The organism is Phaeobacter sp. SYSU ZJ3003 (assembly GCF_041300735.1).
Taxonomy (GTDB): Bacteria; Pseudomonadota; Alphaproteobacteria; order Rhodobacterales; family Rhodobacteraceae; genus Phycobacter; species Phycobacter gallaeciensis_A.
On record NZ_PXNU01000021.1, the window covers coordinates 1 to 56578 of the forward strand.

The following is a 56578-nucleotide window of genomic DNA, read 5'->3' on the forward strand; positions in this document are numbered from 1 at the left end:
TTCTGATGATTGGGCTCACGGTGGTTTACGGCGCCGTGTCGCTTTATTCGCGGGAAATGCGCCGGGCCAAGTTGAAACGCCGCTGGGCTGAGAAGGGCTTGACCGGAGATCGCGCGGCCTTCATCCAGCGGGGGTTGCGGCGGTATGACCATTCGTTCCGGCGTCGGCTGATCCTGCTTGTCTATGTGGTGCCGCTGGGGTTGATTGCGACGCTGATCTATATGGTAAATTTCAGATAGGAGGCCTTTATGGGCTACATCAAATGGGGATTTCTGATCACCGTCTGGCTGCTGTTCGGGGCCTTCCTGCACTATACGTTGCCGCAGTATGACGTGGTGCGGATCGTCAACACCTACGAGGAGCGTCAGGAACTGAATGACTGGACGCGGATGTTCTGGTCGACGCCCGACACCCAGTCGACCGAGCAGAGCAACCGGGATGTGCAGTTCATTCAGGCGGTGCGTCCCGATGGCAGCGCGATCGTTTACCGGAACGAGGACACCGGTTGGAACTGGCCGCCCTATTTCAAATTCGACACCGCCAATCTGTATACCGAGGCCAATGACGCGATCTCGAACAAGGCCGCGCCGGAATGGGTGGCGGTGCTGCACTATGGTTGGCGCAACGAATTCCTGTCGGCCTTTCCCAATGCGGTTGGGATCAAACCCGTTGCCGGGCCGGATGACAAACCTCTGAACTGGGTCAGCATTCTGATCCTAGTGCTGATTGCGGCGCTGTTCTGGGCCATCTACGTGCGCTGGCGCCGCTTCCGCCGCAACCGGCTCGACCCGATGATCGATGATGTGGAAGACAGCCTTTATGCCGCTGGCGACGCCATATCAGAGCGCCGCAGCAGGCTGCGCCGCTGGCTTGGTGGCGGCAACAAGTGATCCTGTTCGCCGCGCCGGGGGTGCGGGGTGGCCCTTACGGTTGAGGTCGATTAATCGCTGAACAGATCTGGGTTCTGGCTGATGTCTTTGGCCTGCTCCGCCGTAATGCCAAACACCCTGGCCAGTTTGGCGACCTTGTCTTCTGCAGTGTCCGCCTCGTGCAGGGTAACGAAGGGATCAAACCCGGCATCCCGGATCCGGTCGGTTTCATGCAGGATATCATTGCGGATGGTCGGCAGGATCCGGTCGAGGGTCTGTTTCGGTGTCTGCACTCCGACAAGGCCAGATCGCTGGGCATGGGCGATCAGATATTCATCGGTGAAATCACAATCGAGGTGAAGCACCTGCGTCACTGAGCGGTCAGAGGCGAAGTCATTCATCAGCTCCAGCCCCGAGGGATCTATGCAGACGATCAGCCGGTTGCTGTCGTAATATTCAAACAGCATGCGCATCAGGGCGCGGCGGTGGCGAGTGCGTTTCCACAGCGAGGCTTCGATCCCGCCAAGATCGGGTAAGGGCGTGTCTTCCTCGTGGAAGAGATAGGCGATGGCCGGAACCTCAGTGCGCTCGTTGACTTGCCGGATCAGCCTCTTGGCCACGTGCCATTTCTTGCACACGACCATGGTCAATTCGCGTTCTCGCCCCAGGCTGCTTTCGGTTTCCCAGAACCGCGGTGCAAAGCGGCGTCCGTTGCGACCGCGCTGGGTAAGGAACTGGAACAGGCTGCGCCCCTCGTTCGAGATCTGGAACTCCACGCCCTCGGCCGCGTAGAGCCGCCCGAGACGGCGTTTCAGATCCTTGGCATCCGGGCTGATTTTGCGGGCAAAGAGGAAATCCTGGCTCAGCAGCAGATCGTAGTGATCGTTGTAGAAATTCACCGGCATTCCGTAATCGGTGAACATCAGAAAGGTGAGCGTGCGGCACTGGATCTCATCGCCCGGGATCAGGTGGCGGACCAGCGTCTGGAAAAAGGTCTCATCCGGGATCCATGTGGTGCGGAAGAAGCGGACCACATCGCGCCGCTCCCGCACGAATTGCAGGATCGCCTCAACAGTGCGGCGGCGCAGGCACCACCACTGGCTGCCAATCTGAACCTGAATGTCCGAAGGCACCGCGCGGTGCAGGCGGAGTTTCTTCTGAAGGTTATGACTCCATTCGAACAGAGCCTTGTTCTTGCGTTCGTTGAAGACATGCCGGTAGATCAACCGGTCTTCCTTCATGCCGGTCTTAATCCAGTCGCTTTCGAAGAAATCAAAGCTTTCGATGAAGTCGAAATCGTTCTGATCCAGATAGTCATGCGCGTACTGGGCGGTCTTGATCGCCATGCAATCGCCCGACAGCATGTAGAAATGGGTGGCCCTGGGGAAGTTGTCGGCGGCGGTGCGCATTGCTGCTAGGGTGGCGCGGACCAGCGACCATTCTCCCCAGCCGCATTTGATGCGCCGCCGCGGAAAGCAGACATTGGGATTGTCGTCGAGGGCCGCGCGGATCTCGGCATAGTCTTGATCGCTGGCGCGGCCGTCGAAATGGATCACCATGTAATCGCCGACCGCCGTCAGCCGTTCGGCCTGCTGGATGATCGCCTCGGGGTCCTTATGGCAGAGCAGTATGTATGCAATTTTTGCCATTCTGACGACGGTACGCCCCTGTTTTGCTGGATTGTCTTCTTGATAAAGCTCGGAGCTGTTTGAAGAAACAAGATTATTTGTCTTTTGGTCGCGATGTGGTCATTGTTGCGTCGAGTGGACAGGAACGGAGTTGGTTGCGGATGGGATTCCCAGGAACCTGGATGACCGAGAGTGAAAGCGTGATTTACCGGGTGGTGCCGAAATGCGCCTGTTCGACCATCGGTCAGATACTCTATTATTCCGATCACGGCAGGTTCTTTGAGGGCGATATTCACGATTCAAAGGAAGGCCTGCATAAATGGGCGCAGGAGGTCAGTCAGGAGCCGATCAGCCGCAATGTGCTGGGCCAGCGCACCTATGCCTTCACCTGCGTGCGCAACCCCTATACCCGGGTGCTCAGCTCCTTCTTTGACAAGATCTGCGGCATCCAGCGCAACGGCAAGCGCTATCGTGGCAATCTGGTGCCACGGCTGGTCTATGATTACGGGATCGAGGTCGGCGGCGAGGATGGCCAGCAGGAGTTCGACCAGATCAAGAGCTTCCGGCGGTTCCTTTTATTCGTGCGCGACACCATCCGGTTCCGGCGTCCGATGGAGCCGGATATCCACTGGTCGGCGGCCTCGGGGCATGTGTCGACCTTTATCGTGAATGGCGGACGCTACAACAAGATCATCTGGACCGAGGCCTTTAACGATGGGATGCAGGGCGTTCTGGACGCCATCGAGACGCCGCATCCCGTGGATCTGGCGGCAATCCCGCGCTTCAACGAAAGCGAAGGCCACGGTCCCAAACGCGCGCATCCGGTCGAGGATTACTTCGACGATCTGTCGATGCATCTGATCTATGAGATCTACAAGCGCGACTTCGATCTGTTCAAATACGATTTTGAAAACCCGGCCAACAAGATGCCCATCGGAGAGATCGATCTGGACGAGGTGCACGCCAAGCTGGGCGACTGATCGTGTCTTTGGCAGAAACAGGGGTACTCCCGCCCATCGTCGGGCATTGAAAATGCCCATCCGCTGGTTGGGCGTGGCGCCGCTGGCGCGGCGCGCAGGGGGCTGAGAAGCGGTTGAGGGGCAGGTCTGCCCTCAACGCACCCTATCGATTTTCTTTGGGATGGGCGCGTCAAGGGTGAACCGCGCGGGCCGCGCGGCGGCGGAGCCGCCCTTGACCCGGGTCGCAGATGCCGCGGTCGAAGGCCGGATAAGAAAAAGGCCCCTCAGCCGGGTTGGCGAGGGGCCTTCGTCATTCATTCAGAGGCGGTCACTCGTCGTCTGGCAGCGCGCGCACGGCGCCCTTGGCGGCGCTGGTGGTCAGCATCGCGTAGGCCTTGAGCGCGGTCGAGACCTTGCGCTTGCGCGGTTTCGCCGGTTTCCAGCCAGCGGCCTCTTGCGCGGCGCGGCGGCTGGCGAGTTCCTCGTCCGAGACGGCCAGGTGGATCGAGCGGTTGGGGATGTCGATCTCGATGGTGTCGCCCATCTGCACCAGGCCGATGGCGCCGCCTTCGGCCGCTTCGGGGGAGACGTGACCGATGGAGAGACCCGAGGTGCCGCCGGAAAAACGCCCGTCGGTCAGGAGGGCGCAGGCTTTGCCCAGACCTTTGGATTTCAGGTAGGAGGTCGGGTAGAGCATTTCCTGCATGCCCGGGCCGCCGCGCGGGCCCTCATAGCGGATCACCACCACATCGCCTTCCTTGACCTTGCCGGTCAGGATGTCGCTGACGGCCTGATCCTGGCTTTCGCAGACATAGGCCGAACCGGTGAAATTCAGGATGCTTTCATCGACGCCAGCAGTCTTCACGATGCAGCCATCCAGCGCGATATTGCCGAACAGAACCGCAAGGCCGCCATCCTTGGAAAAGGCATGTTCGGCCGAGCGGATGACGCCGCCCTTCCGGTCGGTGTCGAGCTCCTTGTAGCGGTTGGATTGCGAGAAGGCCTCGGTCGTGCGCACGCCGCCCGGCGCCGCCTTGAACAGCTCTTCGGCCTCGGGGTTGTTGGCGACCTTGACGTCCCATTTGGCGATGGCTTCGCCCATGGTGCTGGAGTGTACGGTGGAACAGTCATCGTGCAACAGACCGGCGCGGCTGAGTTCTCCGAGGATCGAGAAGATGCCGCCAGCGCGGTGCACGTCTTCCATATGGACGTTCTCGATGTTGGGGGCCACCTTGCACAGGCACGGCACCTTGCGGCTGAGCCGGTCCATGTCGGACATGTCGAAATCCACCTTGCCTTCATTGGCAATGGCCAGGAGGTGCAACACCGTGTTGGTCGAGCCGCCCATGGCGATGTCGAGGCTCATGGCGTTTTCAAAGGCCTCGAAGGTGGCGATTTCGCGCGGCAGCAGGCCTTTTTCCTCGCCCACGTAGTGGCGTTTGGTGATGTCGACGATCTTGCGGCCCGCCTCCAGGAACAGGTTCTTGCGGTCGGCGTGGGTGGCAAGCGTGGAGCCGTTGCCGGGCAGGGCAAGACCCAGCGCCTCGGCCAGGCAGTTCATCGAGTTGGCGGTGAACATGCCCGAGCAGGAGCCGCAGGTGGGGCAGGCGTTTTCCTCGATATGCTGGACCTGTTCGTCGCTCAGTGTGTCGCTGGCGGCGGCAACCATGGCATCGACGAGGTCGATCTTCTTGGCATCCAGATCGGCGATGTCGATCTTGCCCGCTTCCATCGGGCCGCCGGAGACGAAGATCACCGGGATATTGAGACGCATGGCGGCCATCAGCATGCCCGGAGTGATCTTGTCGCAGTTGGAGATGCAGACCATGGCATCAGCGCAATGGGCGTTGACCATATATTCCACGCTATCCGCGATCACCTCACGCGAGGGCAGCGAGTAAAGCATACCGTCATGGCCCATGGCGATACCGTCATCCACCGCGATGGTGTTGAATTCCTTGGCAACGCCGCCTGCGGCCTCGACCTCGCGGGCGACCATCTGGCCGAGATCCTTGAGGTGGACGTGACCTGGCACGAACTGGGTGAAGGAGTTGACGATGGCGATGATCGGCTTGCCAAAATCATCGTCTTTCATACCGGTTGCGCGCCAAAGGCCACGCGCGCCGGCCATGTTGCGTCCATGGGTGGAGGTTCTGGATCGGTACATTGGCATGTGGCTATTTCCCCTTTTTACCCTCAGGGACATGATTCGCGAAACAAACGCAATAACTGAGGGGCGATTTTGGTTATTTTGCTCCGATTTCCGGGGCGGTTGCGGAATGGGTTATGCGGGTTTTCTGAATGTCACCGACGGGCGGCTCAGCGTGAGGTGACAGGCAAGGCCGATCAGCAGGGCCCAGAAGGGCGCGCCGATCCCGAGAAAGCTGATGCCCGAAACCGTGCCCATGAAACACAGCAGTGCCGCCTCGCGCCCTTCGGTCGGGGCCAGCGCATGGGACAGCCCGTTGCCGATGGTCGACAAGAGCGCAAGGCCTGCAATGGTGGCGACCAGCGCATGCGGTGCGATCAGGAATAGGGAAATCACGGCAGCGCCGCCCAGCCCCACGGCGCAATAGATCACCCCGGCGGCCACCACGGCGAGGTAGCGGGTGTTCGGATCCTCATCCGCTTCGGGACCAGCGCAGATGGCGGCGGTGATGGCGGCCAGGTTGAAGGCATAGCCGCCAAAGGGGGCGAGGATCAGCGAAGCGATCCCGGTCACCGTCAGCGCGGCCGAAACCGGCGGAACGTAACCTGCGCTGCGCAAGGTCACCACGCCGGGCATGTTCTGGGAACACATGGTCACGATATAGAGCGGTAGTCCAAGGCCGATCAGCGCCGAAAGGGTGAATTCGGGCATCACCGCCTCGGGGGTGGCGAGGGTCAGGTTCAGCTGCTGCAGGTCTCCGAAGCTGCCGGTTGCGGCGGCCCAGATGACACCCGCCAGCAGAACCAGCGGGATCGTGTAGCGCGGTGCATAGACCTTGCCGATCAGAAAGACCGCGCCCATCACCGCGACCAGCCAGACGTCTTCTTCAAGCGAAGTGAACGCCTCCAGCCCAAAGCGGAACAGGATCCCGGCCAAAAGCGCATTCGCCAGCGTATCCGGGATCAGCCGCGCCAGCCGCTCGAACCAGCCGGTGAGGCCGGTGAGCGTTAGCAAGGCGGCGCAGAACAGAAAGGCGCCCGTGGCCTCGGGTAGGGTGGTCGCGCCACCGCCCACCGCCAGAAGAGCGGCACCGGGCGTGGACCAAGCGGTCAGAACCGGCAGGCGGAACCACAGCGACAGGATCAGGCTCGTGATCCCCATGCCCAGCCCGAGGGCCAGAAGCCAGCTGTTGGCTTGCGCCTGGTTTGCCTCCAACGCCGCGATGGCCTGAAAGATGATCGCCACCGAGCTGGTGTACCCGACCAGAACGGCGACGGCGCCTGCCGTGATATGAGAGAGTTTCAGCTGCGGCATCATGGGGATCCTGAATGGGGTTTTCCCGGGCGTCGGGCTCTTGTAGGGTCAGTTTGTGCGTTATAGCGCACATTATCTTCTGTGCGCTATAACGCACAAGGCTTTTTTGAAGAGATCGACAGACCGATGCCAACGCAGCCCGCGTCCCCGCCTGTAGGCGAAGACAAGATTTCGCAGAATCTGAAGCAGATCCGGGCCGAGGCCGGTTTCAGCCTGTCGCGGGCGGCCGAGGTGACGGGAGTCTCCAAGGCGATGCTGGGGCAGATCGAACGAGGCGAATCCAGCCCGACCATCGCCACGCTCTGGAAGATCGCCAAGGGGTTTCACCTGCCGCTGACCGCCTTGATCGAGGATAGCAGTCAGCCCAAGGTTCTGGGCGAGAGCGTGTTCCGCACGGTGCAGTTTCCCGGCAGTATCGCGGTCAAGATCGTCTTTCCCTTTGATCCCAATCTCGGGGCCGAGACCTTTCACGTGCGCCTGCGACCGGATCAGTGCCACCAGTCCCAGGCGCATGACGCGGGCGTGACCGAAGAGGTCTTTGTGCTCGAAGGGCCTGTGGAGGTGCTGAGCGATGGGGCGTGGGTGCGGCTCGACGTCGGGGAGGGGCTGCGCTTTGCGGCCGATCAGCCCCATGGGTACCGTGCAGGGCCGGACGGGGCGGCCTTTCTCAACATGCACCATTATCGCAAACCGGATCCGACTGGCTGATCAGATCCTGCGCCCGCAAAGGTCACAATTCCGTATGGCACCACACGGCAGTGCTTGCCGAAGTCTCACCTTGTGACTAGGGCTTTGGCAGGGACGTAAAAGCCGATTGGGGGAGGCACCGATGGAAACGCTGCGCGGCAGTCTGTTGATGGTGCTGGCCATGGGGGCCTTTGCGCTGGAGGATATGTTCATCAAATCAGCGGCGCAGGCGCTGCCGGTCGGGCTGATTCTGGTTTTCTTCGGTCTTGGCGGTATGGTGCTGTTTGCACTGGTGGCGCGTGCGCAGGGACAGGCCTTGTGGCACCCGGCCTATTGCACGCGCGTGATGCTGTTGCGCTCTCTGTCAGAGGTCGTTGGGCGTCTGTGTTTTACCCTGGCCCTTGCGCTGACGCCGCTGTCCTCGGCCTCGGCCATCCTGCAGGCGACGCCGCTGGTGGTCGCGGCGGGCGCGGTGGTGTTCTTTGGCGAAACGGTGGGCTGGCGGCGTTGGCTGGCGATTCTGGTCGGTTTCGCCGGGGTTCTGATCATCCTGCGCCCCGGGGTCAGCGGCTTTGAACCGGCTTCGCTGTTCGCGGTGGCCGGAACGCTGGGCTTTGCCGGGCGCGATCTGGCAACGCGGGCGGCGCATGTGTCGATGCACAACAGCCAGCTCGGTATGCTGGGTTTTGCCATGCTGGCAGTGGCCGGGGTCATCGCGCTGGGTTGGACCGGGCTTGATGGGCTGGGGGAAGGGGCGCTGACGAACCCAAGCGTCTGGCTGGATGTGGCCTGCGCCACGGTAATCGGGGTGATCGCCTACGGGGCGCTGACCGGCGCCATGCGGCTGGGCGAAATCTCGGTCGTGGCGCCCTTCCGTTATACGCGGCTTGTCTTTGCCATGGTGCTGGGCATCCTGGTTTTTGGCGAGCGGCCCGATACGCTGACGCTGATTGGCAGTGCGGTGATCGTGGCCAGTGGTGTCTTTACCCTGATCCGCAGCCGCAAAGCCTGAGTCATCTTGCGTCCGGTCCCGGGCGCGCTTACATCTGCCTGCCATGGCCAAGCAGAAATCAGACCCGAACTACAAAGTGATTGCAGAGAACCGCCGGGCGCGGTTCGATTACGCGATCGAGGAAGATCTCGAATGCGGGATCGTTCTTGAGGGGTCGGAGGTGAAATCTCTGCGCGCCGGGGGGGCCAATATCGCTGAATCCTATGCGACCGTCGACGACGGGGAGCTGTGGCTGGTGAACTCCTATATCGCGCCCTATGCGCAGGCCAAGGTGTTCAAGCACGAGGAGCGTCGCCGCCGTAAGCTGCTGGTGTCGCGCAAGGAGCTGGCACGCCTGTGGAATGCGACGCAGCGCAAGGGCATGACCCTGGTTCCGCTGGTGCTCTATTTCAACCATCGGGGCATGGCGAAGATGAAGATCGGCATCGCCAAGGGTAAGAAGAACCACGACAAGCGCGAGTCCCAGGCCAAACGCGACTGGTCGCGCCAGAAACAGCGGCTGCTGAAGGACGCGCGCTGACGCCAATAGCCTGAGCTGCCGGAACCATCCTTCGGGACGGGGACGAGGCAGGCCCGGCGGGCCGTTTGTCGCCACGGCACCACGTTTGGTGCATGTATCAGGGAAATATTGTACCGGAACAGCCGCTTCTCTTGCGACTCCGCGCGGTGGGCTGTACCCATGCGCCAGCGAACCTGAGGGGAGGCGTTTTTGATGGATGATCCGAAAACTCTTGTGTCAACCGACTGGCTGGCAGCCCATCTGAAGGATCCCGATCTCAGGATTCTGGACGGGTCATGGTATCTGCCCAATGAGAACCGCGATCCCAAGGCGGAATATGACGCGGCCCATATCCCCGGCGCGCGCTTCTTTGACATCGATGATATTTCGGACCACCGGTCGGAACTGCCCCATATGGTGCCACCGGTCGAGAAGTTCATGTCGCGCCTGCGCGCGATGGGCGTGGGCGACGGTCATCAGGTGGTGGTCTATGACGGCGCCGGTCTGAAATCGGCGGCCCGTGTCTGGTGGCTGTTCCGGTTGATGGGGCAGATGAATGTCGCGGTGCTGGATGGCGGTCTGCCGAAATGGCAGGCTGAGGGGCATCCGGTCGAAGACCTGCCGCCGATGATCCGCGACCGCCACATGACCGTGCGGGTGCAGAACCAGCTGGTTCGCGATGTGACGCAGGTCTCTGCGGCCGCCAAGCTGGGCGATCATGAAATCATCGACGCCCGCGCTGCCGAACGGTTCCGCGGCGAGGTCCCGGAACCGCGCGAAGGGCTGCGCTCGGGCCATATCCCCGGCTCTAAGAACGTGCCCTATGTTACCCTATTGAACCCCGATGGCACCCTGAAAGACGCAAACGGCATTCGCGCCACCTTTGAAGGGGCCGGTGTCGACCTTGCGAAACCTGCCATCACCACCTGCGGCTCGGGTGTGACCGCCGCCGTTCTCAGCCTGGCACTGGAGCGCATCGGCAAGACCGATCACGCGCTTTATGATGGATCCTGGGCAGAATGGGGCGCCTTCCCGACCCTACCCGTTGCAACCGGAGAGAACTGATGTTCGAGACCCTGAAACCGCAGCCAGCGGACAAGATCCTGGCGCTGATGCAGATGTACCGCGAAGATCCGCGCGCGGATAAGATCGACCTTGGTGTCGGTGTCTACAAGAACGCCGAGGGCGTCACCCCGGTGATGCGCGCGATCAAGGCCGCCGAGCACAAGCTGTGGGAAGAAGAAACCACCAAGGCCTATACTGGCCTCGCGGGTGATCCCGGTTATGCCGATGTGATGATCAAGCTGATCCTTGCGGGTAGCGTTGATCGCGGCAATATCGCTGCCGCCGCGACCCCCGGCGGTACCGGTGCCGTGCGCCAGGCGTTCGAGCTGATCAAGATGGCCAACCCCAAGGCACGCGTTTTTGTGTCGGACCCGACCTGGCCGAACCACATCTCGATCCTGAAATACGTCGGCATCGAGACCGTCACCTACCGCTATTTCGACCGCGAAACCCGCGGCGTGAACTTCGACGGGATGATCGAGGATCTGAAGGGCGCCGAGAAGGGCGACGTGGTGCTGCTGCACGGCTGCTGCCACAATCCCACCGGTGCCAACCTGAACACCACCCAGTGGCAGGAGGTGATCGACCTTCTGAACGCGCGCGGTCTGATCCCGATGATCGACATTGCCTATCAGGGCTTTGGCGACGGTCTGGAAGAAGACGCAGCGGGTGTGCGCATGGTGGCTGCCCAGACGCCCGAATGCCTGATCGCGGCAAGCTGCTCCAAGAATTTCGGCATCTACCGCGAACGCACCGGCCTTCTGATGGCGGTTAGCCAGGACGGCAGCGCCCAGGCGCTGAACCAAGGCACGCTGGCCTTCCTCAACCGGCAGAACTTCTCTTTCCCGCCGGATCACGGCGCGCGCCTGGTGACGATGATCCTGAACGACGACGCCCTGCGCGCCGATTGGGCATCCGAGCTGGAAGAGGTGCGTCTGGGCATGCTGGGCCTGCGTCAGCAGCTGGCGGATGAGCTGCAGCGCCTGAGCGGCTCGGACCGCTTCGGCTTTATCGCGCAGCACCGGGGTATGTTCTCGCTGCTCGGGACCACGCCCGAGCTGGTCGAGAAGATGCGTGTCGACAATGGCATTTACATGGTCGGCGACAGCCGCATGAATATCGCGGGTCTCAACAAGACCACGGTGCCGCTGCTGGCCAAGGCGATCATCGACGCGGGCGTCTGAGCGCCGCGACAAACAATGATGTGAAGAGTCAAACGCGCTCCCGAGTGGGGCGCGTTTTTTGTGTTACTGTCATGGGGCAGGGGCTCCCGCGCCCGCAGGTGCCTTGCCTCTGGCAAGAACCCTTGGCGGGTTTGGGCCTGGCGCCGCTGACGCGGCGCAAGGGATTTCGCTGAGAAGCGGTTTAAGGGCAGGTCTGCCCTCAAACGCGCCTTGACCATTGTGAACAGCAGCGCACCGCGCCTCAAGGGAACCTCGCGCCTTGCGCGAGGCCGCTGGTGCGGCCCTTGACCCGCGGTGCGCTTTGATGGGCGGGGCTTTGGCGGCAGATGAGAGCAGCAGGCGCCGCGTCAGCGGCGCCGGGCCCAACCGCAAAGGGACAGTCTATGACTGTGCCGGAGCGGGCGGGAGGGTTCACTCGATGCTGGGGGAAAGGGGACTAGGCAAAGAAAAACGCGGCCCCGAGAGGCCGCGTTCCTAGATCTGTGTCAGGAGGCTGGGTTTAGCCTGCCTTGAACTCCGGATAGGCTTCCATGCCCAGTTCCGCCATGTCGAGACCGTTGATCTCGTCTTCTTCGGTGACGCGGATGCCCATGGTTGCCTTCAGGATCAGCCAGACAATGCCGGAGACGATGAAGGTGAAGGCGCCGATGGCAACGAAGCCGGTGATCTGGGTCACGAAGGAGGTACCTTCGGTGTAGAAGGGAACCGCGAAGGTGCCCCAGAAGCCTGCGACCAGGTGCACAGGGATGGCGCCGACGACGTCGTCGATCTTCAGCTTGTCCAGCATCGGCACAACGAAGACCACGATCACACCACCGACAGCACCGATCCAGAGTGCGCCGAACAACGAGGGATCAAGCGGACCGGCGGTGATCGACACCAGACCGGCCAGAGCGCCGTTCAGGGTCATGGTAAGGTCGGGCTTCTTGAACATGACCTGGGTCAGCAGCAGGGCAGCGACAGCACCAGCGGCGGCAGCCATGTTGGTGTTGGCGAAGATGCGCGACACGTCGGTCACATCACCCACGGTGCCCATCGCCAGCTGCGAGCCACCGTTGAAGCCGAACCAGCCGAGCCACAGGATGAAGGTACCCAGGGTCGCCAGAGCCAGGTTGGAGCCGGGCATCGGGATGGTTTTGCCGTCTTTGTACTTGCCGATACGCGGGCCGAGGATCAGCGCGCCTGCGAGGGCTGCGAAACCACCTGCTGCGTGCACCAGGGTCGAGCCGGCGAAGTCGGAGAAGCCCATTTCGGACAGGAAGCCGCCGCCCCACTGCCAAGAGGCTTCGATCGGGTAGATCACGCCGGTCAGGATCGCGACGAAGATCAGGAAGGGCCACAGCTTGATACGCTCGGCCAGGGTGCCGGAGACGATCGAGGCAGTGGTGGCGCAGAACATCAGCTGGAAGAAGAAGTCGGAGCCAACCGAAGCATAGTCGAGCGAGGCATCCGCTGCCGCCAGGCCAACCGGTTCAAGCGAGGTGATGGAGAACCAGGGGCCCATCACGCCAGAGATCACCCAGTCGCCGGGGTACATCAGGTTGAAACCGATCAGCCAGTACATGATGGCCGCGATCGAGAACAGCGCGATGTTCTTGGTCAGCTGCATGGTCACATTCTTGGAACGCACCAGGCCTGCTTCGAGCATGGCAAAGCCTGCAGCCATCCAGAACACCAGGAAGCCGCCGATCAGGAACAGCAGGGTGGTAAAGATATAGGGGTTGATGTCGGGGGTTTCTGCTGCCGCGTCCTGCGCCAGTGCCAGGCCCGGAAGGGCGGCAAAGGCCGTGGCGGCAAGAGAGAGTTTCAGTTTACGCATCTGTATTTTCCTCCGAAATGGACGCTTAAAGCGCCTCGAGGTTGGTTTCGCCGGTGCGCACCCGCACGGCCTGTGCCACATCCAGGACAAAGATCTTCCCATCGCCGATCTTGCCGGTGCGGGCGGTGGACGAAATGGTGTCGACCACCTGATCCGCCAGCTCCCCTGGCACCACGATTTCCAGTTTGACCTTGGGGACGAAGTTCACTTCGTATTCCGCGCCACGGTAGATTTCCGTGTGGCCCGCCTGGGCTCCAAAGCCTTTGATTTCCGTCACCATCAGACCTGAAACGCCGATTCCGGTCAGCGCTTCGCGGACCTCCTCGAGTTTGAAGGGTTTGATGGCTGCTATGATCATTTTCATCTCGACACCCTATTTCTGGACCACTTAGGCCGCTCCATTCGCACCTGCAGCAAAGCGGCCACCCCGAGTCGGGGGAACCGGAAGAGCCTGTTTGCAGGGCGGAATGGCGGCCTCTGGCCTAATTATTTTGCTTAAAAAGTGGTCAATGCCTGCATTTTGAGCGTTTTGAGGAGGGAGTTTCCGGCAAAACTGCCCCTCTACAAAGCAGTGGGATCGGTTTATTGTCGCCAAAACGGGCAAACCGGGCAGGACACTGGCAGGATACTGACATGGCACAAGGATCAGGGCGCAAGCCGCTGGTGGCGGATAAACGCTATCCCAAAAGCAGATCCGGCAAAGGGGCAAAGCCCGCGCGCCGGGGCGCACGAAAAGGCAGCTCTGGTGGTGGGATCTTTGGGTTTCTCTTCGGGCGCCGAAAACCTGCCGCAGCGCCCAAGAAGGCTGCGCCGCGGAAAAAGGCAGCAGCGACGCGCAAACCAACCCCCAAACGCAAACGCGGGCTGATCGGGACCCTGCTGGCACCGTTTCGATGGCTGCTGCGTCTGGTCTGGGGCTTTACCTGGCGCGTTGGGCTGATCTGCACTGGCATCGTCGCCCTGGCGGTCGGCTATCAATACATGAAGCTGCCCGAGGTGACGCAGCTGCTGGATGGGCGGGCGCGTGGCTCGGTCACCCTGCTGGATGCCAAGGGAGAGGTCTTTGCCTGGCGCGGGGATCAGTTTGGCGGCGTCGTCACCACACAGACCGTGTCGAAACACCTGAAGAACGCGGTGGTCGCCACCGAGGACAAGCGGTTCTACCGTCATTTCGGCGTCTCGCCGCGCGGGATTGCCAGCGCGGTGCGCATCAACCTGAGCGAAGGGCGCGGTCCACTGTCCGGACATGGCGGCTCGACCATCACCCAGCAGACGGCGAAGCTGCTATGCCTTGGCGAGGTCTATGACCCCGAGGTCTGGGAAAGCGAACGCGCCTATGAGGCCGATTGCCGTCAGGGCTCCCTTTGGCGCAAGGCGACCGAGGCGGTCTACGCCATGGCGATGGAGGCCAAATACACCAAGGACGAGATCCTTTCGATCTATATGAACCGGGCCTATATGGGCGGCGGCGCCTATGGGGCCGAGGCGGCGGCGCAGCGCTATTTCGGAAAATCCGCGAACCAGCTGAACGCGGCCGAGGGTGCGATGATCGCCGGTCTTCTGACCGCGCCGTCTTCGCTGGCGCCGACCAATAATCTCAAACGCTCGCAGGACCGCGCCGCCACCGTGCTGCGCCTGATGAACGAACAGGGCTATCTGACAGCCAAGGAAACCCAATACGCGCAAAGCCACCCCGCCGAGCTGAGTGAAGCTGCCGAGGCGCGGGCCGGGGGATATTTCGCCGATTGGGTAATGGATACGATCCCCAGCTATTTCGGCGATCAGACCACCGAGGACGTGGTGATCCGCACCACATTGGACCAGCGCCTTCAGAAAGCCGTGGAAGGCGCGGTGGATCATGTTTTTGAGAACAAGGTGCGCGAAGGGTCAAAGGCTCAGGCCGCCATTGTGGTGATGAGCGCCGATGGCGCCGTGCGCGCCATGGTGGGCGGGCGCAAGACGCGGGTGTCCGGCGTCTTCAACCGCGCCACCCAGGCGAAACGGCAGACGGGCTCCGCTTTCAAACCCTTTGTCTATGCCACGGCGCTGGAGCTGGGATACTCGCCGCTCGACCGGGTGCTGGATGCGCCTTATTGCATGGATATTCCGGGATCGGGCGAATGGTGCCCGCAGAATTATACCCGCAAATACTATGGCGAAATCACCCTGACACAGGCGCTGCGGGATTCGCTGAATATTCCTGCGGTGAAAATTTCCGAAGCGGTGGGCCGCGATCTGGTGCGCCGGGTGGCTGGCGATTTTGGCATCGACAACGAGATGGCTGAAGGTCCGGCGCTGGCGCTGGGCGCCTCGGAAAGCACGCTTCTGGACATGACCGGCGCCTATGCCGGGATCCTCAACGGCGGCTCTTCGGTAACCCCCTATGGGGTGACCTCGCTGAGCCTTGTGGAAGACAGTGAACCGCTGATGGGCTCCAGCGGCGGTATGGGAGAGCGGGTGATCCGCACCAAGGCGGCGCAGCAACTGGTCTGGATGATGGAAAAGGTGATCGCCGAAGGCACCGGACGGCGGGCGCAGATCCCCGGCTGGCAGGCGGCGGGTAAGTCCGGCACCACCCAGGCGGCGCGGGATGCCTGGTTCATCGGCTTCACGGCGGATTACGTCGCCGGGGTCTGGATGGGCTATGACGACAACACGCCGCTGACCGGTGTGACCGGAGGCGGGCTACCGGCCGAGATCTGGCAAGAGGCGATGGTGCGGGTGCACGAGGGCCTGGAGCCGAAACCGCTGCCGATGCAGGCGCCGGATCCACTGCCCACGCCGCAGCCCTCAGACAGGGATCAGCGTCGCGGCCCCCGGATTGGTCAGGAGCTGGGCCGCGCGGTGGATGGCATCCTGAGGGATATCTTCGGCAACTGAGCTGGCGCCCCCGGCAGGCTGGCGGGGAGAGGTCGCGGCGACCCGTGTAGTCGCGATGCCGCGACCACAGGCAAGGCAAACCAGTGGATCATAGCGAAAAGTGGCAGGGATCAGCTGAGGCGTTTCAGCTCTGAGATCATCTTGTCGATGTCGCCGCGGTTGCGGTCGAGAATGGCGCCGATCTCGGTCCGTTCGGTCAGCAGAAGGTTTACGCCCTCAATATACATATTGAAGAACAGATCCTTGCCGGAGCGGTTGGAAACCAGGAAGGTCACTTCGAACGGCGCCTGCCCCTTGAGATAGGCGGTGGTGCTGACCTCGAACCATTTCTTGACGCGCTTCACACCGGTCACCTCGAGGCGACCGCCGATGAATTCACGGAACCGCTGCCCATACTTGCGCGAGATGTAGCCCTGAAAGGCGTCAGAGAAGGCCCGTTTCTGCGCTGCCGAGGCGCGGCGAGCATCGACGCCCATCGCATAGGCAGCAATATAAGAGGTGTCGCTGTACTGGCCAAAGATCCGCTCGAAATCGCGGTACATGGCATTTTCGGACTTGCCCGAGGCAATGACGCGATTGATGTCAGTGACAAGATTGTCGATCAACCGGCTGGCCGAGTTTTCGTTCAAAGCCCAGAGCGCACTGGGCGCGGTGATGGTTGCAGCACCAGCTGCGGCAAGAAACATACGGCGGTTCATCGTTCAAAACCCTTCGGTATCCAGTTCAAACGGATCGATCTCTGTGATCTCACTGCTTTCACCCAGCTCAAAACGGCGGTTCTGAAGGTAGATCAGACGGGCCTGCGCATAGCTGTCGGCGCTTTCGTAGAGAATCGAATCCACGGTATCAGAATATCTTCCACGGTCTCCAAGCCGACGCACGATCTCTGCGTAGACACCGATGTTGTCGGCTGGATTATGCTCAGCAAAGGAAATGGGATTGGTGAAAAAATCAACGGCGATGCCCACTGCGTCACGGGTTGTTGAAGGACCGTAAACCGGCAGTTCCACATAGGCGCCTTCGCCAACGCCCCAGACGTGCAGCGTTTCACCGAAATTGGTATCGACCGGCGGAATGTCAAAGGCACTGGCCGGATCGCCGAGGCCGCCGACGCCGACGATGGTGTTGATGGCAAACCGCGCCAGCGCGATCCCGGATTCCTTGAGGTTGCCCTGAAGTAGCGCATTCACGGCCTGACCCGGCATCGAGAGGTTCTCAGCAAAATGTGAAAAGCTCGTGACCATGGGGTCGGGGACGATCGCGACATAGCCTTTGGAGGCCGGACGGAAGGCCACTCGGTCAAGGCCAAGGTTGAACCGATGCACTGCCCGGTTCGTATTTTCATAGGGATCGAAGATTTCGCCCGCAGCTTTTGCCGCCGGATCCTGTGTCGCGCAGCCAGCCAAAAGCAGAGCTGATACAAGCAGGGCAGAGAGCGTTGCAAATGATCGCGTAAAAAAAGTCATCGGGTCTGGGTTTCCCTTGGTCCAAATTTGGAGCACACCGTGCGCACTTATTGGGAATCCTTCTGCTTCCCACCCTTTGAAGGCCTTGATTGTGAAACTGTGGCAGAATTGGAACAGGTTTTCTGCGGGCAGCTCGCTGCCCTGCTTTAGTATGAACAGGCGCGCTTGAACAGGTATTGGAACCAGCGATGAAGGAAAAAAATATAAAACCGGGATTTGATGAGCTTCGGTATGTGCGTCGCCGCAACCGTGGGCTTTTCTGGTCTACCGGAGTTTTCAGCTTTTTCGTGAACATGCTGATGCTGACCGGCCCGCTTTATATGATGCAGGTCTATGACCGGGTTCTGGGCAGCCGCTCCGAGGCCACGCTGGTCGCCCTGTCGCTCCTGGTGGTGTTCCTTTACGGCATGATGGGTCTTCTGGATTACGCCCGTGGCCGGATCCTGGCCCGGGCCGGGGCCCGGTTCCAGGCGGCGCTGGACCAGCGGGTGTTCGATGCCATGATCCGCCGCTCGGCGGTGGCGCGGGATCCGGTCGCCCAGACCGGCCTCAGCGATCTGGAATCGATCCAGCGGCTGATCTCATCGCCGGTGCTGGGCGCTGCTTTCGATCTGCCGTGGACACCGGTGTTCCTGGCGGGGATCGCTCTGTTCCACCCCTGGCTCGGCCTGCTGGCGCTGGGTGGCGGGGCGGTGCTGATCGGGATTGCCCTTCTCAACCAGTTGCTGAGCCGTACGCCGCTGCAAAAAGCCAATATGTCCGGCCACAAGGCCAACCTGATGTCCGAGGAAATCCGCACCGAGGCGGAGATGATCCAGTCCATGGGGATGCGCGGCGCCGCCTTCCAGCGCTGGCAGAAGGCGCGCACGTCGGCGCTGAAGGACAATATCGCGGCCAATGACACTGGCGGCGGCTTCACCACCCTCACCAAGACGCTGCGATTGTTTCTGCAATCGGCGATGCTGGGGCTGGGCGCCTATCTGGTGCTGCAGGGCGAGATGACCCCCGGGGCGATGATCGCCGGGTCGATCCTGATGGGCCGGGCGCTGGCCCCGATCGAGCTGGGTCTCGGTCAGTGGCCCATGGTGCAGCGCGCCATGAAAGGCTGGTGCAACCTCGGCGAACTTCTGGCCAAGGTACCGCCGGAACAGGAACGCACCGCGCTGCCGCAGCCCAAGGCGCTGCTCGAGGTGCAGGGGCTGGCGGTGGTGCCGCCCGGCGACAACAAAGCGCAGCTGCGCAACGTGTCGTTCCGGGTGCAACCGGGACAGGCCATCGGCGTGATCGGCCCGTCGGGATCGGGTAAATCCACCCTGGCCAAGGCGCTGACCGGCGCCTGGCGCCCGGCAGCGGGCACGGTGCGGCTGGACGGGGCCTCCATCGATCAATATGCGCCGGACGTTCTGGGCCGCCACATCGGTTATCTGCCGCAGCGGGTGCAGCTGTTTGACGGCACCATCGCCCAGAACATTGCCCGGCTGTCTCAGGAGCCTGATGCCGGAAAGGTTGTCGCTGCGGCCAAGAAGGCTGCCGCGCATGATATGATCGTCAAGCTGCCTGACGGCTATGACACCGCGGTTTCTTCCGGTGGGGGGCGTTTGTCCGGCGGTCAGATGCAGCGGGTTGCCCTGGCTCGTGCACTTTATGATGATCCGGTTTTCGTCATTCTGGACGAGCCCAATTCGAACCTCGACAATGACGGATCGGTGGCGCTCAATCAGGCGATCAAACAGCTCAAGGCCGAAGGAAAATCGGTGATGATCATGGCCCACCGTCCAGCGGCCATTCAGGAATGCGATCTGCTGCTGGTGATCGACCAGGGTGTACAGACCGCCTTTGGTCCCAAGGACAAGGTACTGCAGGAAATGGTCGCGAACCATCAGACGATCCGCAAGGCACGGGCCCCCGGAGGTGTACAATGAGCGTCGAAAAAGACTGGTCCGCCCGGCGTCCGCTGGCCATCGGGCTTCTTGGACTACTGATTCTGGTCGGTGGGTTTGGAACCTGGGCGGTGATGTCCTCGATCGCGGGCGCAGTTGTGGCGACCGGCCGGATTGAGGTGGATCGCAACCGGCAGGTGGTTCAGCATCTGGATGGAGGCATCGTTTCGGAAATCCTGGTTGACGAAGGCGATACCGTTGCCGCCGGTGAAACGCTGCTGCGTCTTGATGCGGCCGAACTGCACTCGCGGCTGGTGATCACCGAAGGCCAGCTGTTCGAGATGATGGCCCGTCGTGGTCGGCTTGAGGCCGAGCGTGACGAGGCGGAGAAAATCACCTTTGATCCCGAACTTGTAGCGCTGGCGCCGGAGCGGCCCGAGGTGCGCGACCTGATGGAAGGGCAGCAGCGTCTGTTCCTGGCCCGCCGTGATTCCACTGCCCGCGAGATCGAGCAACTGGAGAAACGTCGCGCCCAGATCAACGATCAGATCGTCGGCATCAAGGCGCAGCAGGATTCCATGCGGGTGCAGCTGGAGCTGATCGGCGAAGAGCTGAAGAACCAGCAGACCCTGCTGGAGCGCGGGCTGGCGCAGGCTGGCACGGTTCTGAACCTGCGCCGCACCGAGGCGAACCTCAGCGGCTCTCTGGGGGAGCTCCTGGCCAATCAGGCCCAGGCCGAAGGCCGCATCACCGAAATCGATATCCAGATCCTGACGCTTGGCTCGCGCCAGCGCGAAGAGGCGATCACCCGTCTGCGCGATCTTCGCTATCAGGAGCTGGAGCTGGCCGAAACCCGCCGCTCGGTTCTGGAGCGGCTGAACCGGCTGGATATCACCGCGCCGGTCTCGGGCGTTGTCTATGGTATGCAGGTCCACACGCCGCGTTCGGTGATCCGCCCGGCAGAACCGGTGCTGTATCTGGTGCCGCAAGACCGGCCGCTGGTGATCGCGGTGCAGGTCGTGCCGACGGATATCGATCAGATCTTTGTCGGTCAGTCGGTGACGCTGCGCTTCTCGGCGCTGGATCAGCGCCAGACTCCGGAACTCTTTGGCAAGGTGACGCAGGTCTCTGCTGACGCTTTTGAGGACGAAGGTACGCGGGTCTCTTACTACCGCGCCGAGATCGAGTTGAACGAAGGCGAGCTGGAAAGACTGCCTGCGGATACCGCCCTTATCCCGGGCATGCCGGTGGAAAGCTATATCCGCACCAAGGATCATTCGCCCATGGCCTATCTGCTGAAACCGCTGAGCGATTATTTCGTCAAGGCCTTCCGCGAAACCTGATCACGCGGGCCGCCGACAGAGCGTTTTGCTCTTTTCGGCGGCCTGCTTCGGCGCTAGCGTCGCCTCCAAACAGTGATCTGGAGGACAGCCGTCATGAGCATCGAAGCCAAACTTGCAGAACTGGGCGTTACCCTGCCCGAAGCCCCGGCACCGGCGGCAAACTACGTGCCCTACGTCGTGGCAGGGGACATGGTTTATGTCTCCGGTCAGATTTCGGCGGATGAAGGCGGGCTGATTACCGGCACCCTTGGCGATGACATGGAGGTCGAGGCCGGTCAGGCGGCGGCAAAACGCTGCGCCATCGCGCTTCTGGCACAGTTGAAGGCGGCTTGCGGCGGTGATCTGGAGCGTCTGGTGCGGGTCGTGAAACTGGGCGCCTTTGTCAATTCCACCGCCGATTTCACCCAGCAGCCGCAGGTGGTGAACGGTGCCTCCGATTTCCTGGTGGCGGCGCTTGGCGATGCCGGTCGGCACGCGCGCTCCGCCGTCAGCAGCCCCTCTCTGCCGCTGGGCGTTGCTGTTGAAATCGACGCGGTGTTCCAGATCAAATGAGGCCCGCACTACCGGCCCCGTTCCTGAAGCTGCCGGTGGCGCATCGCGCGCTGCACAATCTGGCGGCGGGGCGACCTGAAAACAGCCGCGCGGCGATCCGCGCGGCCATCGCGGCGGGCTATGCGATCGAGATCGATCTGCAACTCTCTGCCGACGACCAGCCGATGGTGTTTCACGACGATACGCTGGAGCGCCTGACCGAAGAGACCGGCCCGGTCCGGGCCCGCACGGCAGAGGCGCTGTGCCAGATCCCGCTGAGCGGCGGCGATGGCGAATGCATACCGGATTTCGCCGAAGTGCTGCAGCTGGTGGCGGGGCAGGCGCCGCTGCTGATCGAGATCAAGGATCAGGACGGTCAGATGGGCGCGAACGTGGGGGCGTTGGAACAGGCCGCCGTGGCGGCCTTGCAGGGCTATGACGGGCCGGTGGCGCTGATGTCCTTCAACCCGCATTCGGTGGCGGAACTGGCGCGTCTGGCGCCTCATATCGCACGCGGCATCGTCACCAGCGCCTATGTGCCCGAAGAATGGCCTGAACTGCCCCGCGCGGTCTGCAACGATCTGCGCAATATCCCGGATTTTGACCGGGCAGAGGCCTGTTTCATCAGCCACGAAGCCAGCGATCTGGCCCGTCCCCGGGTGCAGGCGCTGCGCGATGCCGGGGTTCCGGTGCTGTGCTGGACCATAACCTCGCCTGCCGAAGAGGCGGAGGCGCGCAGCTTTGCCGACAATGTGACCTTTGAGAATTATCTTTCCCCGCTGCCGTCTTGATCCGCCCCGGTCAGGGGCCAGATACTGATGGGCAAAGGAGGTCGTATGGATCAGGCACGGATCGAAATTCAGGTTCTGGAATCCCTGTCGCAGATCGCGGCCAAGGACTGGGACGCCTGCGCCTGCCCCGAGGCAGCAGAGGGCGGGCGCCCGCTTGATCCCTTTACCACCCATCGGTTCCTGCTGGCGCTGGAGCAAAGCGGATCAGTTGGGCGCGGCACCGGCTGGCAGCCGCAATATCTGACCGCCTATCAGGACGGGCAGTTGATCGCCTGCGCGCCGCTTTATGCCAAATCGCACAGCCAGGGCGAATATATCTTCGATCACAACTGGGCCCATGCCTATGAGCAGGCGGGCGGGCGTTATTATCCCAAGCTGCAGATCGCGGTGCCCTTTACCCCAGCAACCGGTCGCCGCCTGCTGGTGCGCCCGGGGGCCGAGGGCATCGGCCATTCGGCGCTGGTGCAGGGCGCGGTGCAACTGGCGGCGGACAATCACGTCTCTTCGCTGCATGTGACCTTCTGCACCGAGGAGGAAGCGCAGATCGGTTCCGAAATCGGATTGATGAGCCGCGCCACCCAGCAATATCACTGGCTGAACGACGATTATGCCGATTTCGACGATTTCCTTGCTGCCCTGTCGTCGCGCAAGCGAAAGACCCTGCGCAAGGAACGGCGGCAGGCGCAGGCGTTTGGCGGTGAGATCACCTGTTACACTGGCGCTGATCTGCGCCCGGAACACTGGGACGCCTTCTGGGAGTTCTATCAGGACACCGGCAGCCGTAAATGGGGCTCTCCCTACCTCAGCCGCGCCTTCTTCGATATCGCGCATGAGGTCATGGCGGATGACATGCTGCTGGTGCTGGCCGAACGGGACGGGCACCCAGTTGCAGGGGCGCTGAACTTCATCGGTCGTGAGACGCTCTATGGCCGCTACTGGGGCTGCATCGAGCATCACCCGTTCCTGCATTTCGAACTGTGCTATTATCAGGCGATTGAACAGGCCATCGCGATGGGGCTGAAGCGGGTCGAGGCCGGCGCGCAGGGTGAGCACAAGCTGGCGCGCGGTTATTTGCCGACGCAGACGCACAGCCTGCATTGGATTGGTGATCCCGGGTTCGCAGATGCGGTACAACGCTATCTGGAGGCCGAGCGGGCCGCGGTCGAGGAAGAGATCGAGATCCTTACCGATTATGGTCCGTTCCGAAAGGCACAAGTGGAGGAACAGGAATGACCGAGAAACTCTCCGAGGCCACCCGTGGCCCGCTGCTGGATCCGCTGTTCGCTGCGGGCTGGAGCATGGTGGAAGGGCGCGATGCCATCACCAAGGTCTATCTGTTCGCAGGTTTTGATGAGGCCTTTGGCTGGATGACCCGCGCGGCGATCTGGGCCGAGAAATGGAACCATCACCCGGAGTGGCGCAATATCTACAATCGGGTCTGGGTGGTTCTGACCACCCATGATGTGGGCGGGCTCAGCGCGCAGGATGCCAAGCTGGCGCGCAAGATGGACGCGCTGTTCGGCCGGGGTGAGTAGGCGCGCGGCCAACCCAGCCTGCAGGTAAAAAGCCAGTAACTGAAAGATATACCCCCGGCTGCTTGGCAGCCGGGGGATACTTCTAGGTCTGGGAACAGGTTGGATCAGGGCGGGCGCGCTTAGTGGGCTTCGGCCCAGTTGTCGCCGGTCCCGGCATCGACGGTCAGTTTCACATCCAGATGCACCGCCGGATCTGCGGCGCTTTCCATCACCCGGCGAGCGGTCTCGGTGGTTTCCTCCACCGCCGCTTCGGGCACCTCGAAGATCAGTTCGTCGTGCACCTGCAACAGCATCTTGGCGGGCAGGTGGGCGATGGCATCCGGCATCCGGACCATGGCGCGGCGGATCACGTCGGCGGCGGTGCCCTGAATGGGCGCGTTGATCGCGGCCCGTTTGGCAAAACCGGCGCGCGGTCCCTTGGCGTTGATCTCGGGCGTGTGGATCTTGCGCCCGAACAGGGTCTGCACGTGGCCGTGCTCCTTGGCGAACTCCACGGTGCTGTCCATGTATTTGCGGATACCGGGGAAACGTTCGAAATAGCGGTCGATGAAGCCCTGCGCCTCGGCCCGCGGGATGCGCAGATTGCGCGCCAGGCCAAATCCCGAGATGCCGTAGATGACGCCAAAGTTGATCGCCTTGGCCTTGCGGCGGATGTCGGGCGTCATTTCATCCAGCGGCACGTCAAAGACCTCGGAGGCGGTCATGGCGTGAATGTCCAGCCCGTCGGCAAAGGCCTGTTTCAGCGTGCCGATATCGGCCACATGGGCGAGAATGCGCAACTCGATCTGGCTGTAGTCGAGCGACAGCAGCTTGTTGCCGGTCTCCGCCACGAATGCCTCGCGGATGCGGCGGCCTTCCTCGGAGCGGACGGGGATGTTCTGCAGGTTCGGATCGGCCGAGGCGAGGCGTCCGGTGTTGGCGCCGGTCTGCACGTAGGATGTATGCACGCGGCCGGTTTCCGGGTTGATGTGATCCTGCAGCGCATCGGTGTAGGTCGATTTCAGTTTCGACAATTGCCGCCAGTCCAGCACCCGCGCGGGCAGTTCATGTTCGGTGGCGAGTTCTTCCAGGATATCGGCGCCGGTGGCATAGGCGCCGGTCTTGCCTTTCTTGCCGCCTTCGATGCCCATCTTGTCGAACAGGATCTCGCCCAGCTGTTTCGGGCTGCCGACGTTGAAGCTTTCACCGGCGAGGGTGTGGATCTCATCCTCCAGCGCCGCCATCTTCTGGGCAAAGGCGTTGGACATGCGGCTCAGCGTGTCGCGATCCACCTTGATGCCGTGGCGCTCCATCCGGGCCAGCACCGGCGACAGGGGCCGTTCCAGCGTTTCATAGACGGTGGTGACCTTTTCGCGGTGCAGCTGCGGCTTGAACGTCTTCCACAGGCGCAGGGTGATATCGGCGTCCTCGGCTGCGTAAGGCACGGCATCGGCAATCGGCACCCGGTCGAATGTGATCGCGGATTTGCCGGTGCCCAGGAGAGGCTTGATCGGGATCGGCGTGTGATCAAGGTACCGTTCCGAAAGCGTGTCCATGCCGTGACCGTGCTCCCCCCCGTGGAGGGAGTATGACAGCAGCATGGTATCGTCATAGGGCGCGACGGTGATGCCATCCGCAAAGCCCGCTCCGCGTTGGCGGGCCATGATCTTGGCATCGTATTTCATATTCTGGCCGATCTTGAGAATCGCGGGATCCTCAAGCACCGGTTTCAGCATCGAAAGTGCCGTGTCGAAATCCATCTGGCCCTCGGCCAAGGCATCCGATCCAAAAAGATCGTCGCTGCCTGCCTCGGCCTTGTGGGTGAGGGGGATATAGCAGGCTTCGCCCGGCTCAACGCAAAGGGATACACCTACCAGATCGGCGGTCATTTCATTGAGGCCGGTGGTCTCGGTGTCAAAGGCAACCCAGCCGCGGCCCCGGATCCGGTCGATCCAGACCTGCAGCGCCTCGGCATCGCGCACGCATTCGTATTTTTCGGCGTCGAAAGGCACGGCCTCTGCCGGATCGTCCTCTGCTGCCGCAGCGGGGGTAGCAGTGGGCTCGGGGATCACCGGCGCTTCGCGGCCCATCTGCTTGGCCATCCGGGCGCTGAGGGTGCGGAATTCCATCTCGGTCAGGAAATTCAGTACCGTATCCGGATCGGGTTCGCGCAGTTCCAGATCATCAAGCGAAAAGTCGAGCACCATGTCGCAGTCCAGCTGCACCAGCTTTTTCGACAGTTCGATCTGGTCACGTTTCTCGATCAGGGTCTGGCGGCGCTTGGGCTGTTTGATTTCTTCGGCGCGGTCCAGCAGCTCATCAAGGCTGCCGAACTCATTGATTAGCAGCGCGGCGGTCTTGATCCCGATGCCCGGCGCGCCGGGGACGTTATCGACGCTGTCACCTGCCAGTGCCTGCACATCGACCACCCGGTCGGGGCCGACGCCGAATTTTTCCATCACGCCGTCGCTGTCGATGCGTTTGTTCTTCATCGCGTCCAGCATTTCGACGCCGCCGCCGACCAGCTGCATCAGGTCCTTGTCCGAGGAAATGATGGTGCAGCGCCCGCCCGCATCGCGTGCCTGATGGGCCAGGGTGGCGATGATGTCGTCGGCTTCGAAGCCTTCGATCTCCTTGCAAGCGATGTTGAAGGCGCGGGTGGCGTCGCGGGTCAGCGGGAACTGCGGACGCAGGTCTTCGGGCGCAGGCGGGCGGTTGGCCTTGTAAAGATCATAAAGATCGTTGCGGAAGGTCTTGCCCGAGTGATCGAAGATGACTGCCACATGTGTGGGCGCATCGGGGCCGGTATTGGTCTCGATATATTTCACCAACATGTTGCAAAAACCCGCGACGGCGCCGATTGGCAGCCCGTCGGACTTGCGCGTCAGCGGCGGCAGCGCGTGGTAGGCCCGAAAGATGAAGGCCGAGCCGTCGATCAGGTGAAGATGGCAGCCTTTGCCGAATTGCGTACCGCTCATGACTGTCGCGCTCCTTCCCGGGAAACCGTTCGTGTTCTGTTTCCGGGTTATCGGTGATCCGATGGCCAAGGGCAATTGGAGTTTCCGCAAAGCCGGGCAATCAGCAGGATTGCGGGGCATTGGTAAGGACGGCCCGCTTCCCTTTTGCCGGGGAGGGGCGGGGGCTGTCCGGCCTATCGGCCTGACGAGGTGCCAAGACTGGCGGCACGAAAATCGGGCATCGGGCTAGCGGTAAACAGTCTGTTTCCACCCCGTGTCGGCGGTTTTTCTCCGGCATTTTAAGTTTCTGGTGTATCAAGCGTCAATCGCGCGTGCCCGAGGTGGGAGCCTGGGGGGATGCTGAATTTGGAAAAATCTGTTCCACCAACCTTGCGTTTGAGTGAAGGAGAACCGGATGCCGGATTATGCAAAGGTCTTCAATTATGAAGCAGAAGGGCTGTCCTACACGGTCTCCCTTTATGAGGAAAATGGCGAATTCTTTGCCGATATTTCGGTCGTCGAAGGGGCGATGGATGTGAATGCCGTCTATTTTGGCGACGACGACTTTTCGGGTGACAGCGCCTCGCTGGATGGTCCGCTCAACATGAACGGGACCCGGCTTGAAGGCGATAAGATCCAGTGGGACGATGCTGCAGCGCTGAGCGATCCAGGTCTTGGTCCGGAGGGGGAAGACAAGGAAACCTATCTGTCGGATGGCGATACGCTGACGGTGTCTCTGGATGTCGACAGCCTTGAAGATATTGATATTTTCGGTATTCGGGCCACCTCGACAACCACTGATGCGGGATCGATCAAGGGCGTTTCCACGGACCCCGAAGAGCCGGAGGTGCCCGAGGAGCCGGAAGACCCCACCTACAGCAAGATCTTCTTTGGTGAGGAGTTCTCTGACACGGGCGCGCCCCTGGGCGGTACTTATATTCTGGACGAAGAACCCGATCCGAACCCCTATAACAATATCGCACTGCCCGAGGGCACCGAGCCGACCTTTGAAAACTACCTGTCCTACTTCGATACGGACGAGGTCTATGGCGAAGTAACCTCAATCGAATCCATCATCTTCTATGGCGATGGCGCGGATGGGGAACCCGAGGAACTGTTCCGAATCGATGCACCCGAAGGCGGCTTTCAGGATGCTGATGAGGTGCTGATGGCCTATGATGACGCGCTTGAGGGCTTCTCGGCCTCTGGTGATGAGTCCGGTCAAGACCTCATGGCGGCGCTGAGCCTTGAGCCGGATGCAGAGAGTGACGCGGGTGCGGGCGAAGAGGCGGCTATGGACGAGGACGAACTCGACATGGTCTGAGCCCACGGGCCAGATAGCGGATAATTCCGAGCTGACTGGCCCAAATGACGATAGAATATAGAAAAGGCGCCTCCGGTCTCCCGTGGGCGCCTTTCGTCGTCTCAGGCATGCTGATCTGCCGGAAAAGGTGGGATCAGTTGGCTTTACCTTCGAAATCCTTGTGGATGTACTTGCAATCGCAATAGGGGCATTCGACCCAGCCGGTATCCTCGGGGATCTGCAGGTAAACCCGCGGATGTCCCAGCGCGCCTTCGCCGCCGTCGCAGGCGACACGGTAGCTGTCAACGATCTTGGTTTCAGGCGCTTCGATGGTCATCGGCTGGCGATCCTCTTGCTGATGGGGTAGGGGCTTTATGTGACAGGACAGCCGAGGGAGCAAGAGCCGCGATGACTGATGATGCAATCCGGATCGAAAGCTTGCGCAAAACCTACAAGGGCGGCAAGGGCCAGCCCGAGAAACACGCGCTGAAGGGCATCGATCTGACGGTGCCGCGCGGATCGGTCTTTGGCTTGCTCGGGCCGAACGGGGCCGGCAAGTCCACCCTGATCAACATCCTTGCGGGGCTGGTGGTAAAAACCAGCGGCAAGGTGACGATCTGGGGCTTTGATCAGGACGAAAATCCGCGCCAGAGCCGCGCCTCGATCGGGGTGATGCCGCAGGAGCTGAATCTTGACCCCTTCTTCACCCCGCGTGGAGCGCTGGAGGTGCAGGCGGGTCTTTATGGCGTGCCGAAATCCGAACGCTACAGCGATGAGATCCTGCGCATGATCGGGCTGGAGGACAAGGCCGAAGCCTATGCCCGGACCCTGTCGGGGGGCATGCGGCGGCGGCTTTTGCTAGGCAAGGCGCTGGTGCACCGCCCCAATATCCTTGTGCTCGATGAACCCACCGCCGGGGTGGATATCGAGCTGCGTCAGATGCTGTGGGAAAACGTGCGCAAGCTGAACCAGCAGGGCATGACCATCATCCTCACCACCCATTATCTGGAAGAGGCCGAGGAGATGTGCGACGAGATCGCCATTATCAACCAGGGCGAGGTGGTGGCGCGCGACAGCACCGCCAATCTGCTGGGCCGTCTCGATGCCCGCGCCATGGTGGTGCATCCGGCCGCTCCGGTGAGCGATCTGCCAAAAGGCGAAGGCATCGAGTCCGAGCTGCGCGGTGATGGCGCCGTGGTGTTGCGCTATCACAGCCAGAAAACCAGCGCCGAGGATGTGCTGGCCGCCGTGCGCGCCGCCGGGATCTCGATTCGCGATGTGAAGACCGAAGAGGCGGATCTGGAGGATGTCTTCCTCGCGCTTACGAAATCTGCCTGAGGGGCACCCCGATGCGCATTCGTCCATTCGAGGAGCGTGATGCGGCGGATTGGGGCCGCATCTTTCATGCCGCCGTGCACGGGATCGGCGCGCGGGACTACACCCCGGCGCAATGCGTGGCCTGGAGCCCGGAGGAAGCGCCCGCCGATGTGATCGAGCAGCGCGCAACTGATGGGCGACAGATCTGGGTCGCAGCGGATCAGGATGACGTGGCGCAGGGGTTCATCGAGCTGGAGCCGGATGGCCATATCGACTGTTTCTACATCGCGCCGGATCATGCGGGCACAGGCCTAGGCGCGTTGCTCTATGCTCGGCTTGAGGAGGAGGCCTTTGCACAGGGCCTGTCCGGACTTTACGTCGAGGCCAGCGAGGCCGCCCGCCGGTTCTTCCTGCGGCAAGGATTCACCGATGAGGGGCGCCGCGATTTCCTGCGCCGGGGCGTGGCCATGCATAACTATGCCATGGGGAAAGCGCTGTAGGCGCCAACCTGTTGGTCCGGCCGCCAGGCCGGGCAGCGCCCAACCCTCGCCCAGGGAGGGCGCGTTGCACCCACCCTGGGTCGGGCGCTGGCCTACTTGCATTCACTCTCGATCAATTCGCGCCTGATAGCAGTTGTTGCGGGCCGATCGGATGTGGATATAGGCGATGCGGGGATCGGCGAAGATCTCCTCGGCCTGTCCCATCATGCGCTCCGCCTCCACCACCGCGCCGGTGCCATAGACGATGCGATCATCCTGTCCGTAGCCCTTGATCAGATAATCGGGGGAGCCTTGCAGCACCTCGGGCATCGCGTCCCCTTCGTGGCGTGCGCATTCCTCTGCGCAAAGAAAGATCGGCCCGACCTCGGCATAGGGCTGCGGGTCTGGAAAGGGGCGGTGGGCGAGGATCAGCATATCGGCGCCTTCGGGGATGTAACGCAGGCAGTGGCGGCAGGGATTTCCGGCTCCGCCTGATGTGCTGCGTTCCGGTGTCTGGCCGTTTGCATCAAGGCCTCCGGCCTGCAGGGCGCGGGCGGTGTCGGTTGTAAGGGCGGTGATTGTCAGCATGTCTGTCTCCTGTTCTGACGCGACATTGCCCGCAGTGTCAGGGCGGTGGCGACCCGGATCCTGCGCATCCGGCTGATGGGGAAAGCAGGCAGAGGCCCCCGCCCGTTTTAAAACCGGCAGGGCCGGATTTTCCCGGTTGGGCGTGGCGCGGATCCCCCTTCGGGCGGGATCCGCGGGGCGGCACCTTGTGGTGGAATGGGTGACTCGAAATAAGAACAAAACGTGAATATATACTGGAGGCATGTCTGCTGAATTCGCGATTCTGTCCAACTTCACCTTTCTCACCGGGGCGTCGCACCCGGAGGAGTACGTGGAGCGTGCGGTGGCGTTGGGGATTGAGGCGCTGGCCATTGCGGACGAGAACTCGGTGGCCGGGATCGTGCGCGCGCACAGTCATTGCCGCGATATTGCCCGGCGTGTGGCAGAGCGGCAGGCCTGGGACCGGGACAATGCGCTGATCGGACCGCCCCGGCCTGCGGATGTGCCGCCAGCGCCGTCTTTTCCGATCTATGCAGTGCCTCGGCTGATCCCGGCCGCGCGGCTGGTGTTCGCCAATGCGCCGCCGCTGATCGCCTTGCCAGAGGATCGCATGGGCTGGGGGAGCCTGTGTCGGCTGATCTCGGCTGGGCGGTTGCGGGCCGAGAAAGGTGCCTGTCATCTGGAACTGGCTGATCTTCTGGAGCAGGGCGAGCGGTTGCACCTGCTGCTTCTGCCACCGGCGGAACACCTGCCGGGCGGCGCGGGCGGATGGGCGCCGCATATGGAGGCGCTGACGCGCCGCTTTGCCGGGCGGGTGCATCTGATGATGGCGCCTGCTTATGATGGGCGGGACGGGCGTCGCTTTGCCAGGCTGGAGGAGCAGGCAAATGCGCTGAACCTACCCACGATTGCCAGCGCCGCCCCACGTATGCACCACGGCGCGCGCCGCCGTCTTGCGGATGTCCTTAGCGCCATTCGCCTGCGCTGCCGGGTCGAGGATCTGGGCCGCGCTGCTCTTGCCAATGGCGAACAGCGCCTGCGCGCACCGCATGAGATGCAGCGGATCTTTCGCGGGCATGAGGGGGCGCTGACCCGGGCGCAGGATCTCGCAGCGCGGCTCACGTTCTCGCTGGATGAGCTGCGCTATGACTACCCGGATGAGGGGCTGGAGGGTGAAACCCCGTCCGCGCGTCTGCGCCGTCTGGCAGAAGAGGGGCTGATCTGGCGCTATCCCGCAGGCGCGCCGCCAAAGGTGCGCGACATGCTGGAGCATGAGCTGACCCTGATCGCCCGTTTGAAATACGAGCCTTATTTCCTGACTGTGCGCGACATCGTCGATTTCGCGCGCTCCCGCGGGATCCTGTGTCAGGGGCGTGGCTCGGCGGCGAATTCGGTGGTGTGTTATTGCCTGGGCGTCACCTCGGTCAGCCCGGAAACCGGCACCATGGTGTTTGAGCGCTTTGTCTCCGAGGCCCGCGATGAGCCGCCGGATATCGATGTGGATTTTGAGCATGAGCGCCGCGAGGAGGTGATCCAGTGGATCTATGACCGCTATGGTCGCCACCGGGCGGGGCTCTGCGCGACGGTGATCCATTACCGGGGCAAGCGCGCCATCCGCGAGGTGGGCCGCGCCATGGGGCTGAGCGAAGATACCATTGCTGCCATGTCCTCGCAGCTGTGGGGCAGTTTTGACCGCAGCGGCGGCGGCGATGCCCGCCTGCGCGAGATCGGACTGGATCCCGACGCGCCCCGCCTGCGCCAGACGCTAGATCTGGTGGGGCAGATCATCGGCTTTCCGCGGCACCTTAGCCAACATGTCGGCGGATTCATCATCACCGCGGGCCGACTGGATGAACTGGTGCCGATCGAGAACGCTACCATGGAGGGGCGCACGGTCATTTGCTGGGACAAGGACGATATTGACGCGCTGGGCATTCTCAAGGTCGATGTGCTGAGCCTTGGCATGCTGACCTGCATCCGCAAGGCCTTTGACCTGATGCGGCAGCATCACCGGTTGGACTACGCGCTGGCGACGCTGCCGCCCGAGGATCCGGCGGTCTACGACATGCTGTGCCGGGCTGACAGTATCGGCGTTTTTCAGGTCGAAAGCCGGGCACAGATGAATTTCCTGCCCCGCATGCGGCCGCGCAATTTCTACGATCTGGTGATCGAGGTGGCGATCATCCGCCCCGGCCCCATTCAGGGCGATATGGTGCATCCCTATATCCGTCGCCGCAATGGCGAGGAGCCGGTGGAGTTCCCTTCCGATGCGTTGGGTGAGGTGCTGGGCAAGACCATGGGCGTGCCGCTGTTTCAGGAGCAGGCGATGCAGATCGCCATGGTGGGGGCGGGCTTCACCCCTGAACAAGCCGACCGGTTGCGCCGTTCGCTGGCGACCTTCAACAAGCATGGCAATGTGTCCGAGTTCCGCAGCCTGTTCCTGCGCGGCATGGCGCGCAATGGCTATGATGCGGAGTTTTCCGAACGCTGCTTTTCCCAGATCGAGGGCTTTGGTGCCTATGGTTTTCCCGAAAGCCACGCTGCCAGTTTCGCGCTCTTGGTCTATGCCTCGGCCTGGATCAAATGCCACCATCCGGGGATCTTTGCCTGCGCTCTGCTCAATTCGCAGCCGATGGGGTTTTATGCGCCTGCGCAGATCGTGCGGGACGCCCGCGCCCATGGGGTGGAGGTGCGCCCCATCTGCATCAACGCCAGCTACTGGGACAACGTGATGGAGCCGGACGGACAGGGCGGGCTGGCGCTGCGCCTTGGCTTCCGGCAGATCAAGGGGCTGAGCGATGAGGACGTCAGCTGGCTCACGGCGGCGCGCGGCAATGGCTATACCGAGGTGCAGGACGTCTGGCGTAAGGCGGGCCTGCCGCCGCCGGTGATCGAACGACTGGCCGAGGCCGATGCCTTTGCCGTGCTGGGGTTGTCGCGCCGTGAGGCGTTGTGGCAGGCCAAGGCGATCACCGCAAAGAAACCCCTGCCGCTGTTCGAGCGCGAGTTGGAAGGCGAGGCCATTGATGAACCCACCGCCCACCTGCCGCAGATGACCCTGGGCGAAGAGGTGGTGGAGGATTACGTCGCCCTGCGCCTGTCTTTGCGTGCCCATCCCGTCGCGCTGCTGCGGCATCTGCTGACGCCAGAGGGGTAAGGACAGCTTGGTCCGGCACCGCCGGGCCGCGCCCGACCCTCCCCCGTGGGAGGGCGCTTTGCACCCACCCAGGGTCGGGCGCGGCCCTTATGTCTACCTGCGCCCATTGCCACATCTGGCGCTAACGGCGGTTTCGCATTTCGCGCCAAGCCTGTAGAAGGCCTCTCAACGCTGACACAGCCCGACCATGGCGGAGATGAACCGATGAGCAGACCGAAACCCGTTGTCCCCAAACCTGTCGTACTCTGTATTCTTGATGGCTGGGGCGCCGGGGAGCCGGGGGTGGCGAACGCGCCCTATCTGGCCAAGACGCCGACTTTTGATGCGATCATGGAAAAAGGCCCCACCGCGCGGCTGATCACCCATGGGCCGGATGTGGGCTTGCCTTCGGGGCAGATGGGCAACTCCGAGGTCGGCCACACCAATATCGGCGCCGGCCGGGTGGTGGCAATGGATCTTGGCCAGATCGACCTTGCCATCGAGGATGGTTCTTTCTTTGACAATGCTGCCTTGCAGGAGTTTATCGCCAAGCTGAAGAAAACCGGCGGCGCCGCGCATCTGATGGGGCTGGTCTCGGACGGGGGTGTGCACGGGCATATCACCCATATCCTGGCGGCGATCAAAGCGATCCGCGACGCAGGGGTTCCGGTCTGGCTGCACGCTGTGACCGACGGCCGTGACGTGGCCCCGAAATCGGCCTTTGGTTATTTCGAGGAACTGAAGGAAAAGATGCCCGAAGGTGCCCGCGTGGCCACGGTCACGGGGCGCTATTATGCCATGGACCGCGACAACCGCTGGGAACGCGTCAAGGAAGCCTATGATGCGATGATCAATGGCGAGGGCCGTGCGGTGCGCGATGCCCACGACGCGGTGGATCACGGCTATAACCAGTCGGAAACTGATGAATTCATTAGCGCCAGCGTGGTGTCGGGCTACACGGGCGCACAGGATGGGGATGGCTTCTTCTGTCTCAACTTCCGCGCCGACCGCGCGCGTGAGATCCTGCGCGCTATCGGCGAGCCGGGCTTTGCCGATTTCGACACCGGCCCGCGTCCGCAGTGGGCCGGGCTGCTGGGAATGGTGGAATACTCCGAAGGACATAACGCCTATATGACCACCTGCTATCCCAAGGCGCCCATCGTCAATACGCTGGGGGAATGGGTTGCGAAACAGGGACTCACCCAGTTCCGCTTGGCCGAGACCGAGAAATACCCGCATGTGACCTTCTTCCTCAATGGCGGCAAGGAAGAGCCGGAGGTGGGCGAGGACCGTTACATGCCGAAATCGCCCAAGGTCGCGACCTATGACCTTCAACCCGAAATGTCGGCGCCTGAGGTGACCGAGAAATTCGTTGAGGCGATCGAGAAGGGCTATGACCTGATCGTCACCAATTACGCCAACCCGGATATGGTCGGCCACACTGGCGATATTCCGGCGGCGATCAAGGCCTGCGAGGCGGTGGATCAGGGGCTGGCCAAGGTCGTCGCAGCGCTGGAAAAGGCGGGCGGCGCCATGCTGGTGACTGCGGACCACGGCAATTGCGAAGTGATGATTGACCCGGAAACCGGCGGCGCCCACACTGCTCATACCACCAATCTGGTGCCGCTGGCGCTGGTTGGCGGCCCCGAAGGCGCCAAGCTGCGCAATGGGCGGCTGGCGGATCTGGCGCCGACGCTGCTGGAGCTGATGGGCCTGCCGAAACCGGATGAGATGACCGGAGAGAGCCTGCTTGCATGATTGACCGTGCCTTTCGCCTGATCCCGGGGCTGGCCCTGTGCCTGCTGATGGCCGCACCTTTGCGCGCCGAGACGGCAGCTGCCCGCGCCGCGCGGGAGGCCGCCGCCCAGCTGGAGGCAGCAACGCTGCGGATGGAACAGGCCGATGGCGCCCGCGACCGGGTCAAGGCGCTGAGCGAGACGATCCACGCCTATGAAGCCGGTCTGGCTGCTATGCGGGACGGGCTGCGCGGCGTGGCACGGCGGGAAACCCAGCTCACCGCGCAATTGCAGTCGCGCGAAGGCGAAATTGCCGAGCTGTTGGGGGTCATCCAGACCATTGAAACCTCCTCACCGCCGGTACTGATGCTGCATCCGTCGGGGCCTTTGGGGGCGGCGCGCTCGGCGATGATGCTGGCCGAGGTTGCACCGGGGCTCAACGCGCGGGCCGAGACGCTGCGCGCGGATCTGGAAGAGGTGCAGACCCTGCGCCTGTTGCAGCAGGCAGCGGCGGGCAAGCTGGAAGAGGGGCTGAGCGGCATCCAGGAGGCGCGCACCGCGCTTTCGACCGCGATTGCCGACCGCACCGATCTGCCACGGCGGTTTACCGAGGATCCGATGCGCACGGCGGTGCTGATCTCCTCGACCGAGACACTGTCCGGCTTTGCCAGCGGGCTGTCGGAAATTGCCGATGGTGCGGTGATCGAAAGCCGCGCCGACATCAGCGATCTGCGCGGCGATCTGCCGTTGCCGGTCGAAGGGCTGGTGCTGCGCGGCTATGGCGACCGCGATGCCGCCGGGATTGCCCGTCCGGGCCTTCTGGTTGCGGCCCGACCAAGGGCATTGGTGACCAGCCCCACGGCGGCGACGATCCGCTATCGCGGGCCACTGCTGGATCTGGGTAACGTGGTGATTCTGGAACCGCAGCCGGACACGCTGTTTATCCTGTCAGGGCTGGCAGAGGTCTATGGCACTGCCGGTCAGGTCATTCCCGAAGGCACCCCGGTGGGTTTGATGGGCGGTCAGACCCCGCAGGCTGGTGCGATTTTGTCACTAAGCGGTGAAGGGGGTGGAACTGACCGCACAGAAACGCTCTATATAGAAGTCAGAATGGACAACAGTCCGGTGGACCCGGAAACGTGGTTCCGCACCGGAAAAGGTGGATGAAGGTTTCATGAAAAAATTTGCGATGGCCGCATTTGGCGGCACGCTGGCAGGGATCGTTGCAACAACCTATGTCGCAGGCCCGCTGCTGGCGCAGGAAAGCGCCCGCGAGACAACGGTCTATGAACAGCTGGACCTGTTCGGTGACATCTTTGAACGGATCCGCTCCCAATATGTCGAAGAGGTCGACGAGAAAGAGCTGATCGAAGCTGCCATTGGCGGCATGCTCTCCTCGCTGGATCCGCACTCCAGCTACCTGTCGCCCGACGACGCCGCCAATATGCAGGTGCAGACGCGCGGTGAATTCGGCGGTCTCGGCATCGAGGTCACCCAGGAAGAGGGCTTCGTCAAGGTTGTCTCGCCCATCGATGGCACCCCCGCCGATGAGGCTGGGATCGAAGCGGGCGATTTCATCACCCACGTGGATGGCGAAAGCGTCCTCGGCCTGTCGCTGGACGAAGCGGTGGAAATGATGCGCGGCCCGGTCGGCTCCGAGATCATCATCACAGTGGTGCGCGAAGGTGAGGCGGAACCCTTTGACGTGTCGATCATCCGCGACACCATCAAACTGACCGCCGTGCGTGCCCGCACCGAAGGCGACACTGTCGTGATGCGGATCACCACCTTCAACCGTCAGACCACGCCGAACTTGGAATCCGGTCTGAAAGAGCAGATCGAAGCCGCCGGTGGCATCGACAATGTGAACGGCATCGTTCTGGATCTGCGCAACAACCCGGGCGGCCTTCTGACCGAGGCGATCCAGGTGGCCGACAGCTTCCTTGAAACCGGAGAGATCGTGTCGACCCGTGGCCGCAACCCGGAAGATGGCGAACGCTTCAACGCGACGCCCGGCGATCTGTCGGGTGGCAAGCCGATCGTGGTACTGATCAACGGCGGCTCTGCCTCTGCCTCGGAAATCGTTGCAGGTGCCTTGCAGGATCACCGCCGCGCCATTGTGGTGGGTACCAAATCCTTCGGTAAAGGCTCGGTTCAGACCGTGATGCCGCTGCGGGGCGATGGCGCCATGCGCCTGACCACTGCACGCTATTACACGCCGTCGGGCCGGTCGATCCAGGCGTTGGGCGTCAGCCCCGACATCGTGGTCGAGCAGCCTCGCCGTCGTGTTGGCGAGGAAGAAGAGGAAAGCTCGGTTGCAAACCGCTCCCGCTCCGAAGCGGACCTGCGCGGGCGTCTCAACAACGACAGCCTGACCGAGGATGAAATCCGTCAGATCGAAGAAGACCGCGCCAAGGCCGAAAAGGCCGCCGAGCTGCGCGAACAGGATTATCAGCTGGCCTATGCCATTGACATCCTAAAAGGTCTGTCGGCGCTGGGTCCGAACGACTGATCCCAAAATCCACCTGATTGTCCAAAGGCCGCTCCATCCGGGGCGGCCTTTTTCAATGGTTTTGTTATGCAGGCGTAGGCCCCTGAGACCGGATGTATGGTATCGGGGGCTGAACCCGTCCGCTGTCAGGGCGTCACTTCAAATCGGTGAAGATCTGCGAAGCAACACCAGCCTCAAGCAGGGCTGCCCTGATCTCGTCGATTGCATTGATGTCGGCTGAACTGACGATGACCACGTCATTGACTACCAGCGAATAGAGCGGCGCGTCGGGCGCAAGGTTTGCCAGATATTTCTCTGCCGCCAGCTGAGACTTCGGCCCCCATTTGCCATCGTAGGCCACGCCAATCGTGTATTGCGCGTCCATGGTCATTTCCTTGCTCACGGGTTTGCCGTCGTTCAGATCCAGCAAGACCTTCTGAAGCTGCGCGTCATCGGTGATGCGGTCCGGAATGAATACGTTGGTGCAGGTCTCGACTTCTCTGTATCTGGTGACGGTGTTCTTGCTGGTTTCATTGGCGATGGCGCCGCCAACAATTGCGCCGACGGCAGCGCCGGCATTCTTGTCGGTCACCACCTTGCCGATCACGCCGCCAACAATCGCCCCGCCAATGACCTTTTCGGGACTGCCGCCTTTGACGGTCTCCTGATACGGCACCATCTGGGTTTCGCATCTTGTTTCGTATGAACCGGCAAATGCCTGAGATGCCATCAGAACAGCTGTCGCTGCTGTCGCCAAAAGTTTCATGTCACTTTCCTCCTTATGCAGGCAGCATGGTCTTGCCTCTGCATCTTATGACCATCAGCCGTTCACCGTCTGGCCAGGCACAGGCTTTGCCGGGGATCCAGTCGGTATTCCCGTACTCCTTATAAAATAAGTGTGCGCTCAACTGTTATTCAATATCACGGGCCGATTCTCCGTGTGCTCAGGCCAGAGGTGCGCGATTCAGGAGAGAGGCTGGTATCCTCCGTTTCCTTGCACTTGATGAGAAGAGATGCCCGGAAACCGGCGGCAGCCGGGACCGGTCTGCGTTAGGGTAGGGTATGATGTTCGACCTGCCTGATTCCGAAACGCTTTATGCGGCGCTGCTGGCGCGTGATGAAACCTATGAAGGGCGCGCCTATGTGGGCGTGACCTCGACGGGGATCTTCTGCCGCCTCAGCTGCCCGGCGCGTAAACCAAAGCGTGAGAACTGCCAGTTCCACGCCACACCCGGCGCCTGTATTGAGGCCGGGTTCCGTCCCTGCAAACGCTGCACGCCGCTGGCGGCGGCCGCCGGGGAGGATCCGATGGTGCAGCAGCTTCTGGCGGCGCTGGAGAAGCGCCCCGCCTATCGTTGGCGCGAAGCGGATGTGGCGCGCATGGGGTTTGATCCCTCTACCGTGCGGCGCAGTTTCCGGCGCCATTTCGGGATGACCTTCCTGGAAATGGCCCGCCAGCGACGCCTGCGCGAAGGGTTTACCACGCTCAAGGCCGGAGAGCCGGTGATTGCCGCCCAGATCGAAGCGGGGTTCGAGTCCCCTTCAGCCTTTCGCGCGGCCTTTGCCCGGCTGACCGGGCTGGCGCCGGGCAGCTTCCGGCAGGACGCGCTGCTGCTGGCGGATTGGATCGACACGCCGCTGGGCGCGATGATCGCGGTCAGCTGTCCGCACCGGTTGCATCTGCTGGAATTTGCCGACCGCAAGGCGCTGCCGCGGGAAATGGCACGCTTGCAATCCTCGCAACCCGGCGGCATCGGCTTTGGACGGCCTGCGCCCACCCAGCAGGTCGCTGAAGAACTGCAGCGCTATTTCAGCGGTGATAGCGCCCGGTTTGAAACGCCGATTGCGTTGCATGGAAGCGCCTTTCATCGCGAGGTCTGGGATTACCTAAGGGCCATTCCGGCAGGAGAGACCCGCAGCTATTCCCAGATTGCGCAGGAGCTTGGCCGCCCTTCGTCCAGCCGCGCGGTGGCGCGGGCCAATGGCAGCAACCAGCTGGCGCTGGTGGTGCCCTGTCACCGGGTGCTTTCGGCGGATGGCAACTTGACTGGCTATGGCGGCGGATTGTGGCGCAAACAGCGGCTCATTGAAATCGAAGCCGACCTTGCAAAGCGTGCACGGCCTCAGGCGGTTTCCACGCAGTGACGCCGAAAGGCGCGTTTCAGCATATCAAGCTCGGCCCGGAGCAGCTCCATTTCGCAGCGCATATCCTCGGCTGCCACATCACCGCCGATCAGGGTGAAATGCGCCAGCGTCTGGTCCGCCGCCGCGTCGGTGATGACAAAACTGTGCACCCCATCGGCGATGGCTTCGGTAGGTACGGTGATGACCAGCTCCCATTCGCCGTCGCGGCTGCCTTCACTAAGTGTAACCTGTTCAACCGGCTGATCCAGATACAGAACCCGGATGTCCGGCGGCGTCCCTGTGACGGGGGCGTTGCTGATCCGGCCTTCCCATTTGCCATTGCGAAAGCGGATCTTGGTGACGGTCAGGTCGCTCATGTCACGGGTCCTCAGAGGTTGGCGCGGCGGTGGCGCGCAAAAGTCAGGTCGCGCAAGACCACCTGGTTCATGTCCGGTGCTTCGAAAATCAGGTCCAGCCAGATATTCTCGATGCGCTTTTCGTTGAGGTTGGAATAGGCAAGATCGTATTCCACAGTCACCTTGCGGTCGCCCAGCGGCAGTTCCCGCACGATCTGTTCGGTGTTGGGGCCATGGCTGATGTTGAGCCGGGCAAAGATTTCCAGCGGCTTCTCGGTTTCGATGATGCTGTCGACCCGGATCAGATGCTGCCGGGTCAGCCCGCTGCCCGCGTCCTTGGGCAGGGCGATCACCAGTGACAGGAAGGAACCATCGAAACTGAACACATCCATACGCAGGCCAAAGGGCGCGAGGTCCTCTTCACGGGTGTTACGCAGCTGGCGCAGGGTCAGCTCGGAATAGCTGCAATCGTGGAACATCTGCACATCCTCGCCCAGCTTGGCCTTGGACGGGACCGAGGACAGACCAGCGACCGGCAGCGGCCCGCGCCAGGGTTCGGGGCGCCAGGACCAATCGGTGCCATGCGGGCGCGCAAAGGAGGAGGAGCCGATCTGGGGCAGGGCGAGACGTCCGTCCGCAACATGGATCAGCTGGTCCAGCTCGGTCTTGAGTTGCCGCGCCTCTGTGCGTTGGCGGCGCAATTCGGTCAGGGAAATGCTGCCGGCTCCTGCAACGATCCGGCGCCAACGGCGCAAGGCGCGGCGGTGCAGCAGTTTGTCCAGGATCCTGCTCATGACTTCGGTTGCCCTGCCTTTATCGTTGCCGTGGTGGTGTTGCGGTTGGTGCCTGCGCCAATCTAGCCCTGCAACATCAGTCAAATAAACCGGCAATCCGCTTTCTTAGAGAGAGTTTTCCGCCACTGTCACCTTCGGGCGCGCCTGCATGACCGGTCCGGGCATCAGGGCGGGCGAGGGGACGCAATGCGCCTGAGGCGGTGCGGCGGGGGCTGCGATCTGCCGGGGCGCGTTGTGCGACTTCCTCGGGGGCGGGTTCTGGTCGCGATGCTTCCCGTGTCAGCTCCGCCATCTGCTCCAGCAGCGCGGCGCCGCGCTCGGTCAGCAAGGGGCTTTTTGCCGGGGCATAAAGCGCCAGCACGATCACGTGACCCTCCAGCACCATGGCGCCGCGCCAATGTTCGGGGCTGGCTCCGGCGGCGCTGTGTCCCGGCATATCCAATTTAACCAGTGGCAACGGGCCATTCTCGCGGCGGGCGACGATATGGGCGCCGGGCGTGCTGGCTGCCAGATCGGAGACCGATGGCACTCTGCCCTTGGCCGGAAGTTCTCCAAAAGTGGCGGTGATAACGCCCGCGTTGCGACTGCCAAAGAAACCGGGCCCGCCCAGCAGGTCACAGCGCGGCAGCAGGGCAAACCCGTCTGCCGCGTCGCGCCGCAGCATCTTGGGGTCAAAGCAATAACCTCGTGGCGCCGCAAGCACCACCTCGGCGCCCTGCATGCGAACCTCTGTCAGCCTGGAAGGCGTACCTGTGCCACCGGGCGCCGCAAAAGAAAATCCGCCGCCGGGCACCTGGCCGCAGGCGCTGAGCAGGGCGCAGAGACCAAGCGCAGCAATGCCCAGACGGGGTTGTAGGCGCTGCTGCGCGCAGGGCATGCTGTCCCGCCGCGCAGAGCACATTGTCCTGATCGTGCCCGTGACAGCCGTCATGATTGCTTTGTCGCGCAGATCCCCTGCTCCCCCCGGCATCAGATTATCGTTATCCTGCGTTTACAAAAGGGATAAAGGCCTGAAACACTTACGACAAGAGTGAACACCCGCCCGAGGGGTACCTTGCCAAGGCGCAGCCAGATGCATAGTTACGCAGGATTCTTTCAGACCGGCACAGGCCCGGCCGTGGCACAGGTATCACGATGAAACGTCCGACGCCCATGAGGGCGGGCAGCGGGCCGCTTAAGCGCCCGCAGGATCTGCCCGCGACTCTCTTTTCTTTTATTTGGGCGTATTCGCGCCGTCAGCAGCTGGTCTTGCTGGCGCTGACGGTCCTGACCTTTCCGTTTCTCTACGCCTCGCTAGAGCTGCCCAAGCGGATCATCAACGACGCTATCGGGGCCGAAACGCCTGTCATCATGGTCTGGGGCCAAGATATCGCGCAGGTGGAATACCTGCTGATCCTGTGCTTTGGCTTCCTTGCAGCGGTGGTGATCGGCGGCATGATGAAGATGCGGCTCAACACGCTGAAGGGGATCGTGGCCGAACGCCTGCTGCGGCGGCTGCGCTACACGCTGATCAACCGGATGCTGCGGTTCCCGAAACCCTATTTCCGCACCACCAGCCAGGGTGAGCTGGTGTCGATGATCACTTCCGAAAGCGAACCCATGGGCGGGTTGATGGGGGATGCGGTGGCGCAGCCGGTGTTCCAGCTGGGGCAGATGCTGACCATCGTGGCCTTTCTGTTCATGCAAAGTGTTTGGTTCGGGCTGGTCTCGATCGCGCTGATCCCGCTGCAGGCCTGGCTGATCCCGATGTTGCAGCGGCAGATCAACCTGTTGAACAAGGACCGCATCCAGGAGGTGCGGATGCTGGCCTCGGAAATCGGAGAAACCGCCGCCGGGATGAGCGATCTGCGCGCCAATGGCGGCGGGCGTTACCGGATGGCGCAAGTGTCGGACCGGCTGGGGCGTCTGTTCGAGATCCGCCGCCGGATCTACACCAAAAAATACTTCATGAAGTTCCTCAACAACCTGATCGGCCATATGACACCCTTCGTGTTTTATTCGGCCGGCGGGGTGCTGGCGATCCGGGGCGATATCACGGTGGGCGCGCTGGTGGCGGCGCTGGCCGCTTACAAGGATCTGTCGGCCCCGTGGAAGGAACTGCTGACCTATTACAATCAGGTGCAGGACATGAGTCTGCGCTGGAAAATCATGCTGGAGCGGTTCGCGCCGCGCGGCATGATCGATGCCGAGCTGATCGAAGGCGAGCCGAGCGAGATCCCGCATCTGCGCGGCGATATCGAGTTGCGCAATGTCTCGGTGCGCGATGCCGACGGGACGGTGGTCCTGCAGGATATTTCGCTGACCATTCCGGCGGGCGCCCGCGTTGCGGTCAAAAGCACCAGTGACGCAGAGCGCGCGGCGTTCGGCCAGTTGCTGGTCCGTGAAACCTTGCCGTCGCAGGGCAGCATTCAGGTCGCGGGGCACCGGCTCGACAGCCTGCATCAGGGGGTGATCGCGGCCCGGATCGGCTATGCCTATTCGCATCCCTATCTGTTTTCCGGATCACTTGGCGACAACGTGCTGATGCCGCTGCGCAGCCGCCCGGGCAAGAGCAGCCGGGATCAGGCCACCCTTCGCAAACAGGTCGAATCCAAGCGCGCAGGCAACAGTGGCGATCTTCTGGAGGCGGATTGGGTCAATCCCGAATTGGCAGGGCTGGGATCCGAAGGCGATGTGCGCGATTGGTGGTTCCAACTGATCGAGGCAATGGGCATCGACGAGCAGTTGTTCCAGCGCACCCTGCACGCGCGGTTCCAGGATGGCACCCACCCAGCGCTGGTGCAGCATATCATCCGCCTGCGCCCGCTGATCCGTGAACGGTTGGAGGCCGAAGGTCTGGATGATGCCGTCCACCATTTCGATCCCGAGCGGTTCAACCCTGCCATGCCACTGGCGGGCAACCTTTTGTTTGCGGCGCCGTCGCGCGACATCCCGGTCGAAGAATTGCTGGCACCGGACGGGCTGTTGCTGCGACTGGTGCGTGAGCAAGGGTTGACCGGGGAAACCATGGGGATCGGTCTTGGCGTGGTGGAAACCCTGATCAAGACCTTTGGACGCGAAGATATCGATCACCCGCTGTTCCAGCGGCTTGGCCTTGAAGAAGATCTTTATCGCCGGATTTGCAGCGCTGCCGAACGCTATGCCGCGCAGGGGGCTGATGATCTGCCCGAGGCAGAGCAGGCGCTGCTGATGACGGTGCCGTTCCTTTTGACCGAAGAGCAGATCGGCAGCGGGCTACCGGCCGGGTTCAAGGAGCGTATCCTGAAAATCCGCCAGAGTCATGCGGCGCAGTTGATCGCCCAGACCGGCGGCTTGTTCCGACCTCTGGATCCGAAATCCTACTTTCCGCGGCTGACGGTTCTTGAAAATGCTCTCTTCGGCAAGATCTCGCTGCGGGCTGGGGCGCGGGCAGCGCAGGTTGAATCGCTGGTGGCCGAGGTGCTGGATACCCACGGGCTGCGCAAACGGCTGGCGTTGATCCTTTACGATCTGCCGACCGGACTGGGCGGATCGCTGCTGGAGCCGGTGTTTCAGGAACGGGCCGCCTTTACCCGGGCCGCGATCAAACGGCCGGACATTCTGATCCTGGACAAGGTGCTGGCCAGCCACACGGCGGAAAACCGGCTGCGTACACGCGAAAAGCTGCGCGATCTGATGCCCCAGACCACGATGATCTTCATGGAAGACACCATCCAGCATCCGGAGCGCTACGATCTTTATGTCGAAATCCGCGATGGCCGGATCGACGGGGTCGAGCGGCGCCCACTGGGCAGCCCGGAAGGCGCCGCCGCGGCCGATTTCTCTGCCAAGTTCGATATCATTGCCGCAACCGAGCTGTTCTCGCAGTTAGATGCGCGCAACCAGCGTCTTCTGGCATTTTCGGCTGGCTGGCACGAGGTTCCGGCCGGGGAGATGGTTTTTTCCCACGGCGACAGCGGTGATGCAGTGTACCTGTGCCTGTCGGGCCGAGCCGATCTGACCTTCCCCGATGCGCACGCCGGGGCGCCGCCGGTGACGGTGATCGAACCGGGGCGGCTGATCGGGGACCTAGCGGTGATTCTGGATCAGCCGCGGACCATGAACCTGCGCGCTACCGAGAATTGCCGTTTCCTGCGCATCGGTGCTGCGGAATACCGCGCGGTGATCGAAAGCGATATCAACGTCGCGCTGCGCTTGTTAGAGACGGTGGCGGGTAATCTGGCGACTGCCCGGGACAAAATGGTGTCCATTGCCCACCAAACGGGCGGTACGATCAGTGAAGACAGACCTCTGAAGGATGCGGATCCGAATGCTGAATAGACAGAATTATTCCGCCCATGAGGCGCTGGTGCGCAGCGCCCGCAGGAAACCGCAGCTGTGGCGGCTGGGGCTTGGGCTGGTTCTGATCTACCTCATCAGCTTTGCCCTGTCCTCGATAGTGCTGCCGCTGCTGGCGGCGCTGTTCCCCGGCGTCTGGCTGCAGGGGCTGCGCGATGGCAGCACGCCGGGGGCGATGCTGGTGCTTCTGGGCGGGTTCCTGTTCATCACCGTGGGCGTGGCGCTGTGCGCGCGGCTGCTGCAGGATCGGTCCTTCCTGTCGGTCGTCGGTCATCCGAGACCGCTGGTCCGGCAGTTCATCCGGGTTAGCCTGTACCTTCTGGCGCTGGGCATCGCCCTGTCGCTGCTGCCGCCCTATGATATGGGGGAACCGCTGCAGCCCAATCTGGAACCGGGGTTGTGGCTGTCGCTGTTGCCGGTGTCGCTGCTGGTGGTGCTGATCCAGACCAGTGCCGAGGAAATCGTCTTTCGTGGCTATATCCAGCAGGGGCTTGCGGCGCGCTTCAAAAGCCCGGCGGTCTGGATCCTTGGCCCGTCGGCCCTGTTCGCGCTGGGCCATTACCTGCCGGCCGAGGCCGGAGAGAATGCGCTTTTGATCACCCTCTGGGCCGGGGTGTTCGGCTGCATGATGGCGGATCTGACCGCGCGGGCGGGCACATTGGGACCTGCCATCGCGGTGCATTTCTTCAACAACGTCACCGCGCTTCTGGTCTTTGCCTCTCCCACCAGTCTGTATGGACTGTCGCTCTACCTGATGCCCTATGAAATGTCCGATGGCGCTGCGCTGCGCCCCTGGCTGGCGGTCGACTTTGCCATGATGCTGGTGACATGGCTCACGGCGCGGCTTGCGATACGCCGCTGATTGCATTTGTGCGCAATGAGTCTTATCTGAGGGGCCAAACAGCCCCTACAGAGGCACGATATGAACTGGATCACCAACTACGTCCGGCCGCGGATCAACTCGATCTTCTCGCGCCGCGAAGTCCCAGAGAACCTGTGGACCAAGTGCGATGAGTGCGGCACCATGCTGTTTCACCGCGAGTTGAAGGACAATCTGAACGTCTGCACCAACTGCGGCCATCACATGCACATCACCCCGCGGGACCGGTTCACGGCCCTGTTCGACGGTGGTGTGTTCAGCGAGGTCGAGGTGCCCGAGCCGCTGGCAGACCCGCTAAAGTTCCGCGACCAGAAGAAATACCCAGACCGCATGAAGGCGGCGCAGAAGAAAACCGGCGAAAAAGAAGCCATGCTGGTCGCTGCTGGTGAAATGGGCCGTACGCCCATCGTGGCGGTGGCGCAGGACTTTTCCTTCATGGGCGGCTCCATGGGCATGTATGTGGGCAATGCGATCATTGCCGCCGCCGAAGAAGCGGTAAAGCTGCACCGGCCGCTTATCCTGTTCTCTGCCGCAGGCGGTGCCCGCATGCAGGAAGGCATCCTGTCGCTGATGCAGATGCCGCGCACCACCGTGGCGGTGCAGATGCTGAAAGAGGCAGGCCTGCCCTATATCGTCGTTCTGACCCATCCCACCACCGGCGGTGTGACGGCCTCCTATGCGATGCTGGGCGATGTGCAGATCTCCGAACCCAATGCGCTGATTTGTTTTGCAGGCCCCCGGGTGATCGAGCAGACCATCCGCGAAAAACTGCCCGAAGGGTTCCAGCGCGCGGAATACCTGCTTGATCACGGCATGCTGGACCGGGTGACCCCGCGCACCGAACTGCGTGAGGAACTGATCACCATCGTCCGCATGTTGATGAGCATGCCACCGCAGGTGCACGGCGATCTGCCTGCGCCGGAACCGGTTGCCGAAGAGTTGCCTGCGCCAGAGGTCGAAAACGACGCGGGATCTGCCGCAGCCGCAGAGGCCGATAGCAAATAGCCCTGTCATAGAAAGAAGCGCCCGCGCTGGGTGCTTTGCCGCGCCCGTCTGCCTGATCCGGCGGGCGGGCTTTTTCATCAGATCCGGTTCGGGAGCCACCCATGACCAAAGCGAGTTCCGACGCCATCCTCGATCGCATGATGGCGCTGCACCCCAAGATCATCGACCTGACGCTGGACCGGGTCTGGCGGCTGCTGGCGGCGCTGGATAACCCGCAGGACAGGCTGCCGCCGGTGATCCATATCGCAGGCACCAATGGGAAGGGTTCGACCCAGGCGATGATCCGTGCGGGCCTCGAAGGGGCCGGAAAATCGGTGCATGCCTATACCTCGCCGCATCTGGCGCGGTTTCACGAACGGATCCGTCTGGCCGGAGAACTGATCTCGGAGGCGCATCTGACTGAGGTGCTCGACGAGTGCTATGCCAAGAATGGCGGTGAGAATATCACCTATTTCGAGATCACCACCTGCGCTGCGCTGCTGGCCTTTGCCCGCACTCCTGCGGATTACACGCTGCTCGAAGTCGGACTTGGCGGGCGGCTGGATGCCACCAACGTGATTGAAAAACCCGCCCTGTCGGTGATCACGCCTGTGTCGATCGATCACGAACAGTTCCTTGGCAATACCCTGGCCAAGATCGCGGGCGAAAAGGCAGGCATCATCAAGCGCGGCGTACCGGTGGTCGTCGGTCCGCAGGAGGATGAGGCGATGGAGGTGATCGAGGATGTCGCCGCTCGCCTTGGCGCGCCGCTGATCGCCCATGGACAGCACTGGCATGTCTATGAGGAACGCGGGCGGCTGATCTTTCAGGATGAAACCGGGCTGCTGGACCTGCCGATGCCCGCGCTGATCGGCGCGCATCAGGTGCAGAACGCGGGAATGGCTCTGGCCGCCCTGCGCCACCTCGGCGCGGATGAGGTGGCTTGTGAGGCGGCGATGGCGCGGGCTGAATGGCCTGCCCGGATGCAGCGGCTGAAGACCGGTCCTCTGGTAGAGGCTGCCGCGGGCGCCGAACTCTGGCTGGACGGCGGGCATAACGCGGCGGCTGGTCATGCGCTGGCGGATGTGCTGGCGGGGCTGCCGAAACGGCCAACGCATCTGATCTGCGGCATGCTGAACACCAAGGATGTGACTGGCTACATGGCACCGCTCGCGCCCCATGTGGAGAGCCTAACGGCCATCTCCATCCCCGGCGAGGCGGCGACGCTGAGCGCTGAGGAAACCGAGGCGGCGGCGCAATCCGTCGGCATCACCGCGACCCGGGCCGAAGATGCCTTGTCGGCGCTGCAGGCAATCATCGCCAAAGATCCCTCCGCGCGGGTTCTGATCTGCGGATCGCTCTATCTGGCGGGCCATATCCTGCGCGAAAACGGCTGAGGGATTAGGCAAAGGCGGGCAGGGGCGCTCCCGCCCGTCTTCGATCTTGCGATCTCATCCCGTTGGGCGTGGCGCCGCTTGCGCGGCGCGGGGCAGGCTCAGCCGTCCTGTCCCCAATCCTTGTCTTGCATTTCCCGCAGGCGCGAGGCGGTGCGCTCGAACTCGAAGGCACCGTCGCCTTCGACGTATAGATATTCCGGCTCGGCCGCGGCGGTGCAGATCAGCCGCACCTGCGCCTCGTAGAGCGCATCGATCAGGGTGACGAAACGCTTTGCCTCGTTGAAGTTGCTGCGGGACAGGCGCGGGATATCCTCGAGCACCAGCACCTTCACTTCTTCGGCGATGGCCAGATAATCGCCCGGCCCCAGCATTTTGCCGCAAAGGTCATAAAAACTTGCCCTTGCCACGCCATTCCTGAAACCGGGCAGCACGACCTCGCGGCCCTTCACCTCAAGCGTCAGGGGCTGGGCATCACCGCCCGACAGATCCTCCCAGATGGCGCGGAGCTGGGCGCGGGAGTCGGCATTCACAGGCGAGAAATAGACCGGTGAGCCCTTGAGCCGGTCCTGCCGGTAATCGACCGGGCTGACCATTTCCCAGACCTGCATCTTCTCCTTGATCAGATCGATGAAGGGCAGGAAGAGCTGGCGGTTGAGGCCGTTTTTGTAAAGATCATCCGGCACCCGGTTCGAGGTGGTGACCACGGTGACGCCTGCCTCGAAGAGGGATTCAAACAGCCGCCCCACGATCATCGCATCGGTGATATCGGTGATCTGCATCTCGTCAAAGGCCAGAAGGCGCACGGAGTCGGCGACCTCCTTTGCCACCGGCGCGAGGGCATCCTGCACGCCGCTCTGGCGCGCCTCGTGCATCTTGGCGTGGATCTCCTGCATGAAGGCATGGAAGTGCACCCGCCGCGCCGGGATCCCGTCCAGACTGTCGACAAAGAGATCCATCAACATGGATTTACCGCGCCCGACGCCGCCCCAGAGGTAGAGGCCTTTGACCTCTTCCCGAGTAGCCTTGCGGAAGAGGCCCCGTTTTACCGGCGGGGCCATGAGGCCTTGGGCAATACGGTCAAATTCCGGCAGAACAGCCTGCTGCGCCGGATCCGGGCGGATCTGGCCTGCTTCGCTGCGGGTCTGATAAAGCGCGCTTACCTGGGTCATGACGCCAGCCATAGCGCGCGGCGCGGGGGATGGGAAGATTGGGAGTTGATTGGAGTGGATCGTGGCCTCACAATTTCTGTGAGGTGCTGCGCAGATAGCCTTGGAAGGCCTGCTGAAAAGCACGCGATACGGAGACATTGTTGATGGCCTTTTTGCCAAAAGAGACTTTGTGGGTGAAGATTTGCTTTTTTCTGTTGAGTTTGATTGTCCCACATTTGGCATGGGCGTCTGAGGACCGTTTTGCGCGATTGACGAATTCGGGCTTGCTTGAGCGTGCCGAAGAGCGGGGTAGCTGGGATGTCACGGTCTTGCCGAATGCAATTGAATACGCGTGTTTGGTCTGTGATGGAGAGGTGACTGCCCGACTGGAGATTGTTGCCCCTTATGATGCGGGAGGGCATTCATCCGTTCGGCAGCGCTATCTTGCGGAGCGAAAACAGTTTTGCTCAGAGCTGGCAGCATCGCGGGACGGGCGCTGCGTGTCGTTCAGAGATTTCCGCGGACGCGGGCCGCTGCACTGGTTTCAATCGGTCGATGAAACGGATGCGGGCCGCGTAATCCATATCTCGTTATTCAATCGTGAAGTCGGCTACGAGCCCGAGTTGATCCAAACGACGATCCATGTCGGGGAGAGTGCGACGTTCCCTCCGCAAATGACGGGGCTCTTTCGGCATCATATGGCGCGGCTGACTGTGTGGTTCTGATAAACCGAAGGCTTGCCTCGACCTCACATCAATTTTCCTTATGTGACTGCGCAGATTTCTTGAATTGACCCCGGGGCCGCAATGCCTACCGTCGCAGCTCTGATTTGAAAGGACCCGGCATGAGCAGCGCAGCGGCACAGAAAACACCCTTGTTCACCCCCGTTTTGATCGTGGGCTGCGTGATCATTATGGTCAGCTTTGCGGTGCGCGCCTCGTTCGGGGTGTTCCAGATCCCCATCGCCGAGGAGTTCGGCTGGCTGCGCGCGGAGTTCTCGCTGGCGATCGCGATCCAGAACCTGGCCTGGGGGATCGGGCAGCCGATCTTTGGCGCGGTGGCCGAGAAGATCGGTGACAGAAAGGCCATCATCCTTGGCGCGCTTACTTATGCGGCGGGGCTGGTGCTGAGCGCAGGCGCGGTGACGCCGTTCCAGATGCAGGCCTATGAATGGCTGGTGGGCTTTGGCATTGCGGGCACCGGCTTTGGCGTGGTTCTGGCGGTCGTGGGGCGGGCCAGCTCGGATGAAAACCGCTCGATGTCGCTGGCGATTGTCACGGCGGCAGGCTCTGCCGGGCAAATCTTTGGCGCGCCCTGGGCGGAATGGATGCTGTCCTTCCTGACGTGGCAGACCGTGTTCCTGATCTTTGCAGGCGTGGTGCTGGCGCTGATCCTGACGCTGCCGCTTATGCGCGCGCCGCAGATGGCGAGCAAATCTGAGCTTGAAGAGAGCATGGGCACCATCCTGATCAAGGCCTTCAAGGATCCGTCCTATACGCTGATCTTCCTCGGATTCTTTAGCTGTGGCTATCAGCTGGCGTTCGTGACCGCGCATTTCCCGGCCTTCGTGACCGAGATGTGCGGGCCGATCATGCCGGGCGGCGCGCTCTACAGCCTCGGGATCACTTCGACCTCGGCGCTGGGGGCGGTTGCGATCTCGCTGATCGGGGCGGCCAATGTGGGGGGCACCCTGCTGGCGGGATATCTGGGCAACCGCTACTCCAAGAAATACCTGCTGGCGGCGATCTATACCGGGCGGACCATCGCGGCGGCGGCCTTCATCCTGGTGCCGATTACGCCGACGTCGGTGATTGTCTTTTCCATCGTCATGGGCTCCCTGTGGCTGGCGACGGTGCCGCTGACGTCGGGCCTTGTCGCGCATATTTACGGGCTGCGCTATATGGGGACGCTTTACGGGATCGTCTTCTTCAGCCACCAACTGGGCAGCTTCCTGGGCGTCTGGCTGGGGGGGCGGATGTATGATGCCTATGGCGATTACACCTTCGTGTGGTGGATCGGTGTCGCCGTCGGGGCCTTCAGCGCCATCGTGCATTTGCCGGTGCGGGAACGCCCGCTGGGGAGCGTGGCGGCGTGAGGTGAATTCAGCCGGTGCCGAATGCCGCAGCAGTGTCGGCTTCGCGGCGTAACGTCCAAGAATGCTTCTTAGCTCCGCGATGATTTTTGAACCTGGGTGCTAGCCTTGAGCATCACGTCGTGTGACGGAAGCAGCCGTGCTGGCATGTCGCCCAAGACAACTTTAACGATTGTATCCTGCATCGTTTACCCGTTTTTATGGGTATCACTGTGATACAGTGGATGGGTCAATTCGAGGCTCGGCCGCCGTATCGTGAGGTAAACCATGCAAATCAATAATACTTTTAGCACTTACACGACTTCGCTATTTCAAGAGCCCAAGGCGGCTGATCCGGCTGGACAACCTGCTGCATCGCCCGGCCCGGCCAGTGTTTTTAGCCGTGGTGTCAGCACAGACATGACTGGCGTCTATTCTGATCCAAGGGTTACGTCGGTTGGCTCGGCCTCGCTGTCGCGAAAGACGCAGGATGTTCTCGAAAAGATCCAATCTCTCGTCAGGAATGAGTTGGAGACTATTGGCGCGGTTTTCCGCGGGCTGGCAAATCAGGATCTTGAACTTGAACCAGGAGAAGGCCTGCCGGAGGACACGATACTGTCCGATTTGGAGCTTGAGCAATCTCAGAAGCTGTCCGATGAGACAAAAGCAGCCGGTCTGTTGCAGATGAAATTCAGCCTGCAGTCATCCCTTGCGTCGCAGGGCGCAGAGATGCTCAGTAATGCCCGGTCGATCTTGTTTGGTGAGCAGTACGTAGGCATGACCGAAGAAGAGCTCATCGATCATCAGATCAACGCGATGGTCGATATGCAAATGAATGCAATCAAAACCACGTTTGAGATGGCGCGCAGTGATGAGTTCGGGCAATTCGCGGGGGATGCCACGGAACGGACGGAGCTTGGCGAGCCGCTACAAGAGGATGATTTGGCGGCAATACGCGCCGATCTTCTGGCCAAACGGCGGGACGAATTCCAGCGTGGCGAGTTGAGACTCCAGGTTGACGTCTTCTCCAGCGTACATGCCGCCAACTATGATAAAGGCTATGCGACACTGGATACTGCTGGAGAAGGGCTGGTCGTTCAGCCGGAAAACGGCGTTGCCTTTGATGCTGACTGGACCATGTCAGAGGCAAGGCAAAGCCAATTCACTCGGATGTTTGATGGCATCACGGTGGTCGATGGTGAACCCGTCCTCGATCCAAGCAAGGAGAACCGTTTCACTCTTAGTGTCCTGAGCTTCCTTGAAAAATCTGGTGAGATTGGGTTGGAGTACCTGCGAGACGCGCGTGCGTGATGTCGCGCGCCTTGGCCTCCAACCCTGATGCTGTTCGATCTTCGGGCTCAAAGGTCACTTGCATCGACAGGACGTCAGAAAACCGCAGCTCCTCTGGCGAGATCGAGAATTGATCAGGCTTACTCCTTGTCCCTTCAATATTTCATAGGCTTTGATTATTGGCCGCACGTCAGCCCTTCGCGCGCCATTTCTCCAGAATGTGGCGGCTCGTCATCAGGTCCAGATGGGCGCCGCCGCCGTTCTTGAACAGGGTGATCGCCTCCGGATCATAGGCAGGGAAACTGTCGAGGGAATAGAAATCCGCCAGCACATCGCCGCGCTGGATGACGCCTTCGGCCAGCGGGATCTTGAACTCACCGATGTGATCCAGCGTGGTGTCGAAGCTGTCGCAATAGATGCGCGCGCGGCAAAGCGCCTCGTCATCGGTCTCGCGCATGTCGGGGCGATAGGCACCGATCAGGTTCAGGTGCTGGCCGGGTTTCAGCCATGCGCCCTGAACCACCGGGGTCGATGACATGGTGGAGGTGACGATGATATCGGCCGAGCGCACGGCGGCTTCAAGATCGGCGGCGACCTCGATCTGCGGATAGCTGGCCTTCATCTCTTCGGCCTTGGACTGGGTGCGGTTCCAGACCCGGATCTGGGCGCGGGGGTAGGCGGCACCAAAGGCCTCGACCAGCGATCCGGCGACGGTACCCGCTCCGACGATCAGGATGTCGCGGCTGTCGGGGTTGGCCAGACGCATGGCGCCAAGCAGGCTGTCGCCCGCGGTCTTCCACTTGGTCACCAGGTGGAAATCCACCAGCGCGTCCAGGGTACCGTCCTGATCGGAGTAAAGACAGACCGCGCCATTGACCATCGGCTTGCCCGCCTTGGGATTGCCGGGAAAGATCGTCGCCGTCTTTACGGCCAGCCCCATGCCGTCGATCCAGGCTGAGCGGCTGAGCAGCGTGTCGGGATCACGGTAGAGGAAAGTATCGCCGATTTCCGCCTTGGGCAGATTATGCCCCTTGGCCAGTGCCTCGGTGAAGCCGACCCAGTCCAGCAGGGCCTCGCCCTCTTTGAAACCGATGGATGGAATGCTCATTTTGCCTCCTCTGGGGTCAACAGCCCCTCTGCCACCAGGCGCGCGGCCCAGGTGTCGGGTGTGGTGAATAGATGGGTATGCCAGCCGCGTTGTGCGGCGGCCTCGATGTTTTCGGGGCGGTCATCGGTGAACAGCAGGCGCTCCGGCGCAATGCCTGTGTCGCGTTCCAGATGCGCGTAGATCTCGGGCTCGGGCTTGATGGTGCGCAGATGGCCTGAAACAAAGGCTTGGTCGAATTCATCGAAGAACGGGTAGGTCTTGCGGGCGACCTCATAGGTGCCGACGCCGAAATTGGTCAGGGCAAACACTGGGATGTCGCGAGCCTGTAGCGCTCGCATCAGTCGCACCGAGTGCGGGATCTCGGGAGAGGCCATTTCGATCCAGCTGTCGTGCCAGTGGCGGATTTCCTCGGACCACTCCGGGTGACGCTCGGCCAGCCCGTAGACCGAAGCGCGGAAATCATCGCCGCGGTCCACGCCCAGGTTCATCCCGTGCAGATCGACCTCGGCAAACAGCCTCTTGCGGCGCTCGGGGCCGAGGCGGGCGTCAAAGAAAGCCTCGGGGTTCCATTCGATCAGCACGCGGCCAATGTCGAAAACGACGGCGTCGATGGGCATCTGCTGCTTCCTGTTCCGTTACATTACCCGACCGAACGTGGGCGCGGGCGGGCCACCGGGCGGCTGCGCCGGGTTTCCCGCCAGACTGAAACAAGGCCGGCGCCGATGATCAAGGCCGAACCGGCCCAGACCGGCAGATCGGGCCATTCATCGAACACCAGAACGCCCCAGAGCACGGCCATCGGCATGGCGATATACTCAAACGGCGCGGCCAGTCCTGCTTCGTTCAGCCGGTAGGCCTGGCTGACCAGATAGCCGCCAACGGATCCGGCCAGTCCGACCCCGATGAACAGCCACCAGTCCTGAGGCGCGGGCCAGACCCAGGCGCGCAGGATGTAATCCACTGCGGCGTTGTCGCCGGTGGCAAACCGCCCGTCACCGGTGAAAAGGCCGACCAGCGCGCTGACCACAAGAAAGCCGAAGGTGGGGTAGAACGACAGGGTCGCCGCCTTGTCGGCGCCGCCCGCCAGGCGGGTAAGCACGTGCAGCGTGGCATAGCCGCAGGCGCCCAGGAATGGCAGGATCGCGGCGGCCTGGAAACTGCCGGGGCCGGGCCGCATGATGATCAGAATGCCAAGGAACCCCACCGCCACCGCACCCCAGCGCCAGGGACCGACGCGCTCTTTCAGCACAACGACCGACAGGGCAGTCACGATCAGCGGCGTGGCAAAGGCGATGGCGACAGCCTCGGCGATGGGCATGATGGCCAGCCCGGTGAAAAAGCAGATGTTGGCAAACAGCACCGCGCAGCAGCGCATCAGGTGCAGTTTCGGCTGCCGGGTGCGCAGGATGTTAAATCCCCCTTCGAGGGGAATAATCACCGCCGCCAGCACCAGAAGCGCCACCACAGAGCGGACCATGACCACCTGATAAAGGGGGTAGTCCCCGGACAGGAATTTGAAGATCACGTCGATGACGGAGAAACTGATGGCCGATCCGGCGGCGGCCAGAAGCCCCAGAACGCTGACTTTGATTTCCTGACTCATGGTCCCCCCTGCACGCTTGCCTGATCAGTGACGGAGTTGCCTCTCCGCCGCAAGGCTCTGGGTGAGACTTTGTTGCCGGAAAATTGTTTTCGTTCAGGACTGTTTGGCGGCCCGGATCTCGCGCTCCAGACTGTCCAGAAACCGCGAGCGGTCCGCTTTGGTGAAGCCCTTGCCGCTGCCCCCCGCGCCCAAGGGGTTGGCGGCGCGCAGATCGGCCATCAGATCGCGCATCGCCAGCTGCTGGCCAATGTTGGCCTCGGTGAAGCGTTCGCCATTGTGGCGCAGAACCCGGGCGCCGGTTTCGATGCATTTCGCGGCGAGAGGGATATCCCCGGTCACCACCACATCGCCCGGTCCGCAGCGGTCGGCGATCCACATGTCGGCCACATCGGCGCCTTCAGAGACGATCACGGTTTCCACCAGCGGATTGGCCGAGGGGCGCAAGCCGCCATTGGAGACCACGAACATCTTCAGCCCGTGACGGGTGGCGACCCGCTCAGCCTCTGCCTTGACCGGGCAGGCGTCAGCATCGATGTAAAGCGCGCTCACTCTTTCGCCTTTTTAGGCTCTGATTTCTCGGGCGCTTTGGTCGGCTGCTTCACCTTGAACTCATCCGGGATGGGCATCCGGTTGAAGGCATCCAGACCCGCGATCTTGTAGGCTTCGGCGAGGGTCGGGTAGTTGAAGGTGTTCTGGACGAAGTATTCCACCGTGCCCTGAAGGTTCAGCACCGCCTGGGCAATGTGAATAAGCTCGGTCGCACCTTCGCCGACGATCTGCACGCCCAGCACCCGGCGGGTTTTGAGGGAGAACAGCATCTTCAGCATGCCGTGTTCCAGCCCCATGATATGCCCGCGGGAGGTTTCGCGGAACCGCGCGATGCCGACCTCATAAGGCACACCGCGTTCCTGCAACTCTTCCTCGGACATG

50 protein-coding genes (1 of these 50 cut by a window edge) are annotated in these 56578 nt (G+C 62.2%); 30 read left to right on the forward strand and 20 right to left on the reverse strand.

What is annotated here, in order from left to right; genetic code table 11:
- The first annotated feature begins 2 nt into the window (after window positions 1–2).
- Window positions 3–239, forward strand: a complete 237-nt coding sequence (locus C6W91_RS09175) for a hypothetical protein (RefSeq protein ID WP_370570772.1) — start codon at window positions 3–5, stop codon at window positions 237–239.
- Window positions 240–248: 9 nt separating this feature from the next.
- On the forward strand, window positions 249–890 hold the full coding sequence (locus C6W91_RS09180) for a DUF1523 family protein (RefSeq protein ID WP_065271680.1): 642 nt from the start codon (window positions 249–251) through the stop codon (window positions 888–890).
- Window positions 891–940: 50 nt separating this feature from the next.
- Here the strand turns inward: C6W91_RS09180 and C6W91_RS09185 are convergent, their stop codons facing one another.
- The gene (locus C6W91_RS09185; RefSeq protein ID WP_274840013.1) at window positions 941–2518 is read right to left on the reverse strand and encodes a DUF5928 domain-containing protein; all 1578 of its coding nucleotides are present in this window, start codon (window positions 2516–2518) and stop codon (window positions 941–943) included.
- Between the two features lie 140 nt (window positions 2519–2658).
- Here C6W91_RS09185 and C6W91_RS09190 point away from each other — a divergent pair, with 140 nt between their 5' ends.
- On the forward strand, window positions 2659–3477 hold the full coding sequence (locus tag C6W91_RS09190; RefSeq protein WP_065271678.1) for a sulfotransferase family protein: 819 nt from the start codon (window positions 2659–2661) through the stop codon (window positions 3475–3477).
- A 307-nt stretch (window positions 3478–3784) separates the two neighbouring features.
- On the opposite strand, the gene ilvD is transcribed toward C6W91_RS09190, so the two are convergent.
- Window positions 3785–5629 carry a dihydroxy-acid dehydratase gene (ilvD, locus tag C6W91_RS09195; RefSeq protein ID WP_274840012.1) on the reverse strand — a complete coding sequence of 615 codons (1845 nt, stop codon included), beginning with the start codon at window positions 5627–5629 and terminating at the stop codon, window positions 3785–3787.
- Between the two features lie 111 nt (window positions 5630–5740).
- Window positions 5741–6922, reverse strand: coding sequence for a benzoate/H(+) symporter BenE family transporter (locus tag C6W91_RS09200; protein WP_274840011.1), 1182 nt, complete (start codon window positions 6920–6922; stop codon window positions 5741–5743).
- Window positions 6923–7045: 123 nt separating this feature from the next.
- Between C6W91_RS09200 and C6W91_RS09205 the strand changes: the two genes are divergently transcribed.
- From C6W91_RS09205 to C6W91_RS09225, 5 genes are all read left to right on the forward strand, one after another.
- Window positions 7046–7627 (forward strand): helix-turn-helix domain-containing protein, encoded by a 582-nt coding sequence (locus tag C6W91_RS09205; RefSeq protein ID WP_274840010.1) that lies wholly within the window; start codon window positions 7046–7048, stop codon window positions 7625–7627.
- Window positions 7628–7748: 121 nt separating this feature from the next.
- Entirely contained in the window at window positions 7749–8618 is an 870-nt protein-coding gene (locus tag C6W91_RS09210) for a DMT family transporter (protein WP_274833256.1), read from the forward strand.
- A 43-nt stretch (window positions 8619–8661) separates the two neighbouring features.
- Window positions 8662–9138: an SsrA-binding protein SmpB gene (gene smpB / locus C6W91_RS09215; protein ID WP_065271673.1), complete on the forward strand. Its 477-nt coding sequence runs from the start codon at window positions 8662–8664 to the stop codon at window positions 9136–9138.
- Window positions 9139–9330: 192 nt separating this feature from the next.
- A complete protein-coding gene (gene sseA / locus C6W91_RS09220; RefSeq protein WP_065271672.1) occupies window positions 9331–10182 on the forward strand; it encodes a 3-mercaptopyruvate sulfurtransferase in 852 nt (283 codons plus the stop codon).
- Window positions 10182–11366 carry an amino acid aminotransferase gene (locus tag C6W91_RS09225; RefSeq protein WP_274840009.1) on the forward strand — a complete coding sequence of 395 codons (1185 nt, stop codon included), beginning with the start codon at window positions 10182–10184 and terminating at the stop codon, window positions 11364–11366. Before sseA ends, C6W91_RS09225 begins: the two co-directional genes overlap by 1 nt.
- Window positions 11367–11865: 499 nt before the next feature.
- On the opposite strand, the gene amt is transcribed toward C6W91_RS09225, so the two are convergent.
- Both amt and C6W91_RS09235 read right to left on the reverse strand, forming a co-directional pair.
- Window positions 11866–13185 carry an ammonium transporter gene (gene amt / locus C6W91_RS09230; RefSeq protein WP_065271669.1) on the reverse strand — a complete coding sequence of 440 codons (1320 nt, stop codon included), beginning with the start codon at window positions 13183–13185 and terminating at the stop codon, window positions 11866–11868.
- A gap of 25 nt (window positions 13186–13210) precedes the next feature.
- Window positions 13211–13549, reverse strand: a complete 339-nt coding sequence (locus C6W91_RS09235) for a P-II family nitrogen regulator (protein WP_065271668.1) — start codon at window positions 13547–13549, stop codon at window positions 13211–13213.
- A 269-nt stretch (window positions 13550–13818) separates the two neighbouring features.
- Here C6W91_RS09235 and C6W91_RS09240 point away from each other — a divergent pair, with 269 nt between their 5' ends.
- A complete protein-coding gene (locus tag C6W91_RS09240) occupies window positions 13819–16065 on the forward strand; it encodes a transglycosylase domain-containing protein (RefSeq protein ID WP_065271667.1) in 2247 nt (748 codons plus the stop codon).
- 110 nt (window positions 16066–16175) lie between these two features.
- Here C6W91_RS09240 and C6W91_RS09245 read toward each other — a convergent pair whose 3' ends face one another.
- A complete protein-coding gene (locus C6W91_RS09245; protein WP_065271666.1) occupies window positions 16176–16763 on the reverse strand; it encodes a phospholipid-binding protein MlaC in 588 nt (195 codons plus the stop codon).
- 3 nt (window positions 16764–16766) lie between these two features.
- On the reverse strand, window positions 16767–17531 hold the full coding sequence (locus C6W91_RS09250) for a VacJ family lipoprotein (RefSeq protein WP_065271665.1): 765 nt from the start codon (window positions 17529–17531) through the stop codon (window positions 16767–16769).
- A 188-nt stretch (window positions 17532–17719) separates the two neighbouring features.
- On the opposite strand from C6W91_RS09250, the gene C6W91_RS09255 reads away from it, so the two are divergent.
- The 6 genes from C6W91_RS09255 (at window position 17720) to C6W91_RS09280 (ending at window position 23611) form a co-directional block, all read left to right on the forward strand.
- Window positions 17720–19453: a type I secretion system permease/ATPase gene (locus C6W91_RS09255; protein WP_274840008.1), complete on the forward strand. Its 1734-nt coding sequence runs from the start codon at window positions 17720–17722 to the stop codon at window positions 19451–19453.
- A complete protein-coding gene (locus C6W91_RS09260; protein WP_065271663.1) occupies window positions 19450–20754 on the forward strand; it encodes an HlyD family type I secretion periplasmic adaptor subunit in 1305 nt (434 codons plus the stop codon). Before C6W91_RS09255 ends, C6W91_RS09260 begins: the two co-directional genes overlap by 4 nt.
- A 93-nt stretch (window positions 20755–20847) precedes the next feature.
- Window positions 20848–21306, forward strand: coding sequence for a RidA family protein (locus tag C6W91_RS09265; RefSeq protein ID WP_065271662.1), 459 nt, complete (start codon window positions 20848–20850; stop codon window positions 21304–21306).
- Window positions 21303–22076 carry a glycerophosphodiester phosphodiesterase family protein gene (locus C6W91_RS09270; RefSeq protein WP_065271661.1) on the forward strand — a complete coding sequence of 258 codons (774 nt, stop codon included), beginning with the start codon at window positions 21303–21305 and terminating at the stop codon, window positions 22074–22076. The genes C6W91_RS09265 and C6W91_RS09270 overlap by 4 nt, the downstream gene beginning before the upstream one ends.
- Window positions 22077–22121: 45 nt before the next feature.
- Entirely contained in the window at window positions 22122–23309 is a 1188-nt protein-coding gene (locus C6W91_RS09275; protein ID WP_065273606.1) for a GNAT family N-acetyltransferase, read from the forward strand.
- On the forward strand, window positions 23306–23611 hold the full coding sequence (locus tag C6W91_RS09280; protein WP_065271660.1) for a 4a-hydroxytetrahydrobiopterin dehydratase: 306 nt from the start codon (window positions 23306–23308) through the stop codon (window positions 23609–23611). The genes C6W91_RS09275 and C6W91_RS09280 overlap by 4 nt, the downstream gene beginning before the upstream one ends.
- A gap of 119 nt (window positions 23612–23730) precedes the next feature.
- Here the strand turns inward: C6W91_RS09280 and polA are convergent, their stop codons facing one another.
- A complete protein-coding gene (gene polA / locus C6W91_RS09285) occupies window positions 23731–26568 on the reverse strand; it encodes a DNA polymerase I (protein WP_065271659.1) in 2838 nt (945 codons plus the stop codon).
- A gap of 394 nt (window positions 26569–26962) precedes the next feature.
- On the opposite strand from polA, the gene C6W91_RS09290 reads away from it, so the two are divergent.
- Window positions 26963–27871 carry a hypothetical protein gene (locus C6W91_RS09290; protein WP_065271658.1) on the forward strand — a complete coding sequence of 303 codons (909 nt, stop codon included), beginning with the start codon at window positions 26963–26965 and terminating at the stop codon, window positions 27869–27871.
- A gap of 133 nt (window positions 27872–28004) precedes the next feature.
- Here C6W91_RS09290 and C6W91_RS09295 read toward each other — a convergent pair whose 3' ends face one another.
- Window positions 28005–28187, reverse strand: a complete 183-nt coding sequence (locus C6W91_RS09295) for a zinc-finger domain-containing protein (RefSeq protein WP_065271657.1) — start codon at window positions 28185–28187, stop codon at window positions 28005–28007.
- 71 nt (window positions 28188–28258) lie between these two features.
- Between C6W91_RS09295 and C6W91_RS09300 the strand changes: the two genes are divergently transcribed.
- Together C6W91_RS09300 and C6W91_RS09305 are read left to right on the forward strand one after the other, a co-directional pair.
- Window positions 28259–29188 carry an ABC transporter ATP-binding protein gene (locus C6W91_RS09300; protein ID WP_065271656.1) on the forward strand — a complete coding sequence of 310 codons (930 nt, stop codon included), beginning with the start codon at window positions 28259–28261 and terminating at the stop codon, window positions 29186–29188.
- Window positions 29189–29199: 11 nt separating this feature from the next.
- Window positions 29200–29667 carry a GNAT family N-acetyltransferase gene (locus C6W91_RS09305; protein WP_065271655.1) on the forward strand — a complete coding sequence of 156 codons (468 nt, stop codon included), beginning with the start codon at window positions 29200–29202 and terminating at the stop codon, window positions 29665–29667.
- Between the two features lie 102 nt (window positions 29668–29769).
- Here C6W91_RS09305 and C6W91_RS09310 read toward each other — a convergent pair whose 3' ends face one another.
- Window positions 29770–30234 (reverse strand): DUF1203 domain-containing protein, encoded by a 465-nt coding sequence (locus C6W91_RS09310; protein ID WP_065271654.1) that lies wholly within the window; start codon window positions 30232–30234, stop codon window positions 29770–29772.
- A 241-nt stretch (window positions 30235–30475) separates the two neighbouring features.
- On the opposite strand from C6W91_RS09310, the gene C6W91_RS09315 reads away from it, so the two are divergent.
- The 4 genes from C6W91_RS09315 (at window position 30476) to C6W91_RS09330 (ending at window position 37597) form a co-directional block, all read left to right on the forward strand.
- The gene (locus C6W91_RS09315) at window positions 30476–33370 is read left to right on the forward strand and encodes an error-prone DNA polymerase (protein WP_065271653.1); all 2895 of its coding nucleotides are present in this window, start codon (window positions 30476–30478) and stop codon (window positions 33368–33370) included.
- 204 nt (window positions 33371–33574) lie between these two features.
- Window positions 33575–35107 (forward strand): 2,3-bisphosphoglycerate-independent phosphoglycerate mutase, encoded by a 1533-nt coding sequence (gpmI, locus tag C6W91_RS09320; protein ID WP_065271652.1) that lies wholly within the window; start codon window positions 33575–33577, stop codon window positions 35105–35107.
- On the forward strand, window positions 35104–36252 hold the full coding sequence (locus tag C6W91_RS09325; protein ID WP_065271651.1) for a murein hydrolase activator EnvC: 1149 nt from the start codon (window positions 35104–35106) through the stop codon (window positions 36250–36252). The genes gpmI and C6W91_RS09325 overlap by 4 nt, the downstream gene beginning before the upstream one ends.
- Window positions 36253–36259: 7 nt before the next feature.
- Window positions 36260–37597 carry a S41 family peptidase gene (locus C6W91_RS09330; RefSeq protein ID WP_065273605.1) on the forward strand — a complete coding sequence of 446 codons (1338 nt, stop codon included), beginning with the start codon at window positions 36260–36262 and terminating at the stop codon, window positions 37595–37597.
- Window positions 37598–37730: 133 nt separating this feature from the next.
- Here the strand turns inward: C6W91_RS09330 and C6W91_RS09335 are convergent, their stop codons facing one another.
- Entirely contained in the window at window positions 37731–38333 is a 603-nt protein-coding gene (locus C6W91_RS09335; RefSeq protein WP_274830381.1) for a glycine zipper 2TM domain-containing protein, read from the reverse strand.
- A gap of 305 nt (window positions 38334–38638) precedes the next feature.
- On the opposite strand from C6W91_RS09335, the gene C6W91_RS09340 reads away from it, so the two are divergent.
- The gene (locus C6W91_RS09340; protein WP_065271649.1) at window positions 38639–39721 is read left to right on the forward strand and encodes a bifunctional transcriptional activator/DNA repair enzyme AdaA; all 1083 of its coding nucleotides are present in this window, start codon (window positions 38639–38641) and stop codon (window positions 39719–39721) included.
- Here the strand turns inward: C6W91_RS09340 and C6W91_RS09345 are convergent.
- The 3 genes from C6W91_RS09345 to C6W91_RS09355 form a co-directional block, all read right to left on the reverse strand.
- Window positions 39700–40077, reverse strand: a complete 378-nt coding sequence (locus C6W91_RS09345; protein ID WP_274840007.1) for a hypothetical protein — start codon at window positions 40075–40077, stop codon at window positions 39700–39702. The genes C6W91_RS09340 and C6W91_RS09345 overlap by 22 nt on opposite strands.
- An 11-nt stretch (window positions 40078–40088) precedes the next feature.
- Window positions 40089–40850: a DUF6478 family protein gene (locus C6W91_RS09350; protein ID WP_274840006.1), complete on the reverse strand. Its 762-nt coding sequence runs from the start codon at window positions 40848–40850 to the stop codon at window positions 40089–40091.
- A 76-nt stretch (window positions 40851–40926) separates the two neighbouring features.
- Window positions 40927–41571 carry a hypothetical protein gene (locus C6W91_RS09355; protein ID WP_133245388.1) on the reverse strand — a complete coding sequence of 215 codons (645 nt, stop codon included), beginning with the start codon at window positions 41569–41571 and terminating at the stop codon, window positions 40927–40929.
- Window positions 41572–42002: 431 nt separating this feature from the next.
- Here C6W91_RS09355 and C6W91_RS09360 point away from each other — a divergent pair, with 431 nt between their 5' ends.
- The 4 genes from C6W91_RS09360 (at window position 42003) to C6W91_RS09375 (ending at window position 48428) form a co-directional block, all read left to right on the forward strand.
- The gene (locus C6W91_RS09360) at window positions 42003–45149 is read left to right on the forward strand and encodes an ABC transporter transmembrane domain-containing protein (RefSeq protein WP_342455923.1); all 3147 of its coding nucleotides are present in this window, start codon (window positions 42003–42005) and stop codon (window positions 45147–45149) included.
- Window positions 45139–46029 carry a CPBP family intramembrane glutamic endopeptidase gene (locus tag C6W91_RS09365; protein ID WP_065271644.1) on the forward strand — a complete coding sequence of 297 codons (891 nt, stop codon included), beginning with the start codon at window positions 45139–45141 and terminating at the stop codon, window positions 46027–46029. Before C6W91_RS09360 ends, C6W91_RS09365 begins: the two co-directional genes overlap by 11 nt.
- 60 nt (window positions 46030–46089) lie before the next feature.
- Window positions 46090–47052 carry an acetyl-CoA carboxylase, carboxyltransferase subunit beta gene (gene accD, locus C6W91_RS09370; protein WP_065271643.1) on the forward strand — a complete coding sequence of 321 codons (963 nt, stop codon included), beginning with the start codon at window positions 46090–46092 and terminating at the stop codon, window positions 47050–47052.
- Window positions 47053–47153: 101 nt separating this feature from the next.
- Window positions 47154–48428, forward strand: a complete 1275-nt coding sequence (locus tag C6W91_RS09375) for a folylpolyglutamate synthase/dihydrofolate synthase family protein (protein WP_065271642.1) — start codon at window positions 47154–47156, stop codon at window positions 48426–48428.
- A gap of 98 nt (window positions 48429–48526) precedes the next feature.
- On the opposite strand, the gene zapE is transcribed toward C6W91_RS09375, so the two are convergent.
- Window positions 48527–49597 (reverse strand): cell division protein ZapE, encoded by a 1071-nt coding sequence (gene zapE, locus C6W91_RS09380; RefSeq protein WP_370570773.1) that lies wholly within the window; start codon window positions 49595–49597, stop codon window positions 48527–48529.
- Window positions 49598–49740: 143 nt separating this feature from the next.
- Here zapE and C6W91_RS09385 point away from each other — a divergent pair, with 143 nt between their 5' ends.
- The 3 genes from C6W91_RS09385 to C6W91_RS09395 all read left to right on the forward strand — a co-directional run bounded on the left by C6W91_RS09385 (window position 49741) and on the right by C6W91_RS09395 (window position 52958).
- Window positions 49741–50301 (forward strand): hypothetical protein, encoded by a 561-nt coding sequence (locus C6W91_RS09385; RefSeq protein ID WP_274840004.1) that lies wholly within the window; start codon window positions 49741–49743, stop codon window positions 50299–50301.
- Window positions 50302–50420: 119 nt separating this feature from the next.
- Complete coding sequence (locus C6W91_RS09390; protein ID WP_065271640.1) at window positions 50421–51671, forward strand: MFS transporter; 1251 nt, start codon at window positions 50421–50423, stop codon at window positions 51669–51671.
- A gap of 264 nt (window positions 51672–51935) precedes the next feature.
- Complete coding sequence (locus C6W91_RS09395) at window positions 51936–52958, forward strand: hypothetical protein (RefSeq protein WP_133245387.1); 1023 nt, start codon at window positions 51936–51938, stop codon at window positions 52956–52958.
- A 169-nt stretch (window positions 52959–53127) separates the two neighbouring features.
- On the opposite strand, the gene C6W91_RS09400 is transcribed toward C6W91_RS09395, so the two are convergent.
- The 5 genes from C6W91_RS09400 to sthA all read right to left on the reverse strand — a co-directional run.
- Window positions 53128–54045 carry an ornithine cyclodeaminase family protein gene (locus C6W91_RS09400; RefSeq protein WP_274840001.1) on the reverse strand — a complete coding sequence of 306 codons (918 nt, stop codon included), beginning with the start codon at window positions 54043–54045 and terminating at the stop codon, window positions 53128–53130.
- On the reverse strand, window positions 54042–54662 hold the full coding sequence (locus C6W91_RS09405) for an HAD family phosphatase (protein ID WP_274835571.1): 621 nt from the start codon (window positions 54660–54662) through the stop codon (window positions 54042–54044). The genes C6W91_RS09400 and C6W91_RS09405 overlap by 4 nt, the downstream gene beginning before the upstream one ends.
- 23 nt (window positions 54663–54685) lie before the next feature.
- Entirely contained in the window at window positions 54686–55648 is a 963-nt protein-coding gene (locus C6W91_RS09410) for a DMT family transporter (RefSeq protein WP_274839999.1), read from the reverse strand.
- A gap of 93 nt (window positions 55649–55741) precedes the next feature.
- Window positions 55742–56197, reverse strand: a complete 456-nt coding sequence (locus tag C6W91_RS09415; RefSeq protein ID WP_274839998.1) for a YaiI/YqxD family protein — start codon at window positions 56195–56197, stop codon at window positions 55742–55744.
- Window positions 56194–56578: the 3' portion of a Si-specific NAD(P)(+) transhydrogenase gene (gene sthA / locus C6W91_RS09420; RefSeq protein ID WP_065271634.1), read on the reverse strand. It continues 1079 nt past the right edge of the window; only the last 385 of its 1464 coding nucleotides appear in the window; its start codon lies beyond the right edge, outside the window; it ends in the stop codon at window positions 56194–56196. The genes C6W91_RS09415 and sthA overlap by 4 nt, the downstream gene beginning before the upstream one ends.

What these genes read in the sequence shown, in the direction of transcription:
- C6W91_RS09180 (WP_065271680.1), top strand. Translation starts at nt 249, where the DNA reads ATGGGCTACATCAAATGGGGATTTCTGATCACCGTCTGGCTGCTGTTC.
- C6W91_RS09185 (WP_274840013.1), bottom strand. Translation starts at nt 2,518, where the DNA reads ATGGCAAAAATTGCATACATACTGCTCTGCCATAAGGACCCCGAGGCG.
- C6W91_RS09190 (WP_065271678.1), top strand. Translation starts at nt 2,659, where the DNA reads ATGGGATTCCCAGGAACCTGGATGACCGAGAGTGAAAGCGTGATTTAC.
- ilvD (WP_274840012.1), bottom strand. Translation starts at nt 5,629, where the DNA reads ATGCCAATGTACCGATCCAGAACCTCCACCCATGGACGCAACATGGCC.
- C6W91_RS09200 (WP_274840011.1), bottom strand. Translation starts at nt 6,922, where the DNA reads ATGATGCCGCAGCTGAAACTCTCTCATATCACGGCAGGCGCCGTCGCC.
- C6W91_RS09205 (WP_274840010.1), top strand. Translation starts at nt 7,046, where the DNA reads ATGCCAACGCAGCCCGCGTCCCCGCCTGTAGGCGAAGACAAGATTTCG.
- C6W91_RS09210 (WP_274833256.1), top strand. Translation starts at nt 7,749, where the DNA reads ATGGAAACGCTGCGCGGCAGTCTGTTGATGGTGCTGGCCATGGGGGCC.
- smpB (WP_065271673.1), top strand. Translation starts at nt 8,662, where the DNA reads ATGGCCAAGCAGAAATCAGACCCGAACTACAAAGTGATTGCAGAGAAC.
- sseA (WP_065271672.1), top strand. Translation starts at nt 9,331, where the DNA reads ATGGATGATCCGAAAACTCTTGTGTCAACCGACTGGCTGGCAGCCCAT.
- C6W91_RS09225 (WP_274840009.1), top strand. Translation starts at nt 10,182, where the DNA reads ATGTTCGAGACCCTGAAACCGCAGCCAGCGGACAAGATCCTGGCGCTG.
- amt (WP_065271669.1), bottom strand. Translation starts at nt 13,185, where the DNA reads ATGCGTAAACTGAAACTCTCTCTTGCCGCCACGGCCTTTGCCGCCCTT.
- C6W91_RS09235 (WP_065271668.1), bottom strand. Translation starts at nt 13,549, where the DNA reads ATGAAAATGATCATAGCAGCCATCAAACCCTTCAAACTCGAGGAGGTC.
- C6W91_RS09240 (WP_065271667.1), top strand. Translation starts at nt 13,819, where the DNA reads ATGGCACAAGGATCAGGGCGCAAGCCGCTGGTGGCGGATAAACGCTAT.
- C6W91_RS09245 (WP_065271666.1), bottom strand. Translation starts at nt 16,763, where the DNA reads ATGAACCGCCGTATGTTTCTTGCCGCAGCTGGTGCTGCAACCATCACC.
- C6W91_RS09250 (WP_065271665.1), bottom strand. Translation starts at nt 17,531, where the DNA reads ATGACTTTTTTTACGCGATCATTTGCAACGCTCTCTGCCCTGCTTGTA.
- C6W91_RS09255 (WP_274840008.1), top strand. Translation starts at nt 17,720, where the DNA reads ATGAAGGAAAAAAATATAAAACCGGGATTTGATGAGCTTCGGTATGTG.
- C6W91_RS09260 (WP_065271663.1), top strand. Translation starts at nt 19,450, where the DNA reads ATGAGCGTCGAAAAAGACTGGTCCGCCCGGCGTCCGCTGGCCATCGGG.
- C6W91_RS09265 (WP_065271662.1), top strand. Translation starts at nt 20,848, where the DNA reads ATGAGCATCGAAGCCAAACTTGCAGAACTGGGCGTTACCCTGCCCGAA.
- C6W91_RS09270 (WP_065271661.1), top strand. Translation starts at nt 21,303, where the DNA reads ATGAGGCCCGCACTACCGGCCCCGTTCCTGAAGCTGCCGGTGGCGCAT.
- C6W91_RS09275 (WP_065273606.1), top strand. Translation starts at nt 22,122, where the DNA reads ATGGATCAGGCACGGATCGAAATTCAGGTTCTGGAATCCCTGTCGCAG.
- C6W91_RS09280 (WP_065271660.1), top strand. Translation starts at nt 23,306, where the DNA reads ATGACCGAGAAACTCTCCGAGGCCACCCGTGGCCCGCTGCTGGATCCG.
- polA (WP_065271659.1), bottom strand. Translation starts at nt 26,568, where the DNA reads ATGAGCGGTACGCAATTCGGCAAAGGCTGCCATCTTCACCTGATCGAC.
- C6W91_RS09290 (WP_065271658.1), top strand. Translation starts at nt 26,963, where the DNA reads ATGCCGGATTATGCAAAGGTCTTCAATTATGAAGCAGAAGGGCTGTCC.
- C6W91_RS09295 (WP_065271657.1), bottom strand. Translation starts at nt 28,187, where the DNA reads ATGACCATCGAAGCGCCTGAAACCAAGATCGTTGACAGCTACCGTGTC.
- C6W91_RS09300 (WP_065271656.1), top strand. Translation starts at nt 28,259, where the DNA reads ATGACTGATGATGCAATCCGGATCGAAAGCTTGCGCAAAACCTACAAG.
- C6W91_RS09305 (WP_065271655.1), top strand. Translation starts at nt 29,200, where the DNA reads ATGCGCATTCGTCCATTCGAGGAGCGTGATGCGGCGGATTGGGGCCGC.
- C6W91_RS09310 (WP_065271654.1), bottom strand. Translation starts at nt 30,234, where the DNA reads ATGCTGACAATCACCGCCCTTACAACCGACACCGCCCGCGCCCTGCAG.
- C6W91_RS09315 (WP_065271653.1), top strand. Translation starts at nt 30,476, where the DNA reads ATGTCTGCTGAATTCGCGATTCTGTCCAACTTCACCTTTCTCACCGGG.
- gpmI (WP_065271652.1), top strand. Translation starts at nt 33,575, where the DNA reads ATGAGCAGACCGAAACCCGTTGTCCCCAAACCTGTCGTACTCTGTATT.
- C6W91_RS09325 (WP_065271651.1), top strand. Translation starts at nt 35,104, where the DNA reads ATGATTGACCGTGCCTTTCGCCTGATCCCGGGGCTGGCCCTGTGCCTG.
- C6W91_RS09330 (WP_065273605.1), top strand. Translation starts at nt 36,260, where the DNA reads ATGAAAAAATTTGCGATGGCCGCATTTGGCGGCACGCTGGCAGGGATC.
- C6W91_RS09340 (WP_065271649.1), top strand. Translation starts at nt 38,639, where the DNA reads ATGATGTTCGACCTGCCTGATTCCGAAACGCTTTATGCGGCGCTGCTG.
- C6W91_RS09345 (WP_274840007.1), bottom strand. Translation starts at nt 40,077, where the DNA reads ATGAGCGACCTGACCGTCACCAAGATCCGCTTTCGCAATGGCAAATGG.
- C6W91_RS09350 (WP_274840006.1), bottom strand. Translation starts at nt 40,850, where the DNA reads ATGAGCAGGATCCTGGACAAACTGCTGCACCGCCGCGCCTTGCGCCGT.
- C6W91_RS09355 (WP_133245388.1), bottom strand. Translation starts at nt 41,571, where the DNA reads ATGCAGGGCGCCGAGGTGGTGCTTGCGGCGCCACGAGGTTATTGCTTT.
- C6W91_RS09360 (WP_342455923.1), top strand. Translation starts at nt 42,003, where the DNA reads ATGAGGGCGGGCAGCGGGCCGCTTAAGCGCCCGCAGGATCTGCCCGCG.
- C6W91_RS09365 (WP_065271644.1), top strand. Translation starts at nt 45,139, where the DNA reads ATGCTGAATAGACAGAATTATTCCGCCCATGAGGCGCTGGTGCGCAGC.
- accD (WP_065271643.1), top strand. Translation starts at nt 46,090, where the DNA reads ATGAACTGGATCACCAACTACGTCCGGCCGCGGATCAACTCGATCTTC.
- C6W91_RS09375 (WP_065271642.1), top strand. Translation starts at nt 47,154, where the DNA reads ATGACCAAAGCGAGTTCCGACGCCATCCTCGATCGCATGATGGCGCTG.
- zapE (WP_370570773.1), bottom strand. Translation starts at nt 49,597, where the DNA reads ATGACCCAGGTAAGCGCGCTTTATCAGACCCGCAGCGAAGCAGGCCAG.
- C6W91_RS09385 (WP_274840004.1), top strand. Translation starts at nt 49,741, where the DNA reads ATGGCCTTTTTGCCAAAAGAGACTTTGTGGGTGAAGATTTGCTTTTTT.
- C6W91_RS09390 (WP_065271640.1), top strand. Translation starts at nt 50,421, where the DNA reads ATGAGCAGCGCAGCGGCACAGAAAACACCCTTGTTCACCCCCGTTTTG.
- C6W91_RS09395 (WP_133245387.1), top strand. Translation starts at nt 51,936, where the DNA reads ATGCAAATCAATAATACTTTTAGCACTTACACGACTTCGCTATTTCAA.
- C6W91_RS09400 (WP_274840001.1), bottom strand. Translation starts at nt 54,045, where the DNA reads ATGAGCATTCCATCCATCGGTTTCAAAGAGGGCGAGGCCCTGCTGGAC.
- C6W91_RS09405 (WP_274835571.1), bottom strand. Translation starts at nt 54,662, where the DNA reads ATGCCCATCGACGCCGTCGTTTTCGACATTGGCCGCGTGCTGATCGAA.
- C6W91_RS09410 (WP_274839999.1), bottom strand. Translation starts at nt 55,648, where the DNA reads ATGAGTCAGGAAATCAAAGTCAGCGTTCTGGGGCTTCTGGCCGCCGCC.